Below are 55827 nucleotides of genomic sequence, written 5' to 3' on the forward strand. Positions count from 1 at the left end.
ACGGCCAGCGCGCTGAGCAGGTCCGCCACGATGGCGCAGAAGCGGCGGCCGAGGCGATCGATCAGCGCGCCACCGAACAACGCCGACAAGGCGATCGGCGCGATCGCGGCGGCTCCGGCCAGGCCCGCGAAGGTGGCACTGCCGGTACGTGCCAGCACCACCCACGGCACGGTCACGCCGACGATCGCGTTACCCGTCATCGACAAAGTCGTTGCCGTGAGCAACCCCGCCAGCGGCTTGTGCCGACGGATGGGTTGCACCTGCGTGGCCATCAGCGCGCGCCGGTCCCGGTGAGGAACGTGTCCAGGGTGAGCTCGGTCGCGTCCAGCGGCGCGATCCGGCCCGCGGCGATGCCCTCCCAGGCCAGATACGTCAGCGCGTAAACGCTCTGCACCTGCCACCACACGGTCTGGTCCGACCGCAACACCCCTGCCTTCTGGGCGAATCCGCAGAAGGTCTCGACGGGCGCGTCCAACCGGGCCAGCCGCTCCTCCAGGTCCTTCTCCTTGTCGAGCGACGGCTGCCGCACCAGCAAGGCGATCCGCGGCCCGAGGGGAATCAGCACATCCACCAACTTTCGCAAGGCCGCCCGAAGCTCGGCCGGCGTCGAGCCCTCGTCGATCGCGACCAGCCCGGACGCGTCGATGGCCTCCGCGCATTGGTCGAGCGAGTCGTGCGCCAGCGCCACCAGCAGATCGTGGCGAGTCGGGAAGCGGTGATGCAGCGTCGTCCGGCCGACTCCCGCCGCAGCGGCGACGTCAGCCAGCGACGCGGTCGGATCCGCCAGCAACACCTCGGCCGCGATCGCCAGGATGCTGCGCGGATCTCGCCCGGTGGACCGCTTGGGTTGAACACTCATGTTCAGAAGCATACATTGATGTTCAGTACGGACGTCAAATGTTCGCCAGCTGGGAGGCACCATGACCATCCGCGCCCATACGAATCTGGCCGCGCAGCGCGTCGCGCGGCACACCCTTCGCCTGTTCGGTGATCCAGTCGCGGAACTCGGCAATCCGCGCTGGCATGCCGATCCGTATCCCCTGCTGCGGCGCATGCGCGAGCGCGGCCCGCTGTGGAAATCCCTTTCGGGAACCTGGGTGGCGACGTCGTACGACGTCTGCTCGGCGCTGCTGCGGGATCGCCGGATCGGGGTACGTCACGCCGACGGACGCCCGCCGTACCGCTGGCCCGGACCGGTCGAACCGCCGTGGGTGAACACCTTTCTCGAACAGGACCCGCCGGACCACACTCGGTTGCGCCGGATCGCCGCCCCGGCGTTCACCCGCGCCAAGATGCCGGCGTACGAGGCCCGGGTCGCCGAGATCACCGCAGCGCTGATCGACCGGGCTCCGGACGACTTCGACCTGGTGAGCGATTTCGCCGGACCGCTGCCGATCACGGTGATCCGCGAACTGCTCGGCATTCCGGCGGCGGATGACGCGGTCTTCGCGCGGTATGGCCAGGTGGCCGGCGCCGCGTTGGACGTCAGCTCGGTCCGGCAACTGAACGAGGTGACGGAGGTGAGCATCGCGTTGCGGCAGCTCTTCGCCGAGCTGATCGAGCTGCGTACCGCCGAACCGGGCGATGACGTGATCAGCACGTTGGTGGCCGCACTCGGCGAGGACCGGCTGACCGCGGAGGAGCTCGTCACCACGGCCGGGCTGTTGCTGCTGGCCGGATTCGAGACCACGGTCAACCTGCTGGGCAACGGCGTCCGCTTACTGCTGGATCATCCCGCCCAGTGGCGGGCGTTGTGCGATGAGCCGGAGCTCGCGCCGCGGGTGGTCGAGGAGGTGCTGCGCTACGAGACACCGTTCCAGTACGGCGTCCGCTTCACCCACGAGCCGGTCGAGGTCGAGACCGGTCATGGGCTGGTACGGCTTCCGGCGGATGCGCCGGTGATGATCATGTTCGGGCTGGCCAATCGGGATCCGGCGGTGTTCACCCGGCCCGACCAGTTCGACATCCACCAGCAGCGGAATACCGAGCACCTGGCCTTCGCGAGCGGCGCGCATTACTGCCTGGGTGCGCCGCTCGCGCGGCTGGAAGGGGCTGTCGCGTTCAAGACCCTCGCGACCAGACTTCCTGGTCTGCGTCGCAACGGCTCTGTCGGGTGGCGTCCCTCCAGCCTGGTGCGCGGTATCACCAGCCTGCCGGTGCGCAAGTAGCCCGAGGGACCGCCGGCCTTCGCTTCGGCCGGCGGTCCCTCGGGCTTGGTTCAGCGGTAGCCTTCAGCGGTAGTCGGCGAAGAAGGTGCGGATTTCGTTGAGCATCAAGTCGGGGACTTCGAGGGCCGCGAAGTGGCCGCCGCGCTCGTACTCGGTCCAGCGCTTGATGTTGTTCGTCCGCTCATCCACGCTGCGCAGCGCGACGTCCTCGGTGCTGAACAGCGCAACACCAGCGGGCGTTTCCAGTGCCTCGGGCTGACCCCAGGCACCACCTTCGGCATGCGCCGTCTCGTAGTAGATCGCCGCGGCCGAAGCCGCCGTACCGGTCAGCCAGTAGATCATCACGTTGGTCAGCAACTGGTCGCGATCGACGGCCTCATGCGGCAGTTCGTTCGCGGGGTCGGTCCACTCCTTGAACTTCTCCACGATCCACGCCAGTTGTCCCACCGGCGAGTCGACCAGACCGTAGGCCAGCGTCTGCGGCCGGGTGGACTGGATCGCGATGTAGCCGGCCTGATCGGCCATGAACGCGTTCATCCGGTCGACGCGAGCACGCTCGGAGGGCGTCAGCCCGGCCAGTTCGTTCTCGTCGACGATGGGGTAGTCGAAGCCACCGTTGACGTGGATCGCGAGTACGTGCTCGCCATCGCGAAGCGCCAGCTCACGAGTGATACCGACGCCGATGTCACCACCCTGGGCCACGTACCGGTCGTAACCGAGGCGGGCCATCAACTCTTTCCAGGCCGAGGCGATCCGGCCGGCGGACCAACCGGTGTCGGCCGTCGGGCCAGAAAACCCGAACCCGGGCACGGAGGGTACGACCACATGGAAGGCCTGCGCCGGGTCGCCACCGTGGGCTCGCGGGTTGCTCAGCGGGCCGATCAGCCGCTCGAACTCGACGATCGAACCGGGCCAGCCGTGGGTCAGGATGATCGGTACGGCCGTGGGCTCGGGCGAACGGACGTGAATGAAGTGCACGTTCTGGCCGTCGATCTCGGTGGTGTACTGCGGGAACTCGTTGAGCGCGGCCTCGTGCTTGCGCCAGTCGTACGAGTCCTTCCAGTAACCGACGAGCTCACGCAAGTACTCCACCGGGACACCGCGGCTCCAGCCGATGCCCGCGGGCTCACTCGGGTAGCGGGCGATCTCGAGCCGGCGCCGCAGGTCGTCGAGTTGCTCCTGCGCGATGTCGATGCGGAAGGGGTGGATCTCCGTGTTGTTCTTCATGTCTCAAGCTTAGAATCCGGTTAGGACAGAACTAGTCCTAGCTGAAAGGCATTCTGAATTCATGTGGGAAACCTCCGGACGACTCCTCAAACTGCTGTCCCTGCTCCAAGCGCGTCGCGAGTGGGCAGGTACCGAACTGGCCGACCGCCTCGAAGTGACCACCCGAACCGTTCGGCGCGACATCGAGCGCCTCCGCGAGCTCGGCTATCCGGTCGAGGCCACCGCCGGAACTGCGGGCTACCGCCTCGGCGCCGGGGCGGAACTGCCTCCGCTGCTCCTGGACGACGAGGAAGCGGTGGCGGTCGCACTAGGACTTGCTACGGCTGCAAGCGGATCAGTCGCGGGTATGGAGGAGACGTCCGTCAGGGCCCTCGCGAAGCTCCAGCAGGTACTGCCGTCCCGTCTGCGCCATCGCGTTGCGACCCTGCAGGCGGCGACGCTCTCCCTTACGAGTGGAGCCGCCCCTGTCGATCCGGACGTACTCACAGCCGTCGCCACCGCCTGCAGGGACAACCAGCAACTACGGTTCGACTACGCCAGCCATAACGGATCCGAGAGCCTTCGCCGGGTAGAGCCGTACAAACTCGTCTATAGCGGTCGCCGGTGGTACCTGGTCGCCTACGACCTCGATCGCGACGACTGGCGCACCTTCCGGGTCGATCGACTTAAACCACGCATACCCACTGGGCCCCGCTTCACTCCGCGGGAGCCACCTGAGGGCGGCATGGCGGGCTATACGTCCCAGTCGGTCGCGGTGTCGGCGTACCGCTATGAAGGTCGTTTCACGATCGAGGCCTCCGCCGAGGCGGTTCGCGACCGGATCCCTCCTACGGTCGGCAAGGTGGTTCCGATCGACGACGGGCGTTGCACGCTCACTGCCGGGTCGAACTCGCTGGACGAGCTGGCCTTGTACGTAGGTCTACTCGGCCACGATTTCCAGGTTCACGCGCCGGCGGAGCTAGTGGAACACCTAAGCACTCTGGCCGATCGACTCAAACACGCCAGCACCTAACCACTTCATTGCCAGGGCCGTCGACCTGGCTGAGCAGCATTTAAAGCGCTCTTCATGGCGGCATCTGGTCAATACTCACGCAATGGCCCTGCAGTCTTGACCATTTCTTGTCCAGTGTGAGACGGTCCTCGACACCCCACTCCCAGCTTTTGGAGGTGTCATGAAACGAATCCGCCTGACGGCCGTACTACTCGCGGCCGCCGTCGTTTCACCCGCCCTGACCGCCGCATCCGCCGGCGCCTACAACCAGCCTGAACCGCGGCGCGCCCTGGCCCTCGCCTGGCAGGACGAGTTCAATACCGCGGCCGGAACCCGCCCGAGCTCGGCCAAGTGGAACTACGACCTCGGCGGCGAACCAAGCTGGGGCAACGAGGAATGGCAGTACTACACGAACCGCCGGGAGAACGTTTCGACCGACGGCGCGGGCAATCTCGTCATCCAGGCTCGCAAGGAACGCCTGCCCGGCATGGAGAACTGCCAGTTCGGTACCTGCGATATCACCTCGGGCCGGATCACCACCAAGGCCAAGTTCGAGCAGGCCTACGGGCGGTTCGAGGCGCGTATCAAAGTTCCGGACGGCGCGGGTTTGTGGCCGGCGTTCTGGATGATGGGCAACAACATCGACCAGGTCGGCTGGCCGGACAACGGTGAGATCGACATCATGGAGATCATCGGCACCGAGCCGTACACGCTCTACGGCACCGTGCACGGGCCCGGCTACCACTCGGAGAACGGCCCGGGTGGAGAGACCCGCAACACGCAGAAGTGGTCCGACGCCTTCCACACCTTCGCGGTGCAGTGGTCGCCGCAGGAGATCTTCTGGACTGTAGACGGCCGTCGCTTCCATACCGTCACTCCCGCCGATATCCCGGCCGGAGCCGACTGGGTCTTCGACCACCCGTTCTACCTGTTGCTGAACCTGGCCGTCGGTGGAGTCTGGCCAGGTCCCCCGAACTCGTCCACCCGCTTTCCGGCGAAGATGCTGGTCGACTACGTTCGGGTCTACAGGTGACGCCTGCCAGTTGCACTGAATCGTCCTGAGGGAGATGCAAGCCAGCCGTGACAGTGAGTCTGCGGAAGCGCGATCGCGCCCGGGAACACCTGATCGGCCTGATCGAGTCCAGGGCGGTCGGGCAGGCGATCCCGTCCGAACGGCAGCTGTCCGCTGATCTCGGCATTTCCCGTCCCACGCTGCGATCGGTGGTCGACGAGCTGATCCGCGACGGCTGGCTGGTTCGTCAGCACGGCCGGGGCATGTTCGTCGGTACGCCCAAGATCGCCCAGGAGATCGTCGGCGGTCCTACTCTCACCGGCGGGGCCGCCTATCCCCCAGCCCCCGGCAACTGGACCAGCCGCGTGCTCAGCCACTCCGTCGTACCCGCGGGCATGGCAATCGGTAGCCGACTGCGGGTCAAACCCGGCACGCCCGTACTGCGGATCGCCCGGCAGCGTCTGGTCGACGGCGAGCCGATGTCGCTGGAAACCATTCACGTGCTCGACGAGCTGGTGCCGTCCATCGATGTCGCGGCGGTCGAGACCGGCTCGTTCTACGCCTTGCTGCGCCAGCGGTACGACGTGATCCCGACCGACGCCGAGCAGATCCACGAGGCTGCCGCGGCCGACGCGACCGAGGCCGCGCTGCTCGGGCTGGTCGAGGGCGCGCCGATTCTCACGCTCGAGCGGGTCACTCGCGATCAGCACGGCCGGTTGTTCGAGTACACCCGGGCGGCCTATCGCGGCGATCGCTATCGGGTCACCTCGCATTTGTCGCTGACCGGGCCGCCCGACACCGCGCACACCCGGATCACGCCGACACCTGGGCAGTTACGCCCTCTCGACCCGACCGACTCAGGACACTAGTTCGCCGCGTCACCGGCCCGCGCGGCCAGTGGCCGGGTGCGGTTAGTTGAGGCGGCTCTGCAGGTCGGCGGCCTGGCGGTACATCCGGGCGAACTCGTTGCGGAACTGCGGACGGTCCACGATCTGCGACTTCCAGGGAATGACCACCTGCACGGCCGCCCTCTGCGGCCGGCCCACGGCGTACACCGCTCCGGCCGGATCGATCGCGGTCAGCGCCACGGCCACCGCGTCCGGGACGCCGCCGAGCATGCGCACGATCAGCAGGCAGTCCTCGGCGTGATCCTCGTTCATGTGCTGCAGCACCGCGTCCACCACGTGCGGCGCGAACGGGTCCGGGCGCAGCGGATCGCGCCTGAACTGCTCGGGAGACGGTGGCACGCTCATGCTGATTCCCTCCCAGCCGCACTGCCCGCGACACGGGAAATGCGAGTTCGCCTCAACCGATCTGCGGTTAGTTAGGCTAGCCTAACTTGCGTGACCCTACAATCGGATCCGACGGCCACGGCCCAGCTGCCGCTCTCGGCCCGCTTTCGCGAGCAGAGCCGGCAGGTCCACCGCGATGCGGCCGAGAGCACGTTCCTGGCCGCCCTCACCGACGGCCGGCTGGATCTGGCCGGATACGCCGCGCTGGTCGCTCAGCATGCGGCGATCTACCAGGGCATCGAACGGCTCGCCGACGGGTTCGCCGATGATCCCGTCGCGGGCGCGTTCGTTTTCCCCGAGCTGTACCGCACGCCCGCGCTGACCGCCGACCTGGCGTACCTGCACTCCACCGGCGCCCGGCAGACGCGACTGATGCCCGCCACCGAGCGGTACGTCGCCCGGCTGGCGGAGCTGACCGGCTGGCCGGGTGGTTTCGTGGCCCACCACTACGTCCGCTACCTGGGCGACCTGTCCGGCGGGCAGGCGATCGGCCGTTCGGTCGCCACGCAGTACGGGCTCACCAACGGCGGCGACGGCCTGCGGTTCTACACCTTCGACCAGGTGCCTTCCCCCAAGCTCTTCAAGGACCGCTATCGCGAACTGCTCGACACCGCCGACTGGGACTCCGACGAGCAGCAGCGCATCCTCGACGAAGTCGATCGCGCGTTCCGGTTCAACCTCGAGCTGCTGATCGACCTGGCCGACGAGGTTCTCCCGCACTACAGCTGAGCCTCCTCCTCAGTGGCGCGAGCGCCCTCGGTACGCTCCGGGCATGACCGCTCGCAAGATCCTGCTCATCGGTATCGGCGCCGGCGATCCCGGCCACCTGACCATTCAGGCGGTCGAGGCGCTGCGGCGTACCGACGTCTTCTTCGTCCTGGACAAGGGCGAGGTCAAGCAGGAACTGGTCGATCTGCGCCAGCACATCCTCGACACCTACGTGCCCGAATGCCGGGTGGTGACCGGCCGCGACCCCGAGCGGGACCGCGGCGCCGAGGCGTACGTCGAGGCCGTGGACGACTGGCGCCGGCGCCGGGCCGACGTTTGCGAAGGCATGATCCGCGCCGAGTTGGCCGACGGCGGCACAGGCGCGTTCCTGGTCTGGGGCGATCCCACGCTGTACGACAGCACCCTCGCGATCGTCGAGGACCTTCGCCTCCGCGACGGGCTGGATCTGGAGATCGAGGTCATTCCCGGCATCAGCAGCGTCTCGGCCCTGGTCGCCCGGCACCAGGTGAGCCTGACCCAGGTCAGCAAGCCCGTGCAGGTGACAACCGGCCGCCGCCTCGCGAAGGCCTGGCCGGACGACGTGGACGACCTGGTGGTCATGCTCGACGGCCAGACCGCCTTCACCGAACATCTCGGCACCGGCGCCACGATCTACTGGGGCGCCTACCTCGGCACACCGGACGAACTGCTCATCTCGGGCCCACTCGACGAAGTAGCGGACGAGATCGTCAAGGTCCGCGCCGAAGCCCGCGAACGTAAGGGCTGGATCATGGACACCTACCTCCTCCGCCGCTGAAACTCCTTATAGGACGAACGGGTTGATTCCGTTGGCGGCCATCACGTACCAGGCGGTGGCACCGGTGTGCAGCGACGCGTAGTAGAGATCGCCGAAGCCGGTATCGAGGCCGTCGCTCGACGCCGCGACAATGCCTTCGCCATCGGCGTTCGGGGCGCTCTGCTGAGCCTGGGCCATGCTCGCGAGGTAGCCGCCGATGCGGGCCTGGTCGCCCGGGCCGTTGCGCAGGCGGAGCGCCGCGATCAGGTGGGCGGTGCCCTCGAACCACACCTTGCTCACGTCGGTATCACTGAAGCTGATCCCGGTGAAACCCCGGTCGGTCGCGGAAAGGTTCGCGATGGTCCAGTCCAAAGCCTTGCTGTACAAGGAGTTCCGCGTCGCCAGGTAGGCCCACGTCTGTACGTCGGCCGGCACCGGATTGCGGTTGATCGTCACGCCGTCCGGGTTGGTCCCGGTCCAGATCCTGCCGCCCGCCGGGTCCCACATCGCCCGGACAAACGCGAACGCGCGATCCGACCGGGTCTTCCACACCGCGTTGCCGGTCTGGCGATGCAGCATCGCGAAAAACGCGCCGATATCGATGTTGTGCTCGGACGCCTTGAACGTGAGCTTCTGGTCATCGCCGTTCTGCCCGCCGGTGTATCCCGGAATGCCCGCACCGCTCCACGCCTTCGACTCGATCCAGTTCGCGGCGGTCAACGCGCCATTGAGGTAGCGCCGGTCCCGGGTCCGTTGGTACAGATGCGCGAGCGCCATGCCGACCCAGGCCTGGTTGCCGGTATAGGCCGCGGGCGATCCGATGTACGGCGTACCGTCCGCGGTGATCAGCGGATTCGGCTGGTACGACGCCCGGGTGCGGCCGTCACCGATCGGATCGTGCTGCTGGACGTACAACATCACGTCACCGAGCATCTTCGCCCGCGCCACCTGCGCACTCGACGAGTCCTTGCTCAGGGCAATGACCGTGAGCGCGTCGTCGTACAGGAACGAGGAGACGAAGTTGATCTCGGCGAAGTAGCCGCCGGTGAAACTCCTCGGCACCCGCAGGGTCGTTCCCGAGCCGTACTCGTCGATCTTCTTCGCCAGAAAGCCCTTCGCCAGATCAGCCGAGGCGCTCCGGCAAGGCTTGGCCATCAAGGTCCGCGGTCCACTCGCGACGGCAGTGGATGCGGCGGCAGTGGATGCGGCGGCTGGGGTGATGGCGAGGGTGCCGGTGAGCAGCGCGGCGGAACAAGCGACGGCAAGGGCACGACGGGACATACGTCCTCCTGATATGACGGACCAGCCTGGGGCGGTGGCGGTGCGAGCAGCATCAATTCCTGCCGTCGGTAATTATTATTGACCGTTGCGACGCCCTTCCGTCAAGAGCGAAAGAAATACTCACTCACTATCGAGCCGTTCAAAACGCCAGGACCTGGTTCGTGGCCGCGTCGTAGGGTGCGGGTATGGCCCGTACGCTTCCCGATTTGTTCAGCGCAGCCGTACGACGTGACGGCGCGAGCCCTTTCCTCACCTACTACGACGACACCTCCGGCGAGCGGATCGAGCTGAGCTATCTCACCACCGCCAACTGGGTGGCCAAGACCGCGAACCTGCTCGTCGACGAATACGAGCTTGAGACGGGTGAGACAGTCGCGAGCGGTCTGCCCCCGCACTGGCTCGGCGTGGTCTGGGCCCTGGCGACCTGGTCGACCGGCGCCTCGCTCACGAGCGGCCAGGGCGATCTCGCCATCACCGGACCGGACTTCGCCATCCGCGGTACCCGCGAGACCGTCGCGAGCGCGCTCCTCCCACTTGGTGGACGATTCCGCGAACCCGTGCCGGAAGACATTCAGGACTACGGCGCCGAGGTCTACAACCACCCGGACGGCTTCTTCCCGATGGACCCGCCGACGGCCGACTCTCCGGCGTACGACGAACGAACCCACGCGGACCTGATCGAGTCCTCACCGGCGATCACCCAGCGAATCCTCACCACCAAGGACCTGACCGGCCCCGAAGGCCTTTCCCTCCTGGTCGGCGTGATCGCGGGCGGCGGCTCGATCGTGCTTTGCCGGAACTTGAACCCCGACAAACTGGAGCAACGAGTGGCGGACGAAAAGATCAACGAGGTGATCGGCTAATGCAGCGATACGACGGACGGGTGGCCCTGGTAACGGCCGCCGGCCAAGGCATCGGCAAAGCCGTCGCCGAGCGCATCGCGGCCGAAGGCGGTTCCGTCCTGGTCACCGACCTCGACGGCGAACGCGCTGCCCAGGTGGCCGCGAAGATCGGCGAACGGGCCCTCGGCATCCAGGTGGACGTCACCTCGCGAGCCGACATCGACGCGGCAGTCGCGGCCGCGGTCGAACGCTTCGGCCGTCTCGACCTCCTGGTCAACAACGCGGGTGGTTGCATCGTCACCAGCGACCCGGAGCAGACCACGGTCGACGACTGGCACCGTCAGCTCGACGTCACGCTGATCAGCGCCGCCCAGTGCATCCAGTCGGCCCTTCCGCACCTGCGGGCCGTACGCGGCAACGTCGTCACGATCAGCTCGGTCAACGGCCTAGCCGCCTTCGGCAACCTGGAGTACTCCGCCGCGAAGGCGGGCCAGCAGAGCATGACCCAGAACTTCGCCGCCCGCCACGGCCGCGACGGCGTCCGCTTCAACATCGTTGCCCCCGGCACCATCCGTACGCCCAACTGGGATTCCATGCCCCAGGCCCTGGACCGCCTCAAGGAGATGTATCCGCTCGGCCGCGTAGGCGAACCCGAGGACATCGCCGCCGCCGTAGCCTTCCTAGGCTCCGACGACGCCTCCTGGATCACCGGCCAAACCCTCCCCGTAGAAGGCGGCGTCCTAACCGGCCCCGCCTTCCTCATCCACCAGACCCGCCCATAACCCCCCACCTCCCCGCTCATCGGACCCTTCTGACGCGGCGTGTCGCCGTTCATCGGACGCTTCTTACGCGGCGTGTCGCCCATCATCGGACCCTTCTGACCACCCCTCGGCGTGTCATCGGACCCTTGTGACAAGGCGTGTCGCGGTTCATCGGACGCTTCTGACGACATGCACTCGCCGGCTTGCAGACGACCGCCGTCGGACACTTCCGCTGGCATTCATTCGTCCGAATCCGCCCTCCAACCCACCGCGGACCCGCACACGTCCGCCTACCCGGAGGCGGATTCGGACGAATGAATGCAAACACCAGGTGGCACCGCCATCCCCATGGCCACAAGAGTCCGTTGAGCGGCAGGCAAGACCCGATGGCACCACCGTCCCCGTGGCCACAAGGGTCCGATGAACGGCGACACGCCGCGTCACAAGCGTCCAATGAACGGCATACACGGCGCGGCGGAGGGTGGGTGGGGGGTGGGGACGGGCTGGACGGAGGAGCCGACGTGACCGAGTGTTTTGAACGGCCAGGGCATCACGCGTGGTCGAGGCGGCACACTCGCCAACGCTCTCGCGGGACTCCAGGCCGAGCTGGTAGTCGCCGCAGTCGACTCTGACCGCCTCTACCCGCCGAGGCTTTCGCAGGAACTCGCCGAAGCCAGTGGCCGCGAACTCCACCTGATCAAGTCGCCGTACGGCCATGACGGCTTCCTGATCGAGCTCGACCAAGTAGGCCCCTTGATCGCAAAGGCCCTCAGCGCTTAAACCACCTCAGCACCTAGACCAAAGCAGCGCGTGGACCGCAGCAAGTCAGCTGCGCGGCCAGGCTTCCCAGGCGGAGCGGAACATCTCGTCGACGGTGTAGGAGTTCTTCCAGCCAAGATCGCGGGTCGCAAGCTCGCCAGACGCCACCACGCGCGACGGGTCTCCCGGCCGGCGAGGAGTTTCGCCTGGCGTGAAGTCGATCCCAGTCACACGACGAGCCGCATCCATGATTTCGCGGACCGAGGTGCCACTACCGCTTCCCAGGTTGTACGCCGGGGCCAACGCCTTACCGGACTCCAGTGCCCGGGCCGCCGCCACATGCGCGTCAGCCAGATCGCCAACGTGCACGTAGTCCTTGACCGAGGTGCCGTCCGGCGTCGGGTGGTCGGTGCCGTAGATGCTGGGCACTTCGCCCTTGCTCAGCAGGTTGCAGACGATCGGGAACAGGTTGTACGGGCTGGCGTCGTACACCTTCGGATCGGCCGAGCCGACCACGTTGAAGTACCGCAGCGAGGTGTGCTTCAGCGGAACGGCGTTGGCCTGGTCCGCGAGCAGCCATTCGCCGATCAGCTTGGTCTCGCCGTACGGCGACTGCGGACCGGTCGGGGTGTCCTCGGTGACCAGCTCCGCGTCAGGCGTGCCGTAAACGCCCGCGCTGGAGGAGAAGACGATGTTGTGAATGTCCTGCGCGGCCATTTCGTTCAGCAACGTGACCATGGCCGTCACGTTCTGTGTATACGTGTGCAGCGGACGTTCGACCGAAACGCCCGCGTACTTGTACCCGGCCAGGTGCACGACCCCGGTCACGCCGGTCAGCGCGCGGCGCACCGCCTCGGCGTCCAGCAGGCTCGCCTCGATGAACGGCACCCCCTCGGGCACGAACTCGGCATGGCCGCTCGACAGGTCGTCGATGACCACCACGTCGATCCCGTTCGCGCGAAAGGCACGCACCACATGCGCCCCGATGTACCCGGCACCACCAGTCACAAGCCATGTCATAGGGCCAGTCTTTCACCCGTACCATGGCTCGCCATGATCGGTCTCGTACTTGCCGCCGGTGCCGGGCGCCGCCTTCGCCCCTACACCGACACCCTGCCCAAGGCGCTGGTTCCGATCGATCCCGAGACCAGCGTGCTCGACCTGACGCTGGCCAACTTCGCCGAGATCGGCCTCACCGATGTCGCGATCGTGGTCGGTTATGCCGCCCAGGCCATCGCCGACCGCCAGAAGGACCTCGAGGCCCGCTACGGCGTACGGCTCGAACTGGTGCAGAACGACAAGGCCGAAGAGTGGAACAACGCCTACTCACTGTGGTGTGCGCGGAACCTGCTCGACCAGGGCGTGATCCTGGCGAACGGCGACACCGTGCACCCGGTTTCGGTCGAGCACACGCTGCTCTCGGCCCGCGGCGAAGGCCGGATCATCCTTGCCCTCGACACCGAGAAGGCGCTTGCGGACGAAGAGATGAAGGTGATCTGGTCGCAGGCCAAGGGCGTCGAGCGCATCACCAAGTTGATGGACCCGGCCACCGCCACCGGTGAGTACATCGGCATCACCCTGATCGAGCCCGGCGCCGGCGCGGATCTCACGGACGCCCTCCGCACCACCTGGGAGCGGGACCCGAACCTGTACTACGAGGACGCCTATCAGGAGATGGCGGATCGCGGTCTGCGCATCGATGTCGCCCCGATCGGCAAGGTGGACTGGGTCGAGATCGACAACCACGACGACCTGGCGCGGGCCCGAGAGATCGTATGCCCCTCCTAGCCCGCATGATCCCCGCTCCGCTCGTCGTCGACGTACGGCGTGGGGCGCTGGCCGAACTGGGCGGAATCCTCGCTGACCAGCGGATCTCGCCCGGCGGCCGGGTGGCCATCGCGGTCGGGGCGACGTACGGCCCGACGGTGCGGAAGTTGTTCGCCGACGCGATCGACGGCCACGGGCTCGCGGCAGCGGACTGGTTCACGGTCGAGGGTGGCACGATCAACACCGCAGTTCGCCTGGTCGAGCAGGTCCGGCTGCGCCGCTACGACGCGATCGTCGGGATCGGCGGCGGCACCGTGCTGGACGTGACGAAGTTCGCCGCGGCCCGGCTCGGCCTGCCGATGGTCGCGGTCGCCACCAACCTGGCCCACGACGGCATCGCCTCGCCGATCAGCACACTCGACAACGACGCCGGGCGCGGCTCCTACGGCGTACCCGCGCCGATCGCCGTACTGGTCGATCTCGATCTGATCGCGCAGGCCCCACCGCGGTCGATCCGGTCCGGCATCGGCGAGGTCGTCTCGAACCTCTCGGCCATCGCCGACTGGGAGGCGGCCCACCGCCAGCACGGTGAGGAGATCGACGGCCTCGCGGTCTCGCTGGCCCGAACCTCCGCCCAGGCGGTGATGAACCACCGCGGCTCGATCGCGGACGACGACTTCCTGGTCACGTTGACCGAGGCGCTGGTGCTGTCCGGCCTGGCCATGGTCGTGGCGGGCACGTCCCGGCCCTCGTCCGGCGCTTGTCACGAGATCTCGCACGCGATCGACCTGATGATGCCCTCGCGCCGCGCCCACCATGGCGAACAGGTCGGCCTCGGCGCCGCCTTCGCCTGGTGGTTGCGCGGTGACGAACAGGCCTTCCACGCCACCGTCGACTGCCTGCACCGCCACGGCCTGCCGGTCCGCCCGGCCGATCTCGGCTTCAACCTGGTCGAGTTCACCGAGTTCGTCACGTTCGCTCCGCAGACCCGGCCCGGCCGCCAGACCGTGCTGGAGGACCTGGCGTTGACGATTCCCCAACTCACCGAACAGGTGCACGCCTTCAACGATCACGCCTACGCCCGGATCACCAACGACGGCGTCATCCAGTAGCACCGAGCGGGCATCAGCCGACCCCAGCCGATCGTCATCAGCCACCACCAGCCGTTGAATCCGCCGGCACAGGAGTGGAAAGACGGCCGGCGGTAAGGCTATGGACGCTGTCCGTGTACGCCCCGATGCCCGCGTCCTCCGTGGCCAGGAGCAATGTCTGGTTGTAGACCTGAACGGATTCGGCCAGCAGGTCGAGGATCTCGCGGGCGCCCTGCGGGTCCAGCCCGGCTGTGGGCTCGTCGGCGAAGATCACACGCGGCTCGGTCGCCAGGGCCTGCGCGATCGCCACACGCTGGCGCTGAGCGTCCGTCAGCCGGTCCGGCAAGGCGTCCAGGCGGCCGGCCAGCCCCACGCGGCCGAGGATCTCCTGGCACCTGCGCCGGTCCACGCGTCGGCCCGCCTGGCGTAGGGGAAGTATCACGTTCTGCAGCACGGTCAGAGCCGGTTGCAGCCCTGACTGCTGGAACAGCAAGCCGACCCGTTTGCGCCGGAACCGCGCGAGCGCCGCCTCACTGCCGTCGGACAGCAGTTCACCATCGACGTAGATCCGGCCTCGGCTCGGCCGATCAAGGCCCGCCGCGCAGCGCAGCAACGTGCTCTTGCCGGCTCCAGGTGGCCCGACCAGCGCGGTAAAGCTGCCTGATGGCACGCCCAGGGTGACGTCACTCAGCGCCGTGACTGGAGTCGCCACATCGCCGAACACCTTGTGCACGCCGATCAGCCGAATCGCCTCGGTCGCGCTGGTCACCATCGCCTTGTCTCCTTGCCACGCCTGAACTGCCATACCTCGACGTTAGACCGCTCGGACGTGCCATCCCATGGGGCTGACCACCCGATTCCAGTGGGGCTAACCCCACCTCTCCCGGTGGAAATCCGCAGGACTCCGCTACGGAAATCCACAGCACCCGCGGCCGTGTCTGCCCGGTCAGACAGGGCCGCCGCGGCAACGGAAGGCGGGAACCGGACCAAAGGCGAAGGCGTTCAGCTGAAGTGTCATGTTGCGACGAGGTCATGAAACCGATTGGATACGGTCCGCAACCGCGCGAAGAGCGCGCCGGTGACAGACGTCCTGACGGACCCCAGTAGATTGGCCCGCATGTCAACCGCCCCCGAGTCGGTCGGGACCGCGTCACTCGCGGCAATGGCCGAGCAGTTCGGGTTGTCGAAGAGTTCGGTACGTCCAGCCTTCGGCAGCTACGTCCGTGAACTCTGGGGACGACGCCAGTTCGTCCTCAGCTATGCCCGTGCCCGCACCTACGCGGCGTACGCCGGAGCCCGCCTCGGCTCGCTCTGGCAGATCCTCACCCCGCTGTTCAACGCGGCGGTCTACTACCTCGCTTTCGGCCTGCTGCTGAACACCAAGGCCGGGGTGGAGAACTACACCGCGTTCCTGATCTGCGGCATGTTCGTCTTCAGCTTCACCCAGCGATCGATGATCGAGGGCGCGCGCTCCATCTCGGGCAACATGTCCCTGATTCGCACCCTGCACTTCCCGCGGGCCACGCTGCCGATGGCCTACGTGCTGAACGAGCTCACCCAGATGCTGATGTCGATGGGCATCCTGCTGGTGATCGTCGCGGTCACGGACGGTTTCGCGGTCAGCTGGCTGCTGATCATTCCGGCCCTGCTGCTGCAGACCGGCTTCAACATCGGCATGACGCTGACGTTCGCCCGGCTCGGCGCGTTCATGGGCGACCTGAACCAGCTGCTGCCGTTCATCACCCGCACCTGGCTGTACGCGTCCGGCGTCTTCTTCTCGATCCCGGACAAGCTGCGCTCGGCGGAAGCGCCGGACTGGGTCATCCAGGTGCTGGCGTTCAACCCGATCGCGGCGTACATCGACATCATGCGGCGGGCGATCCTGGCCAACCACGAACCCCACCAGCTGCCCAACGCGTGGTGGATCGCCACCGGCTGGACCCTCCTTGCCCTTGTCGGGGGCTTCATCTACTTCTGGCGTGCGGAGGAGAGGTATGGACGTGGCTGAGGCGGCGGTCCCGAGTCCGGTGACTGCTCCAGCAGAACAACGAGTCCCGACGGTGATCGCGGACGACGTGCACATCATCTACAAGGTGATGGCGGGTGGTAGCAAGGGCACCGCGGCGACCGCGTTCTCCCGGCTGATCAAGCGCCAGCAGCGGCCGACCGTGCGTGAGGTGCACGCCGTCCGTGGTGTCACGTTCACCGCCTACAAGGGCGACGCGATCGGCCTGATCGGGCGCAACGGCTCCGGCAAGTCGACCCTGCTGCGCGCGGTGGCGGGTCTGCTGCCGCCGGCGAGCGGTTCGGTCTACACCAACGGCCAGCCGTCGCTGCTCGGCGTGAACGCCGCGATGATGAACGACCTGAGCGGCGACCGGAACATCGTGCTCGGCTGTCTCGCGATGGGCATGAGCCCGGCCGAGATCGAGCAGAAGTACGACGAGATCGTGGACTTCGCGGATATCGGTGAGTTCATCGATCTGCCGATGCGCACGTACTCGTCCGGTATGGGCGCGCGGCTGCGGTTCGCGATCGCGTCCGCCAAAACGCACGACATCCTGCTGGTGGACGAGGCACTGGCCACCGGTGACGCGAACTTCCGGGTCAAGTCCGAGCAGAAGATCAAGGATCTGCGCGACGAGGCCGGCACGGTGTTCCTGGTCAGCCACAGCCTGGAAACGGTGATCGACACCTGCAACCGGGCCATCTGGCTCGACAAGGGCACGATCAAGATGGACGGCGAAGCCAAGGAGGTTGTCGACGCCTACCTGGCGGAGACCACCAAAAAGCGCTGATCCCAGCAGTTGAAACCCCGCCGGCGTCCAAGGATCCCGGCGGGGTTTTTCGTTCGGAAGTCTGGCGGTCACGGCCGGTGTTCGGCAGACTCGGCTTTTCGTTCCGTCCAACGAGAAGCGAAGGGGGGCAGATCATGAGCCGTTACCTCACCGCGGTGAAGCGCAGGATGACGCGTTCCACGCACGGCATCTGGTACTACTACCCGATCTACTGACCGGGCGGCCGGTGGAGCGGACCCAGACCGTTCCACTCGGCTGTCCGGTGAACCTGTCTGGTGAACCTGTGGGGGGAGACCACTGGTGCGAGTTCCCGGCCCGCGAGGCCTGCCGTTCGTCGGTGCGATCCTGGACTTCGAGGACGATCCGCTTGGCTGGATGGTCCGTACCCGCGAGAAGTACGGAGACGTGGTCCGGCTGGATTCCAGCATGGTGGTCGTGCACGACCCCGCCATCGCCCACGAGGTGCTTCGGACCACCAACGACGAGTACATGCTCGACAACCGGCTAGAGGCCAGCAAGAGGGGCCAGCAGGAACTACTGGACGGACTCCCGTCCTGGATGGACGCCCGCCGCTATCTGGCTCGCGGAGTGAGCCGTCCGATCCTTGCCAGCCATCTGCCGCGTCTGCAGCGCTACCTGGGCTCTGCGGTCCAGGACGCGGCCGGACATCATGAGGACCTCTTCGACGTCACACAGCGGCTGCTGGGCGCTGCTACGGCCGACTACTGCCTGGGCGGCGGCGATGAGGACCTGGGCGAGGTCACCAAGGCAGTCGAGGAGATGTTCTGGGTATCACTCCAGGTCACCGACAGCGCCGAGTCACGCATCCGTGGCACCGCCCGTCCGATCGCCACCCGCGCCCACCAGCTGAACGTAGAACTGGTCGAACTGCTCACCGAGTACGTCGTACGGCGGAGGGCCGCCGAACGGCCCAGCGAACCTCGCGACATCCTCGACGCCTTGCTGGCACACCCCGCGGCTCTGACCGACAAGCAACTCGCGAACGTCGTACGGCTGATGGTCGTCACCTCCCACGGCCCACCCGGCGTAGCCCTCGCCTGGACCCTCATCCGGCTAGGCGAACGTCCGGACCTGGTCGACGCCATCCGGGCGGAACAGCCCGGGCACGACGCCGTACAGACCCTGGCCGTGGTCAAAGAGGCCCTCCGTATGCACCCGCCCGTGTGGCTCATGGGCCGTACGGCGCTCAGGCCCGTGCACGTAGGGCCGTACAAGCTCAAGGCGGGTCAACGTGTCTTGATGTGTCCGTACCTCATCCACCGCGACGAGAGGTTCTACGACAGGCCGGAGGAGTTCCGCCCAGAGCGCTGGCTCACGACGACACCGCCCGCGGGAGACTTCTATCTGCCCTTCGGCGCGGGCACGCGCGTATGCCCTGGCGGACGACTAGGCCAGCTACAGCTCATCGTGGCGCTCATCACCATCTTGGCGACGCACAACTTGCAGGTCGCTCCCGTGGCGGCCGTCCGGTCTAGAACCAGCACGCTGCTGATCCCCGGCACGGCCGGCGGCTGGATCAGGCGGTAGCGGCCAGCGCGGGCCCGGCAGGACGTTCCTTGAGGCCGACGATGAAGCCGGCGCCCCAGGTGACGTGCATGGTGGCGCAGACCAGCGGAAGCCAGAACAAGGCCTTCCAGGGCAGATAGCGGCCTTCCACCATCGAACCGGCGATGAGGCCGAGACCGTAGAACAGCGGCGCCAGGAAGCCCAGGACGAGCCAGCTGACCCCGGTCGCCAGGCCGACGACGCCGAGGATCGAGCCGAGCACGATCAGCGTGACGGCCACTGGCGGCGCGAGGTAGCGCTTGCTGGCGGTCTCGGGGTGGCGGCGAATGACCTCACGACGCCACTGTCCGGTCATGTAGAACTGCTTGGCCACAGCCGTCAGCGACGACCGGGGCCGGTAGGTGACCGAGAGATCGGGACTAAACCAGATCAGCCCGCCGGTCTTGCGAATGCGGTAGTTCAGCTCCCAGTCCTGGGCGCGGTGCATGGTCTCGTCGAAACCACCAACACGCTCCAGCGCCGTACGGCGGAAGACGCCCAGGTAGACGGTGTCGGCCGGTCCAGGCTTGCCACCTTGGTGGAACGTCGAGGCGCCCAGGCCCAGCCGCGAGCGGTACGCGCACGCGACGGCCATCTCGAACGCCGTCCGGCCCTCGGCCGCCATCACACCACCGACGTTGTCCGCGCCGGACTCCTCCAGCAGCTCGACCGCGCGCCGGATGTAGCCCTGCGTCAGTACGCCGTGGCCGTCGACCCGGACGATGATGTCGTGGCTCGCGTTCTTGATGCCGACGTTCAGCCCGGCCGGGGTTTTGCCGGTCGGGTTCGGCACGATCCGGATCCGCTTGTCCGTGGCCGCGATGCCTTCGGCGATGGCCATCGTGCGGTCCTTGCTCGGACCGATCGCCAGTACCACCTCCAGCTCGCCGGGGTAGGACTGTTCGAGAACACGACCGACCGCCTCGGAGAGGTGTCGTTCCTCGTTCAGTACCGGCATCACGACAGACACCGGTGGCCAATGGGACAAGGACATAGTTCAGGCCGCCGTACAGATAGATGCGACGTCGTCGACGTCGGGAGTGGACTTGGTGGGCGTGCTCGTCGGCTTCTTGCTCGGTTTGGCCGTCGATTTCGGGGTGGTGGTCTTCTGGTCGGAGCCGTCCTCGGCCGCCTTGTCCAGCGCCTCCGAGCGGGCGATGGCCTGGGCGACCTTGGTGCGGATCAAGGGAAAATCGGGGTTGCCCGTCTTGATCAGCGGTGGCACCGGCGAGAAGCTTGACACCTTGAGCTTCTTCGAGTCCAGCGCGAGATCCACGAAGGTGCCGAGGTGGCTGGACGGGATGTCGGTTTTCACCACCTGCTTGCTGGCCGCGGCGATGCCCTGGAACTTCGTCAGCACCGTGCGCGGCTCGAGCTGATTCAGCATCGCGGTCATCACGCACTTCTGCCGGGTCATCCGCTCGTAGTCGGTCGAACCGGCCCGGGACCGTGCGAACCACATCGCGTGGTAGCCGTCGAGGTGCTTGTTCTTGCCCGGGGTGATGTAGCCGTAGATCGGGCTGCCGACACCGCCGATCGGGACCCGTTTGCCGACGTCGAGGTTGATCCCGCCGACGGCGTTGATCAGGTTCACGAAGCTGGCGATGTCGATCATCACGAAGTAGTTGACCTTGAGCCCGGTGATGGCCTCGACCGCCTGCCGGGTGGCGAGCGCGCCGGGATCGGTCACGCCGGGGAACATGTCCTTGTGCTGGGTGGCGTAGGTGTAGACGCCGTTCAGGAAGCAGTTCGCGGCGCAGTCGTCCCACTGGAAGCCGTCCGGGAACTTGTCGTGCATGGCCGTGCCCTCGGGGAACGGCACCTTCGCCATGTTCCGCGGCAGGCCGATCAGCACGGTCCGGCCGGTCTCGGCGTCGATACTGGCCAGCGTCATGCTGTCCGGCCGCAAACCGGTCCGGTTCTTGCCGGAGTCGCCGCCCATCAACAGCACGTTGTAGCGGCCCTTGTCGGCCTTCGACTTCGCGTGCCCGCCGAACACACTCGCGACGAAGTCCGCCTGCGCCGAGACGACGGTGCTCGCCCAGACCAGCGCGATCACCACGCCGAGCGCGAGCACGGCGTCGGTGATGCTGGCGGTGAGCCGGTGGTTGCGCTCCAGCAGCAGCGGCTTGCCCAGCCGGTAGGCGTCCACGAACAGCACGGCCCAGCCGATCGCCAGCACCACCAGCACGGCCTGGATCACCCGCAGGAACCACGGCTGCACGATGAAGTTGATCGTCGGCCCACGCCAGATCAGGGCCAGCACCGCGATCAGCACGACGATCGCGAGCAGGCTGGCGAGCAACCGCCAGACGAACCGGCCGACGCGCTTGTTACCAGCGGCGATCTGGGCCGATCCGGGTACCACCAGGGTCATCAGCAGCAGCGTCAGCGCCCGCTTGAAGCGGGTCGGCTCGCTGAGGTTGCGCAGGTCAGATTCCTGCGGCATGACGTCCTTCCGTTCGTCCCGTCGTCATGACGACGATCAGTATTGCCACGGTACGGCGCTCGCCTGGGACAGGCGCGCCGCCACCGGCCGGTAGTGAACCGGACACCATGTTCGACGTTGACGAAGCTGTGATGGTTCGGATCTCCTGTTTCCGGAGACGAAGGGTAACAGGGCCAACACACCCTGCTTGCACCGCCATGCAAGCCGTCGTTTCAGCCAGCAGTTCCCAACGTGAGGACAGGAAACCGCCCATGAAGTTGCTGCGAACACTCACTGTAGGCATCGTCACCCTCGGTGCCTGCGTGATCGGTATCACCCCGGCTGACGGTGCCGTGCTGACCGATCGCGTCGCTACGAAGGCCGCCGCCCCCGGCGCCGATTTCGCCGGTATCGCGGCGCTGAGCAACTGCTCGGCCTCGCTCGTCCGGTACAGCGACTCCCAGCCGGCCGACAAGGCGCTGGTACTGACCAACGGCCACTGCTACGAGGGAGGTTTCCTCAATCCCGGCGTGGTCCTGGTCAACCGCGCGTCGAGCCGCTCGATCACCCTGCTGCGGCCGAACGCGTCCAACGCGGGCACGGTCCGGGCCTCCCGCATCATCTACGGCACGATGACCAAGACCGACATGCTGGTCTACGAAGTGACCGAGTCGTACGCCGCGATCCAGTCCCGCCTGGGCGTCACGCCGCTCACGCTGGCCCGGCAGGCCCCGGCCGCGGGTGCGGGAATGGCCGTCGTCTCCGGCTACTGGAAGCGGATCTACACCTGCTCGGTGCAGAGCACGATCTACCAGTTGCGTGAGGGCAACTGGCGCTGGTCCAACTCGATCAAGTACCGCCAGCCCGGTTGCGAGACCATCGGTGGCACCTCGGGTTCGCCGATCGTCAGCACCAGCACCGGCGAGGTCATCGGCGTGAACAACACCGGTAACGAGGACGGCGCGCGCTGCACCGTGAACAACCCGTGTGAGGTGGATGCGGCGGGCAACATCACCGTCGACCGGGGTGCCGCCTACGGGCAGCAGACCTGGTGGATCTACACCTGCCTGACCAACCGCAAGCTCGATCTGGCCAAGGCCGGTTGCCAACTGGCCCGCTAAGCACCAACTCGTCAACTAGCAACAAAGTCACCCAGTGATGGTGGCGGTGCCCTCGTGGCGCCGCCACCGTCCGGCCAGCAACAACGCGACCACCAGTACGGCGACCACGCCGAACAACGCCAGCACGAACGCGAGGATCGACCCGTACCGCCCGACGGCGTACGTTGTACCGTCCGGGCTTTCCGCGCAGCGCACGGTGTAATCGCCCGCGGGGGCGGGGGAAGCGGGCCGGGCGACGACGTACCAGGAGCCGATCCGTTCACCCGTGCGGGGCAGCAGCGAAACCGGCCGGCCGTCGCCGTCGCTGACCACACAGGCGTCGGCCGCAATACCGGGGCGGGAGGCGAACAATGTCAGCGCGGCGCCGTCCACTCGCACGGTCGCACTGGTGCCGACGGCAACGGGCTCGTGCGGGAAAACCGCCACGGCGTGACGGATTCCCAACCCGGCCAGTAACAACCCGGCCACGGGGAGTACCGCCCATTTGTTCATTGCTGCAAGGTTAGCGACTTCCCCTGGGCCGGTGACCGGTTCGTCGGTAACGTCCCGACGGTGACCAATCAGGAGCAGGTCGACACCGTCCGGAAAGTTCCCCGGACCCCGGCCTCATCACCGTGGCACTCCCCGCCCGGACCCCGGCGGCGCCTCGTTATCGCCAGCGCCCTGATGCTCTTCCTGGAACTCGCGCTGATCCGCTGGACCGGTTCGAACGTCGTACATCTCAGCTACTTCTCGAACTTCGTACTGCTCGGCTCGTTCCTGGGTATCGGTGTCGGCTTTCTGCGCGCCACCCGGGCCCGGCGGTTGCCGTTCTACTCGCCGATCGCCCTGCTCCTGCTGGTCGCCTTCGTCGCCTGGAAACCCGTCGCGGTGGATCGCGGCACGGACTCGGGTGTCATCTACTTCACCAGCCTCGACACCACCGGCCCGTCGGCGCATGTGGTGCTGCCGATCGTGTTCCTCGCGGCGGCGATCGTGCTGGCCGGCCCGGCGGAACTGGTCGGGCGCTGTTTCGCCGAACTACCGCGGCTGACGGCGTACCGGTTCGACCTGATCGGCAGTATCACCGGCATCCTCGCGTTCACCGCGTTGTCGTTCCTGGGCGCGCCGCCGGTGTGGTGGAGCCTGATCGTGCTGATCCTCTTCGCGGTCTTGATGGTGCCGCAGCAGCGGGCCGCCGCGAGCGGGATCGCCGCCGCCCTGGTGGTCACACCGCTGCTGATCGTGGTCGGCGTGCTGTTCCAGGAGTCGACTCAGGATGATCTGCGCTGGTCGCCGTACTACAAGGTGCTGACCGAGGCCTCGACCGTCCGCGACACTCCCGTGCTGACGATCACCGTGAACGGCGTACCGCATCAGCAGGCGATTCCCGCCGCCCGGCGGCTCGACTGGGAACCGCAGTACGGCCTGCCCTACCAGCGCATCGCGAACCAGCCGAAGAACGCGCTGATCGTTGGCGCCGGCAGCGGTACGGATGTCGCGATCGCGCTGCAGAAGGGCGCGCAACACGTGGACGCCGTCGAGATCGACCCGTCGCTGCTGGAGATCGGCCGTACGAAGCACCCCGACCGCCCGTACGCCGATCCGTGCGTGACCACGCATGTCGACGACGGCCGGGCGTTCCTCTCACGCACGGACAAGAAGTACGACCTGATCCTGTTCGCATTGCCGGATTCGCTGACGCTGGTGAACGGCGCCAGCTCCTTGCGGCTGGAGAGCTACCTCTTCACCCAGCAGGCCTTCGAGAGCGCGCGGGACCACCTCAACCCCGGTGGCGCGTTCGCGATGTACAACTACTACCGCGAGGCCTGGCTGATCGACCGGCTGGCCTCGACCGCGAACAAGGCGTTCGGGCACGGGCCTTGTGTCGACAAGGTGGGCGACGCGCTGCAGCAGGCCGTCGTCACGGTGGGCCTGACCTCGGCCGACCAGACCTGCGGCACGACGGCTTGGACCGGCGCGGCCGCGGACACCCCGCCGCCGGCGACGGACAACCGGCCGTTCCTGTACCTGTTCACCGACCGGATTCCCGCGCTGTACCTGGTCACGCTCAGCCTGATCCTGATGGCCGGCATCGTCGCGGTCGGTATCGCGGGCGGCGGCTCGTACCGTCGCATGCGGCCGTACGCCGATCTCTTCCTGCTGGGCGTGGGCTTCATGTTGCTGCAGACCAAGAGCATCACCAGTTTCGCGCTGCTGTTCGGTACCACCTGGGTGGTCAACGCGATCGTGTTCACCGGCGTACTGCTGGCGGTGCTCGCGGCGGTCGAAGTAACCCGGCGATTCCGGACTCCGCCGATGAAGGTGATGTTCGCGGTGTTGTTCGCCGGGCTCGCGGTGAGCTGGGTCTTCCCGGACAGCTGGTTCCTGGCGATGCCGTTGCCACTGCGGATCGTGGCCGCGGTGACGGTCGCGTTCCTGCCGATCTTCGCGGCGAACGTGATCTTCGCGAAGCGCTTCAGCGATACCGCCGACGGCACGGCCGGCTTCGGCGCGAACCTGCTCGGCGCGATGGTCGGTGGCTGCCTGGAGTACCTCGGCCTGATGATCGGCTTCGACGGCCTGCTCATCATCGCGGCACTCGCCTACGCCGCGGCCTTCCTGCTCCGCCCTCGCAGCACCGTTCTCACCACCTGATCCCGACGGCCGGTCCGCGGTACGGCGCTAGGCAAGCCGGACCGCGGCCGTCCCCGTATTAGGGTCAAGGCGTGATCGCGGACAGCACTTCGTTGTGGATCGAGCAACAGACCGGCGAGAAGATCGAGAACGTCGCCCGGCTTACGGGCGGCTGGACCTCCGAGATGCGGCGGGTGGACACCGCCACGCGATCGCTGGTTCTGCGGTCGTTCGTGAGCGAGTTCTTCCGCAGACATGCCGACGGCCTGCTCACGCGGGAGGCCGATATCCTCAGGCTGCTTGGTGAAACCGACGTTCCGGCCGCGTCGCTGGTGGCCGTGGATCCGACCGGCGCGAGCTGCGCGGATCCCTCGCTACTGATGACGTTGTTGCCCGGGCGCATCTGTCTCGACGACCCCGGCATCACCAGCGCACTGGCCGCGCAACTGGTTGCGATCCACCAGGTCGAGGTAGACGGCAGCACGCGGCCACGCGACTACCAGGCCTGGACATCGCCCGAGCGGGTACGACTGCCCGAAGGCGCGGGAGCCGTTTGGACCGCCGCGGTGGACGTCATCCGGGGCGAACCTCCCGCGTACAAAGGCGTCTTCCTGCACCGCGACTATCACCCGGGCAACGTGTTGTTCGAGCAAGGCCGGATCAGCGGCATTGTCGACTGGGTCGAGACCTCGTGGGGTCCGGCCGATCTGGACGTCGCGCACTGCTCTACCGCCCTTGCCCTGTTGCACGGGCCAGAGGTCGGTTTGGCCTTCCCAGCGGCGTACGTCGCTGCAGGTGGCTCGTTGACCCAGGACAAGTACTGGTACTTCCTCGACACTCTGGGGTTTGCCCCGGATGCGGAGAAGGTGGCCGTGCCGTGGCGGCAGTGCGGGCGCGAGGACCTCACGCCCGCACTGTTGCAGGAGCGGCTCGAGAACTACCTGACGGGCCTGCTCGACTAGCAGGTTCGGTTAGCCGCCGAAGTTCTGGACCCAGTGGTTGGCGTGGTGACCGACGCCAAGCAGCTTGAAGTCGCAGTTGAGGATGTTGGCGCGGTGGCCCGCACTGTTCATCCACGCCTCGACCACGGACGCGGGGGTGGTTTGACCGGCGGCGATGTTCTCCGCCATCGCTCCACCGCTGTAGCCCGCTTGCTTCATCCGGGTCCACGGGCTCCGGCCGTCGGCGCTGGTGTGGCTGAAGTACTTCTTGGCCACCATGTCGAGCGCATGTCCCTCGGCCGCGCGGTAGAGCGCCAAGTTCATTTTGAGCGGCCCGCAGCCATGCTTCGCGCGTTCCTTGTTGGTCGCCGTCAGGACCTGCTGCTCCTTGGTCCCGGGGTTCGACGGCGGCTTGGGCGTCGGCTTGGGAGTCGGCTTCGGCGTGGTCGGCCGCGGCGTCGGCTTGGGAGTCGGCCTGGGCGTGGGCTTGCTCGTCGGCCGGGGGGACGGCTTGGTGCTCGGCCGGCTCGTCGGCGTCCGGCTGGGGGTCGTACTCGGCGTCGTGCCCGGGGTCTTGCTTGGCGTCTTGGTTGGCGTCTTGGTTGGCGTCTTGGTTGGAGCCGCCGTACTGCGAGCTGGAGTCGGCGTACTGCGGCTTGACGTCTTACTGGGTGCAGGCGATGCGTCGTCCTGCAGGAACGGGCTCGGAGAGGTCGACCCCACCAGCGGCCGGTTCTGGCTCGAAGGCGAAGTGTCGTCGCGAAGAACGCTCCAGCCGAGGCCGGCGAGCACAGCCGAGGTGGTCAGGATTCCGGCGAGCGGTGCTACCCAACGACGGCGAGGGCGGTTCGAGCGGTCGGGAGCGGTTGTCATGTGTCAGTGAATCCCTTGTCTGTCTGGACATTCCTGACCCCGTGAGGCCGTAGCGAACCACGGCACGCCCCGGACCGTAGCGGATCGTTCCACCGGCCGGAACCGCTACGGCCCGGATTCCGCCAGCCTTGACGAACCTTTGACGTCAGGCCGCTAGCGCAACTCGTATGTGAGTACGGCGGTTCCGTCCCCTAGAAACCGGTTCCCGGTGAGGCTGAGGCTCTGCTGGCGGCTGAGCGCCGGCGGTGTTCGTAGCGAATGATCAGGATTGCGGCGGCGATCAGCACGACCAGCATGACCGCGAGGCCGATCCAGAAGAGGATGTAGATGGTCGTCATCGCGTTCGGACGCAGCCTCGGCGGGTCGTCCAGGATCGGGCCGACGTTCTGTACCGCGCCCGGCACGAGGCCGATCGTGCAGGACAGGCTCCGGAGGCCGGCCGTGTACTCGAGTTGCTCGGACCACTGGGGATTCGCGAACTGGCCGACGCCGTTGGCCAGTTCGGCTGAGGCGAACCGCTTGCCGGCCCATTCGCAATCCGCCGATCGAACACCCCGTGGCGCCGAAACCGTCAAGCTCAGTGCACTGGCTTTCATCTTTTGCCCAGGCCCTGACACCGCGAACCGGATACCGTCACCGGCTTGTTCCAGGGCACCCCGCAGTTCGTACTTGAGGACGTAAGTATCACGCCGGCCCGTTGGAACGTCCCGGCCGACGATGAGGTCGAGTACTTCCTCGCGGCTGTCGTAGCTGGAATCGTCCGTGTTGTCGTTCGGGTCGTACGACTGCTGGTGCAACCTGGTGTCCCCGCCAGTCGGGCTCTCCAGTGTGATGTTCTGGATCTGCAGCACCCGGTCCGTCGAGTCGTCGGAGGGATTCGGCCAGCGGACCATGAAGCGGCGGAGCAACTCGCCGTCGCCGTGGAGGTAGTCGATCCTTTCGGTCACCCTCAGCACACCATCGGAGCCGACCTCGTACGCGACGGCGATCCGCTCGACGCGGTCCGGCTCCCACGCCGGTGCCGCCACGGCGACGACGGGCACCTGCGCGCCCGCGCCGACCAAGGTGATCACCGCCAACAGCGCACTCAGTCGCAACCCCATACAGGCCAAAGTAGAGCCCAAAGGCGTCACTGACCGGTCGGACAGGCCAAAGTCAGTGAAGCGCCACCAACCCCGCGCCGGCAGTACGGGCGGCGGGAGTGCCGTCGCCGGACGGGACCGGCGGGAACGGGCAGATCGTCATCGCGGTATCACCTTCCTCGCAGGGCCCTCGTGGGCCCGATCGGAGGAAGCGTGCGACCGGTCGGGATCGCGCGCGAATCCGTTGCAGGTTCCTGCAAAAACGGCTGCCCGCCAGGCAGCGCTCGACCGAACGCGAGCCAGCGGTCGGCCAGTCGGTCAGCGGCCTGATGACGCGATCAGCTGGTCGCGCCGGCCTTCAGATGGGCGTAGCGCACACCGGCCGCGAACCGCGTCGGCACCTGCAGGGCCTCCAGCAGCCGGGCCACCTCGTAGCGCACGGTCCGCACACTGAGGTCGAGCCGCTCGGCGATCTGGTCGTCGGTACAGCCCTCGCTGAGCTGCTCGGCGATGACCTGCTGGCGGGCGCTGAGCTGCACCTCGGTATCGCGCAGCGCACTCGCGCGGATGGAACTCTGCCGTACGGCGCGCAGGTACTGCCCGGCGGCGTTGACCACCTCCGGCCCACTGATCAGCATCAGGCTGCGGGTGTTGTCGATCACCGGGCCTTCGAGCACGACACGTTCGCCGTCGAGCAGCTTGAGCTGGATCGGCCCGCAGGCCAGGTGGTACGGCATGTCCTCGGCCGCGATGATGAATTCGGTCAGCACGTCCGGCCCGCCGCTGGGATCGAAGAAGCTGGTCATTCGCTGACCACGTTCGATCAGTTCCCGGTTGAAGCGGTGACTCGGCACGAATGTTTCAAGCGTTTGACAGCGGGTCGAGGTGACCGCGACCAGCTCGTCGGCGCCGTCGCACAACTCGCGCAACCAGTCCCGCACACCACCGTGTGCCGAAGTGAACGGCTGAACCTCGACCGGACACGGTGTTCCGGCGAGCCACTCGTCGCAATAACGGGCACGCACGACCTGGAGTCGCAGCGCCGCGTCGAGCACGACCTGACGACTATGCGATTGGGCGAATTCGCGACCCATGCCAACCCCCTGGGGCATCGGACCTGACGGCGGCAATCCTCTCACGCGACCTGGCTCATCAGGCAGCTCAGCTCTGACCCGCCCAGACGCGAGAATCCGCTCAGGTGTGATGGTGGTCCGGGCGGAAGAGGGCGTTGTGGTCGAGCACCTGCCCGGTGTGCTGATACCCGTGCTTGTCGGCCCGATCGTCCAGCCTGACCACGGGTACTCGCTGCACGATCGCGCCGTCGCCGTGCAACGACCGCACGCCGGCATCGGCCACGTCGTACCGGCTGTCCGCCCGCAGCTCCGCCATCTCCGGGCGATCGCCCAGCGCCATCGGCGCCACCTCGAGCAAAGTCATCAGGTCGTTCGCGATGGCGGCCGCCTTCAGTTTGCGCAGGCAGTCGAAGGCAGGTTCGAACGCGATCCACCGCGCGGCAACTCTCGCCGCCGGTGAGCCCAGCGCCCGCGCGAGATCGTGCGGCAACCGCCACGCCGTACGCCGAAACCATCCGTCGCGAAGGTCCATTCGGCATTGGTACCCACTTCGGGCCGTCAGTGTCCTGTGTTCCCCAGTGCCGTGAGGTGCATGCCTGGGCACCGCAAGCGCCAAGGAACTTCGGACACAGGACGCTAAGGTCATCCGTATGCGTGTAGTGGTCATCGGAGGCACTGGACACATCGGCACCTTCCTGGTTCCGCGACTGACGGCAGCCGGGCATGAGGTGGTCGTGGTCAGTCGCGGCGCCCGTCAGCCGTACCGGTCGATCGGCGGCTGGGAGAAAGTCGAAATCGTCGAACTGGACCGCGCCGCGGAAGAGCCAAGCGGCACCTTCGGCGATCGGGTCGCGGCGCTCCGGCCCGAGGCGGTCATCGACCTGATCTGCTTCACCGAGGACAGCTCCGCGATGTTGGCCGAGGCACTGCGTGGAAAGGTCCGGCATCTCCTGCACTGCGGCACGATCTGGGTCCACGGGCCGAGTACCCAGGTGCCGACCACCGAGGATTCGCCGCGTCGCCCGATCGGTTCGTACGGCATCGCCAAGGCCGCGATCGAGGCCAGTTTGCTCAGTGAGGCCCGGGCCGGCGGTCTGCCCGCGACGGTGATTCACCCCGGCCACATCACCGGACCTGGCTGGGCCCCGATCAATCCCGCCGGGCATCTGGATGTCGACGTCTTCCAGCGACTGGCCGACGGCGATGAACTCGTCCTGCCACACCTCGGCATGGAGACCGTGCAGCACGTCCACGCGGATGACGTCGCCGGCTTGTTCATGGCGGCGCTCGGCAATCCCGCGGCGGCGATCGGCGAGAGCTTCCACGCCGTCGCGCCGCACGCGTTGACCCTGCGCGGTTATGCCGAAGCAGTCGCCGGGTGGTTCGGCCAGGAGGCGCGGCTGGAGTTCCTGCCCTGGCAGGAGTGGACCCGAACGGTCGACGCGAAGGCCGCCGAGATCACCTGGAGCCACCTCACCCACAGCCCGAACTGCTCGATGGAAAAGGCGGACCGGCTGCTCGGATTCCGCCCGGCGTACTCCGCGCTGGGCGCGATCGCCGACGCGGTGGGCGCCTTGATCGAGTCGGGTCAGCTCAACGCCAAGATGACCTCACGCTGAGAGTACGTCGACCAGGCGAGGGAGGTTGCCTTCCCAGCCCTGCAAGTGGTTCGCGACGTCCTCGGCGTTTTCCAGACCGGTGTGGTCCAGCACCATCCTGGTCCCACCCTCGACCTCGAACAGCTCCACCCGGACCTGCGACACCTCGCTCTCGGCGCCCTGCCAGTACCAGGTGAAGGCGATCAGCCGGGGCTCGTCGATCTCCGTGTAGCTGCCGCGAACGATATGCGGGCCCATGGCAACGACGTACTCGCCGCCAACCCGGACGTCGGCCTCGATCGTCAACTGCAACGCCGGATTCGGGCAGTACCACCGAGCGAGCAACTCGGGCCGGGTCCAGGCGTCGTACACCTGGCGAATAGTTGCCTTGAGCACCCGGTCCAGCTGGATGGCGGTATCGACGGTCATTGCTTCTCCTCGGCGAGCAGTTGCTCGAGTCGATCGACGGTGGAGTTCCAGTAGCTCGCCAGGTCCGCGAGCCAGGCCTGCGCCTCGCTGATGGCCGCGGGCTGAAGCGAACAGACGACAGTGCGTCCGACCTTGCGGCGGCGGACCAGCCCGGCGTCGACCAGCACGCCCACGTGCTTGGTCATGGCCGGCGGACTGATCGCGTGCGGTGCGGACAGCTCGCCCATGGTGGCCTCGCCCTGGCTCAGCTGGGCGACGATCGACTGCCGAGTCGGATCGGCCAAGGCGGCGAACGTGCTGACCAGGGGCATGCTCGACATTTCACCATTTAGTTAAGTGTCCGTCAACCCCGGCATGCGGTTCGGGGACGAGCCGGGGGCGGATCAGGGCGGATCACCGGGGCCGGGCTGGTTAGATCAAGACATGGCGACGGTTGTTCTGAGTTCGGCGGACCTGGTGCGCAGACGTGGGCTGCGCCAGATGCGGGCGGTGGCGCTCGGGCTGCTGGTCCTGGCCGCGATCGTGTACGTGCTGACCCTGCATCGCGAGGGCGGCCTGGGCTATCTGAACGCCGCCGCGGAGGCTGCCATGATCGGCGCGCTCGCGGACTGGTTCGCGGTCACCGCACTGTTCCGGCACCCACTCGGCCTGCCGATTCCGCATACGGCGATCGTGCCGACGCGCAAGGACGCGCTGGCCGAGAGCCTGGAACAGTTCGTCACGGAGAACTTCCTGGCCGAATCCGTCATCGCGGAGAAGATGGCCTCGGCGCAGGTCTCCCGGCGCGCGGGCGAATGGCTGGCCGCGGGCAATCATGCCGAGCGCATCGTTACCGAAGGCGCCCGAACGGTCGGTGCCGCGCTGCCGAAACTCGGTGATGCCGAGGTGGCCGCGTTCATCGGCGGCTCGCTGCTGCCCAGGTTCGCCGACGAGCCGCTCAGCCCGATCGCGGGCCACCTGCTGGAGTCCGTGGTCGAAGACGGCGCACATCACGCGCTGTTCGACCTGGTCATGGTCGAGGCGTACGACTGGCTGCTGAACAACCGCGACACCCTTGCCGAGGTGGTCGGCCCGCGGGCGCCACGCTGGTCCCCGCGTTGGGTCGACTCGATCGTGATCGACCGGGTTCATCGCGAGGCGCTGACCTGGTTGCGCGACGTCCGGGACAAACCGGGCCATCCCGCCCGGCAGGCCGTCGACCGCCTGCTGACGCAACTGGCCGTCGATCTGCAGAACGACCCCGAGATGATGCAGCGGTTCGAGGTGTTCAAGAAGCGCATGCTGGGTCATCCCGATCTGGCCGGCAACCTGACCGCCGTCTGGGACGCGTTCCGGACCGCGCTGATCGAGGCCATCGCCGATCCGGAGGGCCCGTTGCGGGACCGGGCCGTGCAGGAGATCAAGGCGCTGGGCGAACGGCTGCAGCACGACGAAGACCTGCGCGGTCGCATCGACGTACGGGCCGCGGAAGCCGTCGGGTATGTCGTTCGCACGTACGGCGCGGAGATCGTCTCGGTCATCTCGGACACCATCGAGCGCTGGGACGGCCGGGAGGCGGCCGAGCGAATCGAGCTGCACGTCGGCCGCGACCTGCAGTTCATCCGGATCAACGGCACGGTCGTCGGCGGCCTGGCCGGGCTGATCATTCACGCGGTCTCCCAGCTGCTCTGACTGGCCGGCGTGCTCGCCACGCCACCCCGCGCGAGTTCGTGCTCGCTCATCGCCCGCGCTCATCCGGCTCCCGCGAGTCCCCAGGGCCCGCCCGGCGGAAACCGGCTCAGAGGGTGGCGCGGAGGCGGAGGGCCACCTGGAGGTCGAGGGCGCGGTCGGGGTGTTGCCAGCGTTCGCCGAGCAGGGCGGTGATGCGATCGAGGCGTTGCTGCACGGTGTTGGGATGCACGTGCAGTACGGCGGCCGCCCGGGTCGGACTCTGGCTCGCGGCGAAGTACGCGGCGAGCGTGGTCACGAGGTCGGTGCCGCGCCGCTCGTCGTACGCCAGCAGCGGACCGAGAACGTGCGTCACGTGCGCGGCGACATCCACCGAATCAGCGCCGACCAGCCCCGCGAGGCCGAGGTCGTCCGGAGCCGCCGCCTGGCCGGTACGACCGAGGCGGATCATCGTGCCGACCAACCGCGCGGCCTGCCGATGCGCGGCCACCAGCTCCGCACCCCAGGCGGCTGGACCGGTGACACCGATCGTCATACCAGTACGACGGGCCAGGTCCGCCATCTCGGCCGCGGCCTTCGTCGCCGAAGGCAAGTCCAGCAGCAGCACCGACTCACCGTCGTACCGCCCGGAGAGCACGAGACGACCTTCCACCGGCGCGGGCAGTCTGGCTCCGCTGTCGCCGTGGCATACCGCGACCACCATGCGTTCGGGCAGATCGTGTCCGAGCAGGCGCGCCCGATCCGCCACCGCGGCGGGGTCCGCCGTACCGCCCAGGGCGTCAGCCAGTACGTCGGCCTGGGCCTGGCGGGACTGCTCGGCGGCCTGGCGGCGGAACAACAGGACCAAGGCGGTGACCACGGCCGCGCGTTCGACGATGCGGCGGTCGGCCGGCGGGAGTTCGTCGACGCCGCCGATCACCAGCGCACCAAGGGATTCGCCCTTCGCGGTCGCGGTGATCGCCCAGTGGTCGCCGACCCGGTTCAGCCGACCATTGGTAAGCGCGGGCAACCGGTCGAGGCCGCGCCGATCCGGCGTACCCGCACTGGCGAGTTCGTTGCCACCGGCATCTACCAGCACGACCCAGACGCCGAGCAGTTCGGCCAGCGCGGCCGCGATCGCGTCCACATCGCCACCGGACAAGACGATATCGGCGAAACGGTCGTGCGCCGCGGCGGCATGTTCGACGCCCGCGTGGGCCTCGGAGAGCTGGGCCAGCGCGTCGGCGGTTTCGGTCGCGGCCCGGACCTGGACCAGCGTCACCGCGGCCAGCGCGGCCAGCGAACCGAGCAGCGAGACCTCGTCGCGGCTGAACGGCCGCCGGGTCCGGTTCGACGCGAACAGCACGCCGACGAACGAGCTGTCCACGATCAACGGCGTACCGCAGATGGCGACCAGGCCCTCCTCGCCGACCGCGTCGTCGATCGTGGAGGTGTGCCGGAAACGCCGGTCCCCCGGGTAATCCGCCGTCCAGTAAGGCTTGTGCGTCTCGGCGACCAGACCGCCCAGCCCGGCGCCGAGTGGGAGGCGCAGTTGCTGGAACGCCGCCGAGACCGAGCCGTCCGTCGCTCGCATGAAGGTGTCGCCGTGCTCGGGGTCGTACAAGGTCAGGTACGCGACGTCGGTGCCGACCAGTGTCCGGGCCCGGTGCACGATCGTGTCGAACACCCGGCCCGGATCGCGGGACGACGCCAGCTCGCGGGCCACATCCACCAACGCGGACAGCTCGGCCGCACGCCGCTTGCTGGCGTCCATCCCGGAACGGATTCGCAGCGCGAGGTCCCGCGCCGCCGGATCCTCGACCGCGATCCGGTCGGCGGCCGCCGCCAGCTCCGCCGCCGGCGCGTCATCGGCCAGCAACCTCAGCAGGGTCAGCGCAACCTCGTCCACACCGGCGATGATGCCGTAGTTCACGCCGCGAGTGGTCATCTCCGGTCCACTCCCTCCCTCAGTCCGCCGTCCCCACCGCCCGCGCGGCGCCAGCACCTCCGCCCCACCCGAGTGGTCTGTCGCGGCGACCGCCTTATTCCGACCGTCGACCGTCGGAATCGGGGGTGGACGCGCCAAGTCTCACGGGTCCACCCCCCATTCCGACCGCCGACGGTCGGAATAGGGGGCGCGCGAGGAGCCGGCTAGCGCTTGTCGACGGTGGCGAGGTCGCGCTCGCGGGTTTCGCCGTACGAGGTGACCGCGATGATCGAGATCAGCGCGCAGACCGCGACGTACACCGAGATCGCGAAGCCCGAGTCGTAGGCCTTCAGCAGCGCGACCGCGATGAACGGCGCCAGGCCGCCGGCGATGATCGAGGCGAGCTGGTAGCCGACCGAGACACCCGAGTAACGCACGCGGGTTCCGAACAGCTCGGTGAAGAACGAGGCCTGCGGTCCGTACATCGCGCCGTGCAGCACCAGGCCGACGCTGACCGCAAGCACCGCCAAGCCGAAGTTCTTCGTATCGACCAGCAGGAAGAATACGAACGCCCAGACGCCGACGCCGACCGCGCCGATCAGGTACACCGGTTTGCGCCCGATCCGGTCCGACAGCGCGCCCCACAGCGGGATCGCGAAGAAGTGCACGGCCGCGCCGATCAGCACCGCGTTCAGCGCGAACGACTTGCCCAGACCGAGGTGTTCCTTGGCGTAGGTGGCGATGACGATCGTGAAGATGTAGTAGCTGACGTTTTCGGCCATCCGCGCGCCCATCGCGGTCAGCACCTCGCGCGGGTACTTCGTGATCACCTCGATGAACGGCAATCGCTTCGACGGCTCCTGCTTGTCCCGGGCCGCCTTGAACAGCGGCGATTCCTCGACCCGCAACCGGACCCACAGCCCGATCAGTACCAGCACCGCCGACAACAGGAACGGGATCCGCCAGCCCCACGAGTTGAACGCCTCTTCGCTCTGGAAGGCCGCCAGCGCCGCGAGTACGCCGTTCGCGATCAACTGCCCGGCCGGAGCGCCCGCCTGCGGCCAGGAGGCCCAATAGCCACGGCGTTTCGGATCGCCGTGCTCCGAGACGATCAGTACGGCGCCACCCCACTCACCGCCGAGGGCGAACCCCTGGATCAGCCGGAGCACGGTCAGCAGGATCGGGGCGAGCGCACCCACCTGGGCGTACGTCGGCAGCAAGCCGATCAGGAACGTCGCCACGCCCATCATCAGCAGGGACAGCACCAGCAGGTTCTTGCGGCCGAGGCGGTCACCGAAGTGGCCGAACACCACGCCGCCGAACGGCCGGGCGAAGAACCCGACCGCGAAGGTCGCGAAACTCAGCAGCGTGCCGGTGAGCTCCTCGCCCTTGGGGAAGAAGAGATCGCCGAACACCACGCTGGCGGCCACGCCGTAGAGGAAGAAGTCGTACCACTCCACGGTGGTTCCGACCAGACTCGCGCCCACCACCCGCGCGATCGGGGTCTTGGTCCGCTCCGGACTCGTCGACGACAGGGACATCGGCACTCCTTGGGTTTAGTGGGCGGTCCATCCGCCGTCGAGAACGAGAGAGGTCCCCGTGACTGAGTTCGAGGCCGGGCCGTAGAGCATCGCGACCAGCTCCGCGACCTCGGTGGGTTCGATCAGCCGCTTGACCGCGACCGGCGCGAGCAGCACCTTCTCCAGCACCTCGGCCTCGGTCAGACCGTGCGTCGCCGCCTGGTCGCTCAGCTGCGCGGTCACCAGCGGCGTTCGCACGTACGCCGGATTGACGCAGTTGCTGGTCACACCGTGCGCCGCGCCTTCGAGCGCGACGACTTTGCTGAGGCCTTCCAGCCCGTGCTTGGCCGCGACGTACGCCGCCTTGAACGGGCTGGCGCGCAGACCGTGCACGGAGGAGATGTTCACGATCCGGCCCCAGCCGCGGCCGTACATGTGCGGCAGCGTCTGGCGGATCAGCCGGAACGGCGATTCGAGCATCAGCCGCAGGATGTAACCGAACCGCTCCGGCGGGAACTGCTCGACCGGCGCGACCTGCTGCACCCCGGCGTTGTTCACCAGGATGTCGATATCGGCCGGCAACGTGGCCACGCCGTCGAGATCGCTCAGATCCGCGACCACCGTCTCGGTCCGCACCTGCGCCGCCAGTACCGCCAGCTTCTCGGCATCGGCGTCAACGGCGACCACGTCGATGCCGTCGGCCACCAGTCGCCGCACACAGGCGGCCCCGATCCCGGACCCTGCCCCCGTCACCAGCGCACGTCGTTCCATGCGGAGAACTTAGGGACAGCGACGAGCCGGAACCATGTGATCCAGCCACACGAATCGACGGCACATCATGTGCGCCTGGTCCACCCTTGCTCGACCAGGCGCATCTCAGCCGGATCAGCCGAAGAGGGCCGCCAGGCCGCCGAGTCCCATCGTCACGGTCCACGCGATCGCCAGACCGGTTGCGGGCAGCCCCTTCTTCGACTTGGCCGCCGGGAGAATCGCACTCGAGACGCCCAGGGCCACGACGCCGGCGATCATCGAGCAGATCCAGGCGAAGGCGAGCAGGTCCGCATCCACTCGGACGACCGGGCTGAACCGGTGGCCGGCGCCGACCGGCACCAGCAGCAGGCCACTCAGCATCCACAGGATGCAGCCGTACGCCATCCAGGGCCGCCGATTCTTCCGGCGGACTTTGATCAGAATGGCGACGCCCACGAGCCACGGCACCGCACCCCAGACGAACCCGGCCAGGCGAAGCGCTACCTCGTCATGCCCGAGCAGTCGCCCGACCGCACCGGTCACCGCGGGAGATGCCGCAAACGCCAACGCCACGAAGACGAAAAAGAAGATCACCGTGAGCATCCCGGTACGGCCCAGGCTCTTCCCCAGATTGGCGTACTGACTCATGGCCCCAGCATGTCAGGCCAACGGCGCATTCCTGTGTCAGACATCGAGCGATCAGGTGGACGGATTGGTCTCCAGGCGGGCGGTCGAACCTTCGGCCAGCGCGGTCGCGACACGGTCAAGCGCGCCGCGAATCAGGGCGCCGTACGAGGCGTTGGTGTCGTTCGAGGAACTTGCGTCGCTGGCGAGTACGCCGAGGTGCGCGGACGCGGTCTCCAGGTGGTGGCGGGCCTCGTCCGGTAGACCGAGGCGGCGGTAGTCGTCGGCCAGGTTGAGGTGAAGCGACGGCAGGAGGGATTCCACCTGCAGCGAGTGGTCGATCTGCCGCACCTGCTCGTCCGTGACGGCGTTGGCGGCTTCGAGCGCCCGCAGATCCCAGGTCAGCTCGTCCTCGGTTTCGTCCTGGAGATCCGCCAGGTAGTGCGCGATGGTGCAGCGGTGGAACGGATCGCCGGCGGCCTCGTTCCAGAGCTCGCCGAGCCGGTCGCGACCAGCCTGCGGGTCTAGCCGTGCCGCTTCGACCGCGGCGGTGATTCTTGTCAGCATGAACGTCCTCTCGTGGTGAGGTCAGAGGCCCACGATGATCGACGTTCGACCAACTTGAAGGTCAAACCCGGTTCAGCGGTGGACCAGGTGCCTGGCCCACCGCTGGTGGTCAGTTCACGCGGTAGGCGCGAATAATGCGCTGCTCCGCTTTGTCGCCCTCGGCATCCTTCGCGACGGCGCGCAGGGACACCGCCGTACCAGACCGGTTGGTGACGTGCGCGAGCCACTTGTCACCAACGCGAGCGAGTTTGACGCGCTGCCAGGTCTTACCGTCGTCGATCGATTCGTCGACATTCAGCCCGGTCACCTTTCCCACTGGCGCTCCCGGCTGTCGTTGCACCGACACCGGGATGACGGAAACGCCAGCACGGGCACGGTTTCGCGCGTCCAGGCGCGGCTTGAAATGCACCGCCATGAACGGCAGTCCCGTCACCGAGCCAACGTGCCCCGAGCGGAACGTCCAGGCGCTGTCGAGTTTGGTCGAGAGTTGCGCGCCTTTTACCTCTTCCTGGCTTTCCAGCCGGTACGTCGCCTCGCCCGGCGGCACCTCTGTCGCGCTGTAGGCGACGGCCGGCCATTGCCGAAGCAGCTCGTTGTTGCGGTATAGCCGGGCTGATCCGGCCGTCATCTTCGGCTCGGTCATGTGCGCGGGGTTGCTGTCCGAGCGCAGGCTGAGCCCGAACAGCAGTCGATCACCAACGCGCTGCGCGCCCCGAGCCAGCCCGTTCGCCCAAACCGGGCCTTGCGTCAAACGCGGTCCGAAGACGCCCTTGTTCCACTCGTGCCGATAGGTCCGGCTAAGGGCTCTTCTTCGTATCCTCGTCCTCGCCAGCGGCGTCCCGGGCCTCCGCGCCGGTCAGACCTTCGTAGCCGGTATCAGTCCCGGCAACCCGGCCCACGAACTTCTCGTTCGGCGTGGTCCCAGTAGTGCTGTGAAGATCCGAAACGCCTTCCTGAGGCACCCCACCTACATCCCGGCTCTCCGCGACCTGCCCGTCGGAAGCCCCGCCACCCAACTTCTCCCGTATCCGCGCCCACAAAGACATCGCCCCATCCTTCCCAACCGTAAACCCGCCCAGTACCCACCCCCACCCCCCATATCCCCCCATCGCCCCCTCCACCCCGGCGTGTCCCCGTTCATCGGACCCTTGTGACCAGGCGTGTCGCCGTTCATCGGACGCTTGTGACCAAGCGGTTCCGCGTTGGCGTCTGTCGTCTCCACGCGGCCGGAGCGCGCCGGAGTGCACCGGAGTGCACCGGCCGGCGTCCAGGCGGCGCGACGGCCATCCGCCGTACTAGTGGGGACTAGGTCAGCTGGAAGCGCGGAGGTCGTTGGCCGTCAGTAGTGCGTGCAGCTCGATTCCCTCGGTGGCCAGGGCTTCGCGCCCCCCCTGCTCGCGGTCGACCACGCAGAGCGCCGCGCTGATCCCGGCACCGAGGGCGCGCAACTACCCGGTCGAAATCACGATCTACCCAGCGGCACCATCGCCGCGGCGACAGCGTCCAGCAGTACCGGATCAGCCTCGAACCGGTACTTGTCGAAGTACTCCGTTGAGGTCCGGCCGGATCGGAGCACGAACTCACCACTGAGCTGCGCGGTGTTGTGGATACGCCGGGCGAGTTCCATCGAGGTCATTCCAGCACCTTATGGCGCTCGCGGCGATCGGCGCAGGTGACTTCGCGAGTGGGCGGAGGCGGTCCCGGCGCTGCTTTTCTGAACGGCGGGACCTGGGATCAGTGGCTCCGCGCGAAGCACTGTCCGTGCTGGGGCAATGCCCCCCTTGGTACGCGCGTGGCGTACCTCGTGGCGAGACCCCAGTGCGGAAGCCGCCGCACGAGGGTCTCTGCCTGCTACATCGTGCGCGACGCTCCCGCGTTACATCGCCATCCGCCCGGGCGTGCTGGTTTGGCCGCGGCAGAGCTGGGCACACCACCAGAATGGTGGCCGGAGGCAACCAAAAGACACCCTCCGGAAGGGTTGCTCGGCGCTCCGGCCGCCCCTGACACGTGAACAAATCCGCCCGCCGGCCGCGACAACGACCGTTGAGCACCTCACCTGCACGTTGCAGCGCTGTGGCCGGCTCCTGATTCCGCTGCGGTCACCCTTTGGAACCCATCCACGCTTAGCCGGACCAGCGCTCAGCCGCCGTAGACGTCGCTGTAGATCTGATGCACGCGCTGGCCGGAGATCGAGTCGGGGAAGGGCACGTTGTTCATGGACCACCAGGTACCGCTCATCACCCGGTTGTCATAGGCGTCTGAGTTGAGTTCCTGAAGTCCAAGCAGATAGCCGATGGCGGACGAGACCTCGTGATCGCGGCGTGCCTGCGAACCGATGCAGGTCAAGTTGGCCACATTGATGTAGATCGCCGGCCCATTGGTCCACCGCAGCATTTCGTCGTACTCAGCGGTCTCAGGGTTCAGCAGGAGATCGCACTCCGCACTGTTTGAGTCTTTGTACTGACCGATCACCATGCGTCGGCTGGGCGGATAGCCCGCCGCAGCGCAATCGTCCCGGTAGTTCAGCCCGAGCACACTGGTGTCGCCGACGCGCAGGTTCCAAAGCTGGGCGATGTACTTCACTCGGTAGTACGGACCGTCGATACCGGACCCGTCGATGCAGAGATTGCCGCTCCAGAACCGGTAGCCGTTGATGTCCGGTGGGTGAGCTGCGAATGCTTGTGCCGGGGCGGCGATCGACCCCAGGATGCCCGCCAGTACAGCCGTCATCGCAATCAGTACACGCTTCACTGTCTACTCCTCGTCTCGGATGCTCATCCTGGTGGAAGTACCGATCGAAAAGGTCTGGTTTGCAGCTTGTTGCAGACCAGACCTGGGCTGGCAGCGAAGGTCCCCGGGCCGAGAGTGAGCCCGGCGGCCGTCGGGTGGGGAATGTTCGGGGTCTGCTGGGCGCACCCACCTCACGGCAGGCAGGTGGGGCGTGTCAGGGCGACGGCGGCGCCGTGTCAGAGCGGTCGGTGACCGTAGGAGCATGAACGAAACAGTGATCGCCGACTCGAGGCGTAAGACGGATCAAGATGGAATGACGGGTATTGGTCGGCACTTGGCGCCGCGTGTGCTTCGGCGGGCGTCGGGCGCGGCGCTGGCGGTCATGTTGCTGGCCGTCGCCGCCACGCCCGGCGCAGCCTCGGCCGCGGCGGCATCGCCAGTCGTGAGCTCGGCAGGCTCGACGTCCGCATCGGTGGGACCGACTGTGGCGGGGCCGACTGCGGTGAGTGGTCCCGAGCGGCGAGACTTGCAGAGGGCCTTGGACGCGGTGGTGGATTCCGGGTTTGCGGGTGTGCAGGTTCGGGTCAACGATCGGCGCGGGGAGTGGGTTGGGAGTGCGGGCGTTCGGAAGCTTGGCTCGGCCGCGAAGCCGCCGACGAACGGGCGGTTCCGGGTGGGTAGCGTCACCAAGACCTTTACCGCGACGTTGGTCCTGCAGTTAGCGGCCGAGGGCAAGATCGGGCTGGACAGCCCGGTGGCCGACTACCTGCCCCGGCTCGGCCTCGACCGGCGAATTACGGCCCGGATGCTCCTGCAGCACACCAGCGGCTTGTTCAACTACACCGGCGAGTTCTACCCCGACGGAACGTTCGTGCCGGGTATTCCCGCCGCAGGCAAGGACTGGGTCGACAACCGCTTCAAGACTTATCAGCCGGAGGAGCTGGTACGACTGGCACTGGCCAAACCGCCGCGATTTGCGCCGGGGACGGACTGGAACTACTCCAACACCAACTACACGCTCGCGCAGTTGCTGATCGAAGAAGTCACCGGGCGCCCGTACGCCGAGGAGATGCGTCGGCGGATCCTGCAGCCGCTCGGACTGCGGGACACGGTCGTGCCGGGCGCACGGCTGGGAATAGCCGGCCCGCACGCCCACGGGTACTACCGCTACCAGGACGCCGGTGAGTGGAAGGTCGTCGACGTTACTCGCCAGAACACGTCGTTGCTGGCCGGAGCCGGTGACATGATCTCGACCACCGAGGACCTCCACAGGTTCTTCTCGGCGCTGATGGGCGGCAAGCTGTTGCCGGCACCGCTACTGGCCCAGATGCGTACGCCGCATCCGAAGAGCGGCATCCACCGCTACGGCCTCGGGCTGTTCGTACAGGACACGGGCCCAGACTGCGCCGGTACGATCTTCCACCACAACGGCGGCCCGCCCGGCGGCTACGGCGCACTGATGTACAGCACGGCCGACGGCAGCAAGACGATGACCGCGTCCATCACTACCGGGGACGCGCCGGTCAACCCCGCAGAGATCTTCCCGACGGCACTGAAGACGCTAGTCGACGAAACCTTCTGCGACGGCCCAGCCGCGAACTGAGTAGTCCTAGTCCTGGCGACCGACGCCCTTGGTCGCCAGGACTAGCTATGAGACGTCCGGCCGCGTCATTAGTGGCGATCGCAGGTGTAGCAGGAGGTTAGGGCCGGTCAAGGGCACGACGTTCCACCTTGCCGTAGCGGTCCCCGCGTCGACGTCCACGACCACCCGAACCCGGTGCGGCGTAGTGATGACGTACAGGTCGGCGACGAAGGTATCGCCCTGCCAAGCACCAGTAGCCATGACAGGTCGGCCGAGCGGCGAACTCTCCCGCCACTCGCCGTACCCGACCGAGACGTCAAAGAACGATCCGAACCGCATGAGCCAGCCCTCGGCCCCGGGGTCGACGACAACCGTGGTTCCGTCGGGCAGAGCCGAGGACTCCGCGGAGGCGTCGAGTCCCGCCTTGGCGGAATGGCCCGGATCGGCAGAGCCAGGCACCGGCACGAAGGACAACCGCCGCAGCCGATCGGCCAAGAGCTCGTCCTCGCTGGCACTATCCACCGAATCCAGGCCGGGCAGGAGGCGCTCCCAGAAGAGACCGGGCAGCCCGTCTTCCTGCTCAACGGCGCCGGTTACGACGATGACGAGATCGTGCGACGGTACGACGACGCAGTACTGGCCGAAGGCGCCGTGGCCGTGGTACCCGTGCCGCGAAAGCCAGAACTGGTAGCCGTACCCACAAAGGAAATCAGGGTTATGCGACCAGTCCGGCAGGGGCAACGTGTCGCCGTGCCGCCTGGTCGCGAGGTCCACCCAGTCCCGCGGGATGAGCTGGCGATCGCCCCAGGTCCCTCCACGCAGCAGTAGTTCGCCGAAGGCCGCGACCGCCTCAGTCGTGAGGTGTAACCCGTGGAATCCGAAGGCGGCTCCGCTTGCCACGCGATCCCATTCGGCGTACTCGATGCCCATCGGCCGGAACAGCCGCTCGTCGAGCAACTCCGGCAGGCCCTGGCCCGTGACGCGTTCGACCATCCGCGCCAGGATGAAGGTGGTCGCGTTGTCGTACGTGTGCCGGACGCCCTCCGGCCCGGAGAACGGCACGCGCAGGAAGCCCTTCACCAGGTCGCCTGGTTCCAGCCGCCAGGCCCGGTCGAGGCTGTCCGCGCTGTGCCCGGCGGTCATGGACAGCAGGTGATGCACGGTGAGGCGTCGTGCTTGCTCGGAGACTTCGTCCGGAACATGATCAGGCAGTACGTCGACCACCCGATCGTCCAGCGAGAGCAGCCCATCGGCGATCACGAGTCCCACCGCGACCGAGGTGAACGACTTCGTCAGCGAGTACAGCAGGTGCGGGCGTTCCGCGGTGTACGGCGCCCACCAGCCTTCGGCGACCACCTGGCCGCGACGTACCACCATGAGCGAGTGGCACTCGACCGACAACGCCTCGAGCCGATCCAGCAGCGCGCCGATCGCGCGGGAGGACACCCCAGCGGCGGCCGGCGCCGACCGCGGCAGCAACGCACGCTGAGCAGACATTCCCGCACCCTATTCACCCAACCGGGCATCGCGACATCGAATAACCACAAAAGCCCCGGGCCTCTGATCGAAGTCCGGGGCCTTTGCGTAACCGACTAGCCCGCAGTCTTGACGAGGGCCAGGTCGTCGACGAAGAGATAGCCGTTGCCACTTGCCGCCCGGACGGTGATGGTGGCATTGCCGGCGGCCAACGGAATGCCCGTCAGCTCGCGCCGCGTGAAGCCGCTCGATGCCGGGATGGTGAGCGTGCGCGACTGACCGCCGGCGTCAGTGACCGTCACCTGCTTGGCGCTGAGCGAACCGCTGGTCTTGGCGAAGGCCGACAGCGTGTAGGTCCCGGCCGGCACGGAGACCTGTTGCCGGATGCCACCGGCGAAGGACTGCCCGGCGCCGATCCGCAACGCGAACCGGGAACCGTTCGCGCCGCCGTTGACGTTGGTGACGAAAGAGGTCGGACCCGACTCGCGGAAGTTGGTCCAGCCCTGCACCCGGGACACGATGATGCGATCGGCCTGGAAGTTCGGGTTGAGGGCGTAGTTGTTCGCCGCCCCGACCCGCCATTCTCCGGTCGTCACGTTGAACTGCCACTGCGTCATCGAGTGGAACCGGGGCCGGGTGCCGGTCTTGGTGATCGGCAGCCACTGGTTGTACCCGATACCGTTCCAGGCGAAGTCGGCCCACCGGTCGCCGGCGTAGATCACCGTGTTCTGCTTGGTTCCCTTGACCGTCACGAAGAACCCGGTCTGGGTCACGTGGCTGTAGTCCATCTCGGTACCGGGCAGAACGTACTCGCTGCTGTACGAACCCTGGATGTTGGTGCTGGTCGACTCATTGACGTAGTTGACCGAGGTGTTCCAGCCGTGCAGGTCCGACGCCGCGTGGTAGTACTTGCCGTCGAGCTTGAACATGGCGTTGCCCTCGCGACCGGCGCCACGGCGGATCTCCACGCCTGGCTCGATCCGCAGCGAGTCGGACTCCCGGAACTTGGCCACGAAGCCGCGCGAACGTCCTTCGCGGTTGGAGAAGATCAGGTAGTCCTTGCCGTTCTCGTCGGCGAAGACGGTCTGATCACCAGTGCCGGTCGTAGGCGAGTTGGTGATCTGAGTCTGGAAGTAGCCGTAGTCGAAGGTGTCGGTCGGCGAATCGCCCTGCAGCAGCAGTACGCCGTGACCGCCTCGGCCGGTGTGCCACATCTGTACGGCGAGCACGTACTTGCCGGTGTTCTCGTTGTACGAGACCCCGAGCCGTCCGATCCAGCCGGCGCCACCCATGTTGGCCCCGCTGCCGACGCCGGTGCTACGCGTCGCGATCCGGTTCTCGAACTTCCAGTTCACCAGGTCCTTCGACGAGTACACCGGGATCGATACGAAGCTGACGTTGCCGTCGTACTTCCGCGTCGGGTTGGCCCGGTAGAGCTCGGCGCCGGTGTAGTGCACGCCGTACCAGTAGTAGGTGTCGCCGAACTTGAAGACGCCACCGCCCTGCGAGTAGATGGGATTGCCGCTGGTGTCGTTCCAGAAGGTGTTGTTGGTGATGGTCTGGAAGGTTCCCTCGTCGACCGCCTGCAGGTTCGAGGCGGCGTTCATGAGAGCCGTCTTGGCAGTGGCAACCTCGCGGGCCGATGCCGACGAGTCAGCGGCGATCGCGCCCGCGGTGTTCAGCGCCTTGGCGAAGGGAGCCCACGAGCCGTCGGTGTACTTGGCCCGGGCGCGTGTTTTGTAGTCGGCGACCAGGTCTTTGAAGCCGCGCTCCACTCCGGGGCCCTCGGCAGCGGCACCTTGAGCCGTCCGGTCCTGGTACCCGCGATCTTGGTACGCGCGGTCCGGGCCCGAAGCCTGGGCGACAGGCGAACCGGCGATCGGGATGTCGGCCGCTGTGGCGAGGTGATGAGGTGCCGCCGCGGAGACGAACAACAACGCCGCGACGAGTACGCCACCTCGTCTCAGGGTTTTACGTGACGTGCGCGCCATGATTTCTCCTTCATTCATAGGATGGTTTTGCCGCCGACGGCATGCTCGAACGCGCCGAGATCAGGTGCCGGCCCGTGGTACGGCAGGCCGACCTGAACGCCTTTGTCGATCAGTGCGCTGTTCGCCGCAAGACGGAGATGGGGCAGTACGGGCAGGCCGCCATCGGCCTGGCGCGGCGCGTCCCAACCGGACGTGGATACGCTGCGGAACTGGGCATCGGACAGCGGAACGCCGAGGTTCCAGGAGTTGTACGCCGCGTTGGTGCCGGTCATATTCGACGCCGCCGTGCCGGTGTACGCGAGGTTGTTGCGCAGATTGCCCCGGCCGACCGCCGCACCACGCGAGTCGATACCGAGCATGTTGAAGTTGGGGCGGTTGCCGAACCCGGTGTTGTTGAAGAAGTCGTTGGCCACCGGGTGGTGGTTCGCGTAGAAACCCGCCGCCTTGTTGAGGAAAGCCACCGAGAACCGGACGGTGTGCTTCACCGCGTTGGCGTCGTAGTCCCCGCCGTACCCGCCCGCCTTGAAACCGGCGCCGTTGCCGGACGGGGTCGTTGTCCCCGGCACGTACCCGTTGCGCCAAGCCCAGGAGTTCTCGATGAGCACCGGTGAGTAGGTGGAGATGAGGTCGAAGCCGTCGTCCGCGTTCCACCACGCGCGGCAGCCCCGGAAGACGTTCGCGGCGCGGCCGGCCGGCGTGTAGTGCGAGCCGAATCCGTCGGCGTTCTCGCCGGGCCCGTCGACACTGCGCGGATCGTAATTGGAATGCGAGTCGGAGTTGAGAACGAGGTTTCCACCACCACCGTTGAGGAACAAGCCGGTTCCCATGTGGTGATGGGTGTTGAGCTGCTCGAAGATGTTGTTGCTGCCGGAAACCCAGATCCCCCAGGACTCGGCGTTCCGGCTGTTGTTCTGTGGCGCACCGGTCGCTTCCAGGCCTTTGAGGTGGATCCAGCTGCCGGTGACGTTGAAACCCTTGATCCGGCAGTTGTCCGTCATTCGCGAGAAGTCGAAGACCGGTTGCTCGCCCGGATACGCCCAATACCGGATCGGGTTGCCCGAGCTGCCGCTCTTGTTCAGGGTGATCGCGTCGACTCTGGCCGTCTGGCTCGCGCAACTGCTGTTCGCGCGGGTGTAGACGTATCTGCCGCCCCGGATATAGACCGTGTCACCGGCCCTGGCAGTGGATTGCGCACGGGCGATCGAGGCCCATGGCGCGGCTTGTGTACCAGCCGCGCCATCGTTGCCGTTCGGGGCGACGTAGTAGACGCTTCCGGCCGTCACGCTCGCGGACGCCGGACTCGCGACCACGCCGGCAGGAGTGGTGATGAGCGCGCAGAGCAGGAGGAACTTCAGGGTTCGCATGCCGTCACCTGGCCGTGTAGACGATGTTCGGCCGGGGCGGCTTGGTCATCCCGGCACCGAGGAAGTAGTCGACGTGATGGGACTGCATGTAGCCCTTGAGCGTCATCGCGTTGCGATAGGCCGGGTTGTGCGCAAGCGTGTACAGCCTGGTGCTGCTCGGGTGGTTCGTGGTGAAGATGATCAGCTGGTTGTAGCTCGCGTTGGTGTAGACGGCCTCCTCACGCCAGTCGCCGAGGATGTCGCCGTAGAAGGCCGGCTGGACGTTCTGGCTCGCATCGACCGCGCCGTAGTTCGCGGTGGTGAGCAACCGTTGCAGGCTGTTGGATGGCTTCGGGTCGGCCGGGTTCCACTTCTCGAACTTGCCGTCGTTGAGCAGTTCCATCGTGATGTCGCCGTCCCACCACAAGCCCAGTTGCGGCCAGGGCCGTAGCGAGGTGTTCGGTTCGGTCAAACGGTTGGTGGGCGCGTTGTAGACGCCGGAGAAGGCCCAGACCTCCATCCCGGGGAAGCGCGGATCGATATCGCCGGCCATACCGCGTCCCACGTCGGCGGTACCGGACGCGGTATGCCGCCAGATGATGGAGCCGTTGGTCGCGTCGTAGTAGTAGTCGCGCAGGCCACTGGGATTGTTCTGCTGTACGCCGTACCCCTGCAGACCTGGGCGATTGGGGTCCATCTTCGCGATGTGGAAACGGTCACCGTGAACGATGCCCGCCGGGCCCAGGGAGTACCGCAGAGTGCCGTTGCCGTTGAGCACGAACCCGATCTCCGCGACCTCGTCGGTGCCGTCGCCGTTGACGTCGATCACGCGGGTGTTGTGCCCGTCGGGTGTGTTCTGGTTGCCGCGAAGCCACTTCCACTGCTGGGTCAGGGCCTGGCCATCGAACTGCCAGGCGCCCATCATCAGGTTGAACGCCCCGCTGCCGATGCGGTTCTTCATGAAGGCGACCAGACTCGGCCGGGCACCGTCGAGATAGCCGACGCCGAACCGCGCGTACATCGGGCCATCCGCCAGGTAGTCGGTCGGGACCGGGGCGGTAGCACGAGGCGCTCCGGTCATACCGTCGAGAATCGCGATGAACTGGCGGTTGTTGTTGCTGTTGGTGAAGGTGGTTCCGTTACCGAAACGAACGCCGTTGGCGATCCGTACGGCGACCTCGGCGCGGCTGTCACTGTCGAAGTCGTACACGGTGACGCCGTCGTTGTGGCCGACGTTGATCGTGGCCGAGCCACCCTCGATGTTGTTCTGGTTGGTGCTGTTCGGGCCCATGTTGACCGACCAGAGGAACTGCCCGTCACGCCGGTAGGCCTCGAGGGTCTGTGGCGAGGTCTGGCGGTCCACGACGTAGTCGTACTCGCCATCGCCGTCGAGGTCGCCGACCCAGACGAACTTCACCGGACCACCAGCGCGCAGCGGTACGCGGACGACCGGCTCGGTCGCGTGGTTCGCGGTCAGAGTGAAGGCACCGCTCGGAGGTTGCTCCGCGCCGTTGATGACGGGCCGTACCCGATAGCTGTTCGAGCGGGTCAGGTCAGCCGTCGAGTCGGTGAAGTTCGTGCCGCCGGTCAGGACCGCGGCGTTGAGCTTGACCTCCGCACCGCCGGCGGTGGACCGGTAGACGTTGAACCCGATGCCGTCCGGGTCGAGTCCCAGCAACCGCCAGGAGACCAGCACATTGGTGTTGCTCGACCGTACGGCGACCACGCCGCGGCCGAGGTTCTCCATCGGCCGGGCGGCTGCCGGTCCGAAATCGGCCGGGGTCGTCGCAGCGCCTGTGCCGGCCGCGGACGCTGTCGCCGTGGCGAACAGGATCATGGCGGCGGTCGCGGCGATCGAGACCTTGACGGACTGTTTCATCATTCCTCCTCGTGCGGGATCTGGGCGTTGATCACCGGCCGGCGCCGGGGCACGGGTGCCTTGGGACGACGGTTGGGGGCCTTCGGGTAACGCCGCCTGGCGGCGAGCGCAGGGGTTCGGCTACGGCGCCTTGCGGTAGGAGCGGAAGTAGTCGACGACAAACTCCTTCGGACGCGGGTCCGCGGGGTCGACCGATCCGGTCCAGCCGGCGTTCTCGTAGATGCCCAGCAGGAACAGCATCGGATATGCCGGCGAGACGTTCATCGTCTTCTTCAGCACGTTGTCGACGTACAACTTCATCTGGGTGGGAGTCCACTCGAGCGCGTAAATGTGCATCTCGCTGGAGATGTTGAAGTCGACGGCGATGTTGTGGTGGATTTCCTGGGCGTTCGGATCGCCCCACTTGAACATGCCGAAATTGAAGTTCCGCGGGTATCGGCCGGCGTGCTCGAAGATGTCGATTTCGGCTGACTGGCTTGCGGTGTCTTGTTTGCCGATCATCCAGAACGCGGTGTGCAGGCCGCTTCGGGCCGAACTCTTCGCGCGAATCTCGAAGTAGCCGTGCCGGGCCGTGTACTTCATCACCGTCGGAATCGAGTGATCGTAAGGACTGTTCTTGTGCAGGCCGGTGCGTTGCCCCGTCTGCAGGCTGGAAACCTTCATCGGGTTGTTGCCGTAATAGGTCGGCTGGTCGTTGTCGATCCGCAGCACGAGCGCGTTGTTCCGGAACCCGTAGCGGGCCCTGGACCGCCATTCCGGCGTTCGCGATTCGAGGTAGTTGGTGATCCACAGATTGCGGTCGAGACTGCCGTTGAACTCGTCGTTCCGGTCGAGGATCCAGCCCGGCTTCTGCAACGGATTCGGGGGCTGCTCGGCCGCTTCGGCGGCATGGGTGGAGCCGGTCGTCGCGACGGCGACGAGCGACCACGCGGCGGCGAGCGTGGCGAGAGTACGAAGAGCGGACCGGGCGTTCTTCACGCTGCCATCTCCTTGGATGCGGGGGCTTTCGGCTCGGTGCGCCTGCACCTGAACCGGGTCAGCCCGGTCGCAATCCCACCCGCTGCGACACCATCGGCCAAAAGCCGGTATCGCGGATCCGGGCGTTCATCCAACCTCGGGGGCGGACCGACACGATCGTCGGCGAGGCTTACTGGGAACGTTCACAGTTTTAGCGCAACAATGTTCGCTGTCAATAGCTCAATATCGTTATTGTGACAGACTGAGCACCGTCTGTGATGACTGTGCACGGTCCCAGAATTTAGCCCAAGAATGGACAATTCGCACTTGACCGATGTTGACAATTCCGTTCGGCCGGGAGGCTCTTCACGCTGTTCAGCGCCGAGTTGGATCAGCGCGCGCCGGGGCGCATGGCAGCCGCTGCATCCGCGGCGAAGGTGAGCGGGTCGGTGAGCGGCCGGCCGAGTAGTTGCACGAGGTCAGGGCTGGTGTTACTGAGCAGACCGTGCCGAACGCTGGACGCGATCGAGGTGAGCATCGGCGGCTGGAAGGGCAGCAAGGTGTCATCGGCGAGAAGCCGGGCGCGGTACTCGCCGAGCCCGATCGTCCGGTGAGCGACGGCGAGACGTCCGGCGACGGACCGAGCGGTGACCGGTTCCCCGACCAGCTCATAGGTCTTGCCCGCGTGATCGGATGGGTTGCCGGCGACTACGGCGGCGGCAGTGGCCAGGTCCTGCCGCGCCACCACACAGAGCGCGCCATCACCGAACGCCGACTCCAGGCCGTCGGGCGTCCAGGTCAGCAGGGCACCGAAGAGCTCGGCGTACAGCCCGTTGCGCAAGACCGTGCACGGAATTCCGCTTGCCTTGAGCAACTGCTCGGTGACCCTGTGGGCAAGGGCGAATCCGAGGTGGTCCCCGCTCTGGGTCAAGCTGGTGTAGATCACGTGCCCGACGCCGTCACGTACCGCGGCGTCGCGAACGGCCCAGTGGCGAGCGATGACCTGGTCGTCCTCGGCATATCCCGCCGACACCAGTACCAGGGTCGAAACGCCGGTGAAATCGAGCGTCGCGGGGTCATCGAAGTCGAGGCGGCGCTGTCCAGGCGCGGGCGATCGGCTCCCGCCGATGGCGGGCGCATCGCGTTCGGCCAACTGCTGAAGGGTGGAAGAAGCGAGCTGTCCGTTCGCGCCGGTCACCATGATCATCGTGGTTCCATCTCCTCGTGGTTCTGTTCAGTAACTACGGTGAGATCATGTGCGCGCCGCAGCCGGCTCACAAGGAGGCAGTTTCGTGTCAGTGAGGCACACCGAGGTAACCACCGGTACCGCGGAACTCGAGCCCTGCGGGCAGCCGGACCATCCCGACTGCGGCATCCGGGACGTGCTCGATCGCGTCGGTGACAAGTGGTCGGTACTCGTCATCGTCGAACTCGCCAACGGACCGCGGCGCTTCCGGCAACTCCAGCGCGCCATCGACGGCATCTCCCAGCGAATGCTGACGCTGACGGTGCGACGCCTCGAACGCGACGGGCTGGTTCTTCGGACCGTGTATCCAACCGTGCCGGCTCAAGTCGACTACCGGCTCAGTGCGACCGGCGCGAGCCTCACCCATCTCGTAAGGGCGCTCGCCGACTGGTCGCTGGAGCACCGCGACGGCATAGCCCGCGCCCGCCAGGCCTACGACGAAGACCACCCTGAAAACGACATCCGCTGACTGAGCTCACGTTCGGCAAGCGTCCGGTACGACACCCGCGTATCACCTCTCTGACCACAGCCGGCATGGCTGGGCCGAAGAACTCGGGCCGGTACAGCGCCGCCTGAACCACCTCGCGCCCAACCGCCGCACCACGCGGCGGTCACGGATGGCGGGCGACGGCGATGTCAGCGGGTCAGTTCGCGGGCGGAGTCACGCAGGGCCTGGATCAGGGCAGCCGAAGCCGGCGGATCTGGCGGTTCGCCATAGGTGACGGCGTAGATCCGGCGGGGAGAGCTGTCGAGTTCGGTGGCGTGGATGTCAGGTCGGCGGTGAGCCTGCAGGGCGAGTCCGGGCAGGGTGGTGACGCCTACGCCGGCGGCTACCAGGGCTTGTACGACGACCATGTCGTCGCTGTGGGAGCCGATGCGCGGGGTGAACCCCTCTCGCTGACACACCCTGGTCAGTTCGTCCTGGCAGCGCTCGCAACCACCGATCCAGGCCGAGTGCCGATGGTTGGCAAGGCTGTCGTCGCGACGCTGGCTGATGAGGTAGATCGGGTCCTGGCCCACCTGCACAAGGCGGAATCCCTCTTCTTCGACCGGGGCATCGGCGTACCGGAAGATGAGTGCGACGTCGATCTCGCTATGCCGCAGCATCTGCAGCGCTTCGACGGGATGGCGGTCGTACACGACCAGCTCGATACCCGGATGGGCCTCGGCCAGCATGCTCGCCGCCTTGGGCACGATCGTGGCCAACGCCGACGAATTGGCGGCCACGCGGACCCGTCCGGATCGCAGGCCGACTTGGGCCGCGAGTTCGCTGGTCGCCGCGTCGAGCCGGCCCAGGATCTCGCCGGCCCGCTTGGCCAGCAGTTCGCCTTCTGGGGTCAGGCGGATCCCCCGACCCACGCGCTGAACGACCTTGACGCCCACTGCCGCCTCCAGGCGCGTCAGGTGATGGCTCACCGAGGGCTGGGAGTAGTGCAGCTCCTTCGCGGCTTCGGTCACCGAGCCGTGCCGCGCCACCGCGGCCAAGACCTTGAGGTGGACCAGATTCAGCATAGATCAACGATATCAATGTGATCGCCACAAGATCGGCATTAGACGACATGAATCTGATGACTCATGCTTCAAGAAGAGACAGTCATCCGGATTCGCCAGGAGGCACACCATGAGCAGAGTCGTCGCCAACATCACCGTCTCCGCCGACGGCTACGGCGCCGGGCCGAACCAGACCGAGAAACGCCCGTTCGGCGACGACGGCGGTGACGGCTGGGGCGACCGGCTGCACGCCTGGATGTTCGAGCACGCCGACGAGAACCGGGCCGAGCTCGACCAGATCACGCCCGCCGGGGCGTACATCATGGGCCGGAACATGTTCGGCCCGGTGCGGGATGAGTGGGACCGGCCGTGGAACGGCTGGTGGGGCGCCAATCCGCCCTACCACACCGAGGTTTTTGTGCTCACGCATTACCCGCGCGATCCGCAGCCAATGGAGGGCGGTACGACGTACCACTTCGTCACCGACGGCATCAAGGCGGCAATGGACCGGGCGCGGGAGGCGGCCGGCGATCGCGAGGTCTCGATCCAGGGCGGCGCGCACACCATCAACCAGTATCTCGCCGCCGGGCTGATCGACGAGCTGCGGCTGCACTTCGTGCCGCTCACGCTCGGTGGCGGTAGCCGGATCTTCGACGGTGTTCCGGCGCTGAACCTCGAGCAGGTGTACGCGCGGGCGGCGAGCACCGTCACACACGTGACCTATCGCGTCCTGCCCTGAGCTTTTAAGGCGCTGAAAGGAGTTCGACCATGCCAGCTGACGACTTGCAGGCCTTTATCAACGACGTGGCGCTGGTGGTTGCCAGCAGCAACGATCAGTACGAGATCACGCAGCGGATCGCGCCGCGGCTGTCCGCTCTACTGGCCTCCGGCTATCAACTTCCACCGGAGTTCCTTCGGCCATCATCGGAGCGCCACCTGACGTATCCGCTCTACATCGCTCCCGACGAGAGTTGGTCCCTGGCGTCCGTGGTCTGGAACATCGGGCAACGTACGCCCGTGCACGGACACGAGACCTGGGGCGTCGTCGGAATCTACTCGGGCACGGAACGCGAGATCCGGTACGTCAAGCCCACTGATTCCGCGGTCGGCGAACCACTGACGCCGGCCGGTGAGCACGAGTGGCGCCGCGGACAGGTCGCGGTGTGCTGCACCACCGACGATGACGTGCACTCGGTGGTGGCAACAGGTGACGAACCCACCGTGGGGATCCACGTCTACGGCGGCAATATCGGCACCTTGAACCGGCCGTCGTACGACCCAGCCACCGGAGCAGTCCACTGGTTCACCTCCGGCTGGGACGAACCTGCGTGATCAGTCCCGAATGTCTTTTTTGTGGGGCTGACAAAGAGGCTGACCAGTTGGGCCGAGCTCACAGAACTGAGTCCAGATTTCGTCGATGCCGCCCACTCGATTCGGGTCACCGAGCACGAAACTGAAGGGCAGCTCCTGGATGTGGCTGGTGCGAGTTGTGTGGTGAACCATTATTCCGTTGGCAAGACTCCAAAAACGGACGTGCACCGGCGCGCGCTGCCAATCCGCATTGATCATCTTCCCGCTCACGACCGCCGTCCGCTGGCCCCAGACGATCTTCACCACGAGCTTCTGTTTGCAACGAATGTCAAGACAGCGCTCGAAATTCTCGTCCGCCCATTGCACTCGCGCTGATGCGGCCGGCTGGGCGGCACCAACAAGAGCCACCGCCACGACCGCTACGGCCACAATTCGACGCAATAGACCCATCTTCGATCCCACTCCCTCACTGGACGCTGCCTGCACGCCCAGTCTGTGAGCCATCGACCGGCAACCTCAACAAAATGCGACTGCAACAACCGGCAATTCCATCCGATGCCGACGGCAGCATTACCTGGACTGCCTGGGTCGCGGAGGTCAGCGGCGGGCTCTCTTCTCCCTACAGCGGGCGCGGGGCTCATCCTCGATCACCTTCACGGCCTACGCGGGAAGCACACAGGTCGACGAGCAAATCCGCACCGTCGACGGCAACGGCTCGAAGTCGTTCCGGTTCGTGATCGGTGATCCGAACCGCGTCGGTGGAATCAGCAGGATCGTCACACGGCTTTGCTACGTCGACCTCGATATGTTCGAAAAGATGCGACTGGCACGAGGCAATCCGCAACTAACGAGCTACGGACCAGGTCGACGCTCGACCTGGTCCGTAGCAAACGCCACGACTGGTCAGCCGATGCCCTTGAGCAACTGCCGGGCCATGACGATGCGCTGGACCTGGTTGGTGCCTTCGTAGATCTGGGTGATCTTTCCGGAGCAGCCGAGGGCAGATCGGACATCCTTGCCGATCTGCTCTCTGACCTGTGGTTTTGTTCTCGTCGGTTGTCAGCGTTGCGCCTACTTTGTCAACGTCCCACGGAGCAGGGACGGAGCAGCCGCAGCATCTGGCGGCCGGATGTGCAGGGTGCTGAGCCAGGCGGCGCGCACAGGCTCGCCGGTATCATCGTCTCCCTCCACATGGCTCACTAGCGTTCGCCGGCCGGTCGTTCGGCCGGAATCGGCTCGATCAGCTCTGGGCCGTTGCTACGGGAATTGTTCACTGCGGCCGACACTGCGTACATGTCCACCGCTACGGCGGGAGCCATCAACATGCGGACGTCGACGACGTTGGTGAGGCGTGGATCGAGCCACCGCGTCCCACTTGTCCGGCGAGATCACCATCGGCATCCGGTCGTGGACCCGGCGCACGTCGTCGGTGGTGGTCGTGATGATGATCGTGGACGTGGTCAGCCAGCGTTGAGGTCGTCATCACGGCGCAGACAGCGAAGACGTTGAAGTTGACCCGGTTTGACGGACGGGGTTGGTGTGGGGTGGTCAGGCTACTTGTTCGGC

The 55827-nt window shown here is 66.8% G+C and carries 57 protein-coding genes (1 of these 57 running past the window's edge); 23 read left to right on the forward strand and 34 right to left on the reverse strand.

Annotation, left to right across the window (positions count from 1 at the left end):
• Window positions 1-272 carry the 5' end (the start) of an MFS transporter gene (locus ACFFGN_RS21540; protein WP_380050565.1) on the reverse strand. 934 nt of this gene lie to the left of the window's left edge, so the window shows 272 of its 1206 coding nt (coding positions 1-272); it begins with the start codon at window positions 270-272; the stop codon falls past the left edge of the window.
• Window positions 272-859 (reverse strand): TetR family transcriptional regulator, encoded by a 588-nt coding sequence (locus ACFFGN_RS21545; protein ID WP_380050567.1) that lies wholly within the window; start codon window positions 857-859, stop codon window positions 272-274. Before ACFFGN_RS21545 ends, ACFFGN_RS21540 begins: the two co-directional genes overlap by 1 nt.
• A gap of 61 nt (window positions 860-920) precedes the next feature.
• Here ACFFGN_RS21545 and ACFFGN_RS21550 point away from each other — a divergent pair, with 61 nt between their 5' ends.
• Window positions 921-2168 carry a cytochrome P450 gene (locus tag ACFFGN_RS21550; RefSeq protein ID WP_380050569.1) on the forward strand — a complete coding sequence of 416 codons (1248 nt, stop codon included), beginning with the start codon at window positions 921-923 and terminating at the stop codon, window positions 2166-2168.
• 63 nt (window positions 2169-2231) lie between these two features.
• Here ACFFGN_RS21550 and ACFFGN_RS21555 read toward each other — a convergent pair whose 3' ends face one another.
• The gene (locus ACFFGN_RS21555; protein WP_380050571.1) at window positions 2232-3395 is read right to left on the reverse strand and encodes an epoxide hydrolase family protein; all 1164 of its coding nucleotides are present in this window, start codon (window positions 3393-3395) and stop codon (window positions 2232-2234) included.
• A gap of 61 nt (window positions 3396-3456) precedes the next feature.
• On the opposite strand from ACFFGN_RS21555, the gene ACFFGN_RS21560 reads away from it, so the two are divergent.
• From ACFFGN_RS21560 to ACFFGN_RS21570, 3 genes are all read left to right on the forward strand, one after another.
• Window positions 3457-4407, forward strand: coding sequence for a helix-turn-helix transcriptional regulator (locus ACFFGN_RS21560; protein WP_380050573.1), 951 nt, complete (start codon window positions 3457-3459; stop codon window positions 4405-4407).
• 160 nt (window positions 4408-4567) lie between these two features.
• The gene (locus tag ACFFGN_RS21565; RefSeq protein ID WP_380050575.1) at window positions 4568-5419 is read left to right on the forward strand and encodes a glycoside hydrolase family 16 protein; all 852 of its coding nucleotides are present in this window, start codon (window positions 4568-4570) and stop codon (window positions 5417-5419) included.
• 47 nt (window positions 5420-5466) lie between these two features.
• Window positions 5467-6267 (forward strand): GntR family transcriptional regulator, encoded by an 801-nt coding sequence (locus ACFFGN_RS21570; protein WP_380050577.1) that lies wholly within the window; start codon window positions 5467-5469, stop codon window positions 6265-6267.
• 42 nt (window positions 6268-6309) lie between these two features.
• Here ACFFGN_RS21570 and ACFFGN_RS21575 read toward each other — a convergent pair whose 3' ends face one another.
• Window positions 6310-6651 carry a DUF2470 domain-containing protein gene (locus tag ACFFGN_RS21575; protein ID WP_380050579.1) on the reverse strand — a complete coding sequence of 114 codons (342 nt, stop codon included), beginning with the start codon at window positions 6649-6651 and terminating at the stop codon, window positions 6310-6312.
• Between the two features lie 90 nt (window positions 6652-6741).
• Between ACFFGN_RS21575 and ACFFGN_RS21580 the strand changes: the two genes are divergently transcribed.
• Both ACFFGN_RS21580 and cobF read left to right on the forward strand, forming a co-directional pair.
• Window positions 6742-7419, forward strand: coding sequence for a biliverdin-producing heme oxygenase (locus ACFFGN_RS21580; RefSeq protein ID WP_380050581.1), 678 nt, complete (start codon window positions 6742-6744; stop codon window positions 7417-7419).
• 43 nt (window positions 7420-7462) lie between these two features.
• Complete coding sequence (gene cobF / locus ACFFGN_RS21585) at window positions 7463-8215, forward strand: precorrin-6A synthase (deacetylating) (protein WP_380050583.1); 753 nt, start codon at window positions 7463-7465, stop codon at window positions 8213-8215.
• Window positions 8216-8221: 6 nt separating this feature from the next.
• Here cobF and ACFFGN_RS21590 read toward each other — a convergent pair whose 3' ends face one another.
• Complete coding sequence (locus tag ACFFGN_RS21590; RefSeq protein ID WP_380050585.1) at window positions 8222-9475, reverse strand: AGE family epimerase/isomerase; 1254 nt, start codon at window positions 9473-9475, stop codon at window positions 8222-8224.
• Window positions 9476-9660: 185 nt separating this feature from the next.
• Between ACFFGN_RS21590 and ACFFGN_RS21595 the strand changes: the two genes are divergently transcribed.
• From ACFFGN_RS21595 to ACFFGN_RS21605, 3 genes are all read left to right on the forward strand, one after another.
• Window positions 9661-10338 (forward strand): TIGR03089 family protein, encoded by a 678-nt coding sequence (locus tag ACFFGN_RS21595; RefSeq protein ID WP_380050587.1) that lies wholly within the window; start codon window positions 9661-9663, stop codon window positions 10336-10338.
• Complete coding sequence (locus ACFFGN_RS21600; protein WP_380050589.1) at window positions 10338-11099, forward strand: SDR family NAD(P)-dependent oxidoreductase; 762 nt, start codon at window positions 10338-10340, stop codon at window positions 11097-11099. Before ACFFGN_RS21595 ends, ACFFGN_RS21600 begins: the two co-directional genes overlap by 1 nt.
• A gap of 513 nt (window positions 11100-11612) precedes the next feature.
• Window positions 11613-11858, forward strand: coding sequence for a homoserine O-acetyltransferase family protein (locus ACFFGN_RS21605; protein WP_380050591.1), 246 nt, complete (start codon window positions 11613-11615; stop codon window positions 11856-11858).
• A 45-nt stretch (window positions 11859-11903) separates the two neighbouring features.
• On the opposite strand, the gene galE is transcribed toward ACFFGN_RS21605, so the two are convergent.
• Window positions 11904-12857: a UDP-glucose 4-epimerase GalE gene (gene galE, locus ACFFGN_RS21610; RefSeq protein WP_380050593.1), complete on the reverse strand. Its 954-nt coding sequence runs from the start codon at window positions 12855-12857 to the stop codon at window positions 11904-11906.
• A 33-nt stretch (window positions 12858-12890) separates the two neighbouring features.
• Between galE and ACFFGN_RS21615 the strand changes: the two genes are divergently transcribed.
• Entirely contained in the window at window positions 12891-13625 is a 735-nt protein-coding gene (locus ACFFGN_RS21615; protein ID WP_380050595.1) for a phosphocholine cytidylyltransferase family protein, read from the forward strand.
• 5 nt (window positions 13626-13630) lie between these two features.
• A complete protein-coding gene (locus ACFFGN_RS21620; RefSeq protein WP_380050597.1) occupies window positions 13631-14716 on the forward strand; it encodes an iron-containing alcohol dehydrogenase family protein in 1086 nt (361 codons plus the stop codon).
• Between the two features lie 37 nt (window positions 14717-14753).
• On the opposite strand, the gene ACFFGN_RS21625 is transcribed toward ACFFGN_RS21620, so the two are convergent.
• The gene (locus ACFFGN_RS21625) at window positions 14754-15500 is read right to left on the reverse strand and encodes an ABC transporter ATP-binding protein (protein ID WP_380050599.1); all 747 of its coding nucleotides are present in this window, start codon (window positions 15498-15500) and stop codon (window positions 14754-14756) included.
• Window positions 15501-15812: 312 nt separating this feature from the next.
• Here ACFFGN_RS21625 and ACFFGN_RS21630 point away from each other — a divergent pair, with 312 nt between their 5' ends.
• From ACFFGN_RS21630 to ACFFGN_RS21640, 3 genes are all read left to right on the forward strand, one after another.
• Complete coding sequence (locus tag ACFFGN_RS21630) at window positions 15813-16703, forward strand: ABC transporter permease (RefSeq protein WP_380050601.1); 891 nt, start codon at window positions 15813-15815, stop codon at window positions 16701-16703.
• Window positions 16690-17493: an ABC transporter ATP-binding protein gene (locus ACFFGN_RS21635; RefSeq protein ID WP_380050603.1), complete on the forward strand. Its 804-nt coding sequence runs from the start codon at window positions 16690-16692 to the stop codon at window positions 17491-17493. Before ACFFGN_RS21630 ends, ACFFGN_RS21635 begins: the two co-directional genes overlap by 14 nt.
• Before the next feature lie 300 nt (window positions 17494-17793).
• On the forward strand, window positions 17794-19041 hold the full coding sequence (locus ACFFGN_RS21640; protein ID WP_380050605.1) for a cytochrome P450: 1248 nt from the start codon (window positions 17794-17796) through the stop codon (window positions 19039-19041).
• Here the strand turns inward: ACFFGN_RS21640 and ACFFGN_RS21645 are convergent.
• Together ACFFGN_RS21645 and ACFFGN_RS21650 are read right to left on the reverse strand one after the other, a co-directional pair.
• On the reverse strand, window positions 19031-20053 hold the full coding sequence (locus tag ACFFGN_RS21645) for a glycosyltransferase family 2 protein (RefSeq protein WP_380050607.1): 1023 nt from the start codon (window positions 20051-20053) through the stop codon (window positions 19031-19033). The genes ACFFGN_RS21640 and ACFFGN_RS21645 overlap by 11 nt on opposite strands.
• Window positions 20054-20056: 3 nt before the next feature.
• Window positions 20057-21508, reverse strand: a complete 1452-nt coding sequence (locus ACFFGN_RS21650) for an LCP family protein (RefSeq protein ID WP_380050609.1) — start codon at window positions 21506-21508, stop codon at window positions 20057-20059.
• Window positions 21509-21759: 251 nt separating this feature from the next.
• On the opposite strand from ACFFGN_RS21650, the gene ACFFGN_RS21655 reads away from it, so the two are divergent.
• A complete protein-coding gene (locus ACFFGN_RS21655) occupies window positions 21760-22608 on the forward strand; it encodes a S1 family peptidase (protein WP_380050611.1) in 849 nt (282 codons plus the stop codon).
• 27 nt (window positions 22609-22635) lie between these two features.
• Here the strand turns inward: ACFFGN_RS21655 and ACFFGN_RS21660 are convergent, their stop codons facing one another.
• Window positions 22636-23100 carry a hypothetical protein gene (locus ACFFGN_RS21660; RefSeq protein ID WP_380050613.1) on the reverse strand — a complete coding sequence of 155 codons (465 nt, stop codon included), beginning with the start codon at window positions 23098-23100 and terminating at the stop codon, window positions 22636-22638.
• A gap of 60 nt (window positions 23101-23160) precedes the next feature.
• Between ACFFGN_RS21660 and ACFFGN_RS21665 the strand changes: the two genes are divergently transcribed.
• Both ACFFGN_RS21665 and ACFFGN_RS21670 read left to right on the forward strand, forming a co-directional pair.
• Entirely contained in the window at window positions 23161-25245 is a 2085-nt protein-coding gene (locus ACFFGN_RS21665; protein ID WP_380050615.1) for a spermine/spermidine synthase domain-containing protein, read from the forward strand.
• 71 nt (window positions 25246-25316) lie between these two features.
• Window positions 25317-26186 (forward strand): phosphotransferase family protein, encoded by an 870-nt coding sequence (locus tag ACFFGN_RS21670; protein WP_380050617.1) that lies wholly within the window; start codon window positions 25317-25319, stop codon window positions 26184-26186.
• A gap of 9 nt (window positions 26187-26195) precedes the next feature.
• On the opposite strand, the gene ACFFGN_RS21675 is transcribed toward ACFFGN_RS21670, so the two are convergent.
• The 4 genes from ACFFGN_RS21675 to ACFFGN_RS21690 all read right to left on the reverse strand — a co-directional run bounded on the left by ACFFGN_RS21675 (window position 26196) and on the right by ACFFGN_RS21690 (window position 29725).
• Window positions 26196-27038 carry a CAP domain-containing protein gene (locus ACFFGN_RS21675; RefSeq protein ID WP_380050619.1) on the reverse strand — a complete coding sequence of 281 codons (843 nt, stop codon included), beginning with the start codon at window positions 27036-27038 and terminating at the stop codon, window positions 26196-26198.
• A 191-nt stretch (window positions 27039-27229) separates the two neighbouring features.
• Complete coding sequence (locus tag ACFFGN_RS21680; protein WP_380050621.1) at window positions 27230-28141, reverse strand: DUF2207 domain-containing protein; 912 nt, start codon at window positions 28139-28141, stop codon at window positions 27230-27232.
• 317 nt (window positions 28142-28458) lie between these two features.
• Window positions 28459-29214 carry a helix-turn-helix transcriptional regulator gene (locus ACFFGN_RS21685; protein WP_380050623.1) on the reverse strand — a complete coding sequence of 252 codons (756 nt, stop codon included), beginning with the start codon at window positions 29212-29214 and terminating at the stop codon, window positions 28459-28461.
• A 100-nt stretch (window positions 29215-29314) separates the two neighbouring features.
• Entirely contained in the window at window positions 29315-29725 is a 411-nt protein-coding gene (locus ACFFGN_RS21690; RefSeq protein ID WP_380050625.1) for a class I SAM-dependent methyltransferase, read from the reverse strand.
• A gap of 118 nt (window positions 29726-29843) precedes the next feature.
• Between ACFFGN_RS21690 and ACFFGN_RS21695 the strand changes: the two genes are divergently transcribed.
• Window positions 29844-30812, forward strand: a complete 969-nt coding sequence (locus ACFFGN_RS21695; protein ID WP_380050627.1) for an NAD-dependent epimerase/dehydratase family protein — start codon at window positions 29844-29846, stop codon at window positions 30810-30812.
• Here ACFFGN_RS21695 and ACFFGN_RS21700 read toward each other — a convergent pair.
• Both ACFFGN_RS21700 and ACFFGN_RS21705 read right to left on the reverse strand, forming a co-directional pair.
• Complete coding sequence (locus ACFFGN_RS21700; RefSeq protein ID WP_380050629.1) at window positions 30804-31220, reverse strand: SRPBCC family protein; 417 nt, start codon at window positions 31218-31220, stop codon at window positions 30804-30806. The two genes, ACFFGN_RS21695 and ACFFGN_RS21700, sit on opposite strands and share 9 nt — an antisense overlap.
• A complete protein-coding gene (locus ACFFGN_RS21705; RefSeq protein WP_380050631.1) occupies window positions 31217-31540 on the reverse strand; it encodes an ArsR/SmtB family transcription factor in 324 nt (107 codons plus the stop codon). Before ACFFGN_RS21705 ends, ACFFGN_RS21700 begins: the two co-directional genes overlap by 4 nt.
• Before the next feature lie 103 nt (window positions 31541-31643).
• On the opposite strand from ACFFGN_RS21705, the gene ACFFGN_RS21710 reads away from it, so the two are divergent.
• Window positions 31644-32891: a DUF445 domain-containing protein gene (locus tag ACFFGN_RS21710; protein ID WP_380050633.1), complete on the forward strand. Its 1248-nt coding sequence runs from the start codon at window positions 31644-31646 to the stop codon at window positions 32889-32891.
• Between the two features lie 106 nt (window positions 32892-32997).
• Here ACFFGN_RS21710 and ACFFGN_RS21715 read toward each other — a convergent pair whose 3' ends face one another.
• From ACFFGN_RS21715 to ACFFGN_RS21755, 9 genes are all read right to left on the reverse strand, one after another.
• The gene (locus tag ACFFGN_RS21715) at window positions 32998-34815 is read right to left on the reverse strand and encodes a helix-turn-helix domain-containing protein (RefSeq protein ID WP_380050635.1); all 1818 of its coding nucleotides are present in this window, start codon (window positions 34813-34815) and stop codon (window positions 32998-33000) included.
• A 203-nt stretch (window positions 34816-35018) separates the two neighbouring features.
• Window positions 35019-36335: an MFS transporter gene (locus ACFFGN_RS21720; protein WP_380050637.1), complete on the reverse strand. Its 1317-nt coding sequence runs from the start codon at window positions 36333-36335 to the stop codon at window positions 35019-35021.
• A gap of 15 nt (window positions 36336-36350) precedes the next feature.
• A complete protein-coding gene (locus ACFFGN_RS21725; RefSeq protein ID WP_380050639.1) occupies window positions 36351-37085 on the reverse strand; it encodes an SDR family NAD(P)-dependent oxidoreductase in 735 nt (244 codons plus the stop codon).
• 114 nt (window positions 37086-37199) lie between these two features.
• Complete coding sequence (locus ACFFGN_RS21730; protein WP_380050641.1) at window positions 37200-37712, reverse strand: hypothetical protein; 513 nt, start codon at window positions 37710-37712, stop codon at window positions 37200-37202.
• A 51-nt stretch (window positions 37713-37763) separates the two neighbouring features.
• The gene (locus tag ACFFGN_RS21735) at window positions 37764-38255 is read right to left on the reverse strand and encodes a hypothetical protein (RefSeq protein ID WP_380050643.1); all 492 of its coding nucleotides are present in this window, start codon (window positions 38253-38255) and stop codon (window positions 37764-37766) included.
• A 109-nt stretch (window positions 38256-38364) separates the two neighbouring features.
• Window positions 38365-38898, reverse strand: coding sequence for a hypothetical protein (locus ACFFGN_RS21740; protein ID WP_380050645.1), 534 nt, complete (start codon window positions 38896-38898; stop codon window positions 38365-38367).
• A 154-nt stretch (window positions 38899-39052) separates the two neighbouring features.
• Complete coding sequence (locus ACFFGN_RS21745) at window positions 39053-39301, reverse strand: hypothetical protein (RefSeq protein WP_380050647.1); 249 nt, start codon at window positions 39299-39301, stop codon at window positions 39053-39055.
• Between the two features lie 416 nt (window positions 39302-39717).
• On the reverse strand, window positions 39718-39891 hold the full coding sequence (locus ACFFGN_RS21750) for a hypothetical protein (RefSeq protein WP_380050649.1): 174 nt from the start codon (window positions 39889-39891) through the stop codon (window positions 39718-39720).
• A 503-nt stretch (window positions 39892-40394) separates the two neighbouring features.
• Window positions 40395-41006, reverse strand: a complete 612-nt coding sequence (locus ACFFGN_RS21755) for a hypothetical protein (RefSeq protein ID WP_380050651.1) — start codon at window positions 41004-41006, stop codon at window positions 40395-40397.
• A gap of 481 nt (window positions 41007-41487) precedes the next feature.
• Here ACFFGN_RS21755 and ACFFGN_RS21760 point away from each other — a divergent pair, with 481 nt between their 5' ends.
• On the forward strand, window positions 41488-42588 hold the full coding sequence (locus tag ACFFGN_RS21760) for a serine hydrolase domain-containing protein (RefSeq protein ID WP_380050683.1): 1101 nt from the start codon (window positions 41488-41490) through the stop codon (window positions 42586-42588).
• Window positions 42589-42633: 45 nt separating this feature from the next.
• Here the strand turns inward: ACFFGN_RS21760 and ACFFGN_RS21765 are convergent, their stop codons facing one another.
• From ACFFGN_RS21765 to ACFFGN_RS21790, 6 genes are all read right to left on the reverse strand, one after another.
• Complete coding sequence (locus ACFFGN_RS21765; RefSeq protein WP_380050654.1) at window positions 42634-44064, reverse strand: serine hydrolase domain-containing protein; 1431 nt, start codon at window positions 44062-44064, stop codon at window positions 42634-42636.
• A 95-nt stretch (window positions 44065-44159) separates the two neighbouring features.
• The gene (locus tag ACFFGN_RS21770; RefSeq protein ID WP_380050656.1) at window positions 44160-46034 is read right to left on the reverse strand and encodes a family 43 glycosylhydrolase; all 1875 of its coding nucleotides are present in this window, start codon (window positions 46032-46034) and stop codon (window positions 44160-44162) included.
• 14 nt (window positions 46035-46048) lie between these two features.
• Window positions 46049-47398: a right-handed parallel beta-helix repeat-containing protein gene (locus ACFFGN_RS21775; RefSeq protein ID WP_380050658.1), complete on the reverse strand. Its 1350-nt coding sequence runs from the start codon at window positions 47396-47398 to the stop codon at window positions 46049-46051.
• Between the two features lie 4 nt (window positions 47399-47402).
• On the reverse strand, window positions 47403-49256 hold the full coding sequence (locus tag ACFFGN_RS21780) for a rhamnogalacturonan lyase family protein (RefSeq protein WP_380050660.1): 1854 nt from the start codon (window positions 49254-49256) through the stop codon (window positions 47403-47405).
• Window positions 49257-49376: 120 nt separating this feature from the next.
• Entirely contained in the window at window positions 49377-50234 is an 858-nt protein-coding gene (locus tag ACFFGN_RS21785; RefSeq protein WP_380050662.1) for a glycoside hydrolase family 16 protein, read from the reverse strand.
• Window positions 50235-50604: 370 nt separating this feature from the next.
• Window positions 50605-51420, reverse strand: coding sequence for a Rossmann-fold NAD(P)-binding domain-containing protein (locus tag ACFFGN_RS21790; RefSeq protein WP_380050664.1), 816 nt, complete (start codon window positions 51418-51420; stop codon window positions 50605-50607).
• Window positions 51421-51505: 85 nt separating this feature from the next.
• Between ACFFGN_RS21790 and ACFFGN_RS21795 the strand changes: the two genes are divergently transcribed.
• Window positions 51506-51928 (forward strand): winged helix-turn-helix transcriptional regulator, encoded by a 423-nt coding sequence (locus ACFFGN_RS21795; protein WP_380050666.1) that lies wholly within the window; start codon window positions 51506-51508, stop codon window positions 51926-51928.
• 167 nt (window positions 51929-52095) lie between these two features.
• On the opposite strand, the gene ACFFGN_RS21800 is transcribed toward ACFFGN_RS21795, so the two are convergent.
• Entirely contained in the window at window positions 52096-52971 is an 876-nt protein-coding gene (locus ACFFGN_RS21800; RefSeq protein WP_380050668.1) for a LysR family transcriptional regulator, read from the reverse strand.
• A gap of 109 nt (window positions 52972-53080) precedes the next feature.
• On the opposite strand from ACFFGN_RS21800, the gene ACFFGN_RS21805 reads away from it, so the two are divergent.
• Both ACFFGN_RS21805 and ACFFGN_RS21810 read left to right on the forward strand, forming a co-directional pair.
• Entirely contained in the window at window positions 53081-53689 is a 609-nt protein-coding gene (locus ACFFGN_RS21805; RefSeq protein WP_380050670.1) for a dihydrofolate reductase family protein, read from the forward strand.
• A gap of 29 nt (window positions 53690-53718) precedes the next feature.
• Window positions 53719-54282 carry a cysteine dioxygenase family protein gene (locus ACFFGN_RS21810; protein WP_380050672.1) on the forward strand — a complete coding sequence of 188 codons (564 nt, stop codon included), beginning with the start codon at window positions 53719-53721 and terminating at the stop codon, window positions 54280-54282.
• Here ACFFGN_RS21810 and ACFFGN_RS21815 read toward each other — a convergent pair whose 3' ends face one another.
• Together ACFFGN_RS21815 and ACFFGN_RS21820 are read right to left on the reverse strand one after the other, a co-directional pair.
• The gene (locus ACFFGN_RS21815) at window positions 54283-54765 is read right to left on the reverse strand and encodes a hypothetical protein (protein WP_380050674.1); all 483 of its coding nucleotides are present in this window, start codon (window positions 54763-54765) and stop codon (window positions 54283-54285) included. It abuts the gene before it with no gap.
• A gap of 753 nt (window positions 54766-55518) precedes the next feature.
• Window positions 55519-55683 carry a hypothetical protein gene (locus ACFFGN_RS21820; protein WP_380050676.1) on the reverse strand — a complete coding sequence of 55 codons (165 nt, stop codon included), beginning with the start codon at window positions 55681-55683 and terminating at the stop codon, window positions 55519-55521.
• Between the last annotated feature and the right edge of the window lie 144 nt (window positions 55684-55827).

Origin of the sequence: Kribbella deserti (assembly GCF_042434725.1) — a bacterium.
Taxonomy (GTDB): domain Bacteria; phylum Actinomycetota; class Actinomycetes; order Propionibacteriales; family Kribbellaceae; genus Kribbella; species Kribbella deserti.

Coding starts and splice junctions, on each gene's coding strand:
- ACFFGN_RS21545 (WP_380050567.1), bottom strand. CDS start 859: ATGAGTGTTCAACCCAAGCGGTCCACCGGGCGAGATCCGCGCAGCATC.
- ACFFGN_RS21550 (WP_380050569.1), top strand. CDS start 921: ATGACCATCCGCGCCCATACGAATCTGGCCGCGCAGCGCGTCGCGCGG.
- ACFFGN_RS21555 (WP_380050571.1), bottom strand. CDS start 3,395: ATGAAGAACAACACGGAGATCCACCCCTTCCGCATCGACATCGCGCAG.
- ACFFGN_RS21560 (WP_380050573.1), top strand. CDS start 3,457: ATGTGGGAAACCTCCGGACGACTCCTCAAACTGCTGTCCCTGCTCCAA.
- ACFFGN_RS21565 (WP_380050575.1), top strand. CDS start 4,568: ATGAAACGAATCCGCCTGACGGCCGTACTACTCGCGGCCGCCGTCGTT.
- ACFFGN_RS21575 (WP_380050579.1), bottom strand. CDS start 6,651: ATGAGCGTGCCACCGTCTCCCGAGCAGTTCAGGCGCGATCCGCTGCGC.
- cobF (WP_380050583.1), top strand. CDS start 7,463: ATGACCGCTCGCAAGATCCTGCTCATCGGTATCGGCGCCGGCGATCCC.
- ACFFGN_RS21590 (WP_380050585.1), bottom strand. CDS start 9,475: ATGTCCCGTCGTGCCCTTGCCGTCGCTTGTTCCGCCGCGCTGCTCACC.
- ACFFGN_RS21595 (WP_380050587.1), top strand. CDS start 9,661: ATGGCCCGTACGCTTCCCGATTTGTTCAGCGCAGCCGTACGACGTGAC.
- ACFFGN_RS21600 (WP_380050589.1), top strand. CDS start 10,338: ATGCAGCGATACGACGGACGGGTGGCCCTGGTAACGGCCGCCGGCCAA.
- galE (WP_380050593.1), bottom strand. CDS start 12,857: ATGACATGGCTTGTGACTGGTGGTGCCGGGTACATCGGGGCGCATGTG.
- ACFFGN_RS21615 (WP_380050595.1), top strand. CDS start 12,891: ATGATCGGTCTCGTACTTGCCGCCGGTGCCGGGCGCCGCCTTCGCCCC.
- ACFFGN_RS21620 (WP_380050597.1), top strand. CDS start 13,631: ATGATCCCCGCTCCGCTCGTCGTCGACGTACGGCGTGGGGCGCTGGCC.
- ACFFGN_RS21625 (WP_380050599.1), bottom strand. CDS start 15,500: ATGGCAGTTCAGGCGTGGCAAGGAGACAAGGCGATGGTGACCAGCGCG.
- ACFFGN_RS21630 (WP_380050601.1), top strand. CDS start 15,813: ATGTCAACCGCCCCCGAGTCGGTCGGGACCGCGTCACTCGCGGCAATG.
- ACFFGN_RS21635 (WP_380050603.1), top strand. CDS start 16,690: ATGGACGTGGCTGAGGCGGCGGTCCCGAGTCCGGTGACTGCTCCAGCA.
- ACFFGN_RS21645 (WP_380050607.1), bottom strand. CDS start 20,053: ATGTCCTTGTCCCATTGGCCACCGGTGTCTGTCGTGATGCCGGTACTG.
- ACFFGN_RS21650 (WP_380050609.1), bottom strand. CDS start 21,508: ATGCCGCAGGAATCTGACCTGCGCAACCTCAGCGAGCCGACCCGCTTC.
- ACFFGN_RS21655 (WP_380050611.1), top strand. CDS start 21,760: ATGAAGTTGCTGCGAACACTCACTGTAGGCATCGTCACCCTCGGTGCC.
- ACFFGN_RS21660 (WP_380050613.1), bottom strand. CDS start 23,100: ATGAACAAATGGGCGGTACTCCCCGTGGCCGGGTTGTTACTGGCCGGG.
- ACFFGN_RS21675 (WP_380050619.1), bottom strand. CDS start 27,038: ATGACAACCGCTCCCGACCGCTCGAACCGCCCTCGCCGTCGTTGGGTA.
- ACFFGN_RS21680 (WP_380050621.1), bottom strand. CDS start 28,141: ATGGGGTTGCGACTGAGTGCGCTGTTGGCGGTGATCACCTTGGTCGGC.
- ACFFGN_RS21685 (WP_380050623.1), bottom strand. CDS start 29,214: ATGGGTCGCGAATTCGCCCAATCGCATAGTCGTCAGGTCGTGCTCGAC.
- ACFFGN_RS21690 (WP_380050625.1), bottom strand. CDS start 29,725: ATGGACCTTCGCGACGGATGGTTTCGGCGTACGGCGTGGCGGTTGCCG.
- ACFFGN_RS21695 (WP_380050627.1), top strand. CDS start 29,844: ATGCGTGTAGTGGTCATCGGAGGCACTGGACACATCGGCACCTTCCTG.
- ACFFGN_RS21700 (WP_380050629.1), bottom strand. CDS start 31,220: ATGACCGTCGATACCGCCATCCAGCTGGACCGGGTGCTCAAGGCAACT.
- ACFFGN_RS21705 (WP_380050631.1), bottom strand. CDS start 31,540: ATGTCGAGCATGCCCCTGGTCAGCACGTTCGCCGCCTTGGCCGATCCG.
- ACFFGN_RS21710 (WP_380050633.1), top strand. CDS start 31,644: ATGGCGACGGTTGTTCTGAGTTCGGCGGACCTGGTGCGCAGACGTGGG.
- ACFFGN_RS21715 (WP_380050635.1), bottom strand. CDS start 34,815: ATGACCACTCGCGGCGTGAACTACGGCATCATCGCCGGTGTGGACGAG.
- ACFFGN_RS21720 (WP_380050637.1), bottom strand. CDS start 36,335: ATGTCCCTGTCGTCGACGAGTCCGGAGCGGACCAAGACCCCGATCGCG.
- ACFFGN_RS21725 (WP_380050639.1), bottom strand. CDS start 37,085: ATGGAACGACGTGCGCTGGTGACGGGGGCAGGGTCCGGGATCGGGGCC.
- ACFFGN_RS21730 (WP_380050641.1), bottom strand. CDS start 37,712: ATGAGTCAGTACGCCAATCTGGGGAAGAGCCTGGGCCGTACCGGGATG.
- ACFFGN_RS21735 (WP_380050643.1), bottom strand. CDS start 38,255: ATGCTGACAAGAATCACCGCCGCGGTCGAAGCGGCACGGCTAGACCCG.
- ACFFGN_RS21740 (WP_380050645.1), bottom strand. CDS start 38,898: ATGACCGAGCCGAAGATGACGGCCGGATCAGCCCGGCTATACCGCAAC.
- ACFFGN_RS21745 (WP_380050647.1), bottom strand. CDS start 39,301: ATGTCTTTGTGGGCGCGGATACGGGAGAAGTTGGGTGGCGGGGCTTCC.
- ACFFGN_RS21750 (WP_380050649.1), bottom strand. CDS start 39,891: ATGACCTCGATGGAACTCGCCCGGCGTATCCACAACACCGCGCAGCTC.
- ACFFGN_RS21765 (WP_380050654.1), bottom strand. CDS start 44,064: ATGTCTGCTCAGCGTGCGTTGCTGCCGCGGTCGGCGCCGGCCGCCGCT.
- ACFFGN_RS21770 (WP_380050656.1), bottom strand. CDS start 46,034: ATGGCGCGCACGTCACGTAAAACCCTGAGACGAGGTGGCGTACTCGTC.
- ACFFGN_RS21775 (WP_380050658.1), bottom strand. CDS start 47,398: ATGCGAACCCTGAAGTTCCTCCTGCTCTGCGCGCTCATCACCACTCCT.
- ACFFGN_RS21780 (WP_380050660.1), bottom strand. CDS start 49,256: ATGAAACAGTCCGTCAAGGTCTCGATCGCCGCGACCGCCGCCATGATC.
- ACFFGN_RS21790 (WP_380050664.1), bottom strand. CDS start 51,420: ATGATCATGGTGACCGGCGCGAACGGACAGCTCGCTTCTTCCACCCTT.
- ACFFGN_RS21800 (WP_380050668.1), bottom strand. CDS start 52,971: ATGCTGAATCTGGTCCACCTCAAGGTCTTGGCCGCGGTGGCGCGGCAC.
- ACFFGN_RS21805 (WP_380050670.1), top strand. CDS start 53,081: ATGAGCAGAGTCGTCGCCAACATCACCGTCTCCGCCGACGGCTACGGC.
- ACFFGN_RS21810 (WP_380050672.1), top strand. CDS start 53,719: ATGCCAGCTGACGACTTGCAGGCCTTTATCAACGACGTGGCGCTGGTG.
- ACFFGN_RS21815 (WP_380050674.1), bottom strand. CDS start 54,765: ATGGCTCACAGACTGGGCGTGCAGGCAGCGTCCAGTGAGGGAGTGGGA.